The following is a 51838-nucleotide window of genomic DNA, read 5'->3' as shown; positions in this document are numbered from 1 at the left end:
GGCCAGGTTGTCGAGCAGCTCGCGGCGACGCTCGGTGACCGAGCCGGCGAAGCTGGTCTCGCTGGCCGGCAGCAGCGCGCCCACCCGTCCCGCCCCGCTCCTCCCCGCACCATCAGGAAGCGCTGACCCATGAAGAGAGCACCCTGGCACCGCCGGCTCCGGCCGCCCGCCACGTTCGACCGCTCCGCCGTGCTGAACTGGACCGAGCGGATCAGCTCGGTGACCCACCTCTTCGCCAGCCTGGAGTACCTCACCCGCAGCCGGGACCGGCAGCGGGGCGGGGCGAACAACTGGGCGGTCAACCGGCGTACCTTCCACGAGCACGCCCCCCGCCTGACCCGGGCGTTGGACCTGGCCGCCAACGACCGGGTGGCCACCGCGCTGCACGTCAGCCGGGCCGTCGCGGCGGCCGCGCTCTGGCTGCCGCTGGGCCGCCGGCAGCGGGTCGCCGCGAACGCGGTGCTCACCGGCAGCCAGGCCGCGCTGCACGCCCAGCACCTGTACGGCAGCGACGGCGCCGACCAGGTCTCCTTCCTGGTCCAGGCGCTCACCACCGCCGCCCGCGCCGGCCAGCGCCGGCCCGCCGTGGTCGACGCCTGCCTCTGGTTCGTCGCCCTGCAGTCGGTGCTGTCGTACACGGTCTCCGGCTGGGCGAAGCTGCCCAGCGAGACCTGGCGCAGCGGACGCGCCCTGCCCGGCATCACCCGGACCCTCACCTACGGCGACCCGCAGGTCTGGCAGCTGATGCGCCGCTACCCCCGGCTGACGAAACTCGCCGCCCACGGGGTGCTGGCGATGGAGTGCGCGTTCCCGCTGGCCTACGCCGCGAAGGGCCGCCCCGCGCCGTACCTGCTCGCCACCGCCGGGGCGTTTCACCTGGTCAACGCGCGGGTGATGGGGCTCGGCCGGTTCTTCTGGGCGTTCACCTCCACCTATCCGGCGGTCGCCTACACCACCCGGCCCCGGGAACGCACCGGCGACGCGGCCGGCTTCCGGCGCGACGACACCCTGCCCGCCGTGGCGGCGGCCGCCGGTCTGGTGCTCTTCGCCGCCGGCCAGGTCGCCCGGGTCCGGCGGCGTCGGCTGATCGAGCGGGGGCGCGGCGACGAGCGCACCGTCACCACCGCCGCCGGCAACGTCCTGTCCTACCGGTACGCCGGCAACCCGCCACCCGACCGCACCACCGGTGCCGGGGCACGGCCCGGCGGGGCTGAAGCGCGGTCCGCCGGTGCCGGCGTGCGGTCCGGCGGGGCTGAGGCACGACCCGCCGGTGCCGGGGTGCGGTCCGGCGGGTCCGCCGGTGACGGGCCGGTGGTGGTGCTGGAGAGCGGGATGGCCGCCACCGCCGAGCACTGGGAGCGGATCGCCGGTCCGCTCGGTGACCGGTTCACCACGGTCACTTACCAGCGGGCCGGCTACGGCGCCAGCCGCTACCGGGGCACCGGAGAGTACCGGTTCGAGACCATGGTCGACGACCTGGTCGAGTTGACCCGGCACGTCGCCGGCGACCGCCCGGTGGTCCTGGTCGGCCACTCACTCGGCGGCTACCTGGCCCTGCTCGCCGCCGCACAACTCGGCGGACAGGTCCACGGGGTGGCCCTGGTCGACTCCAGCCACCCCGCCGAACTACGCCGTTCCCTACGGCAGGCCGAGGGCGGCCGGGCGCTGACCAGCACCCTGGCCATCATGCCCGGTTCGCTGCGGGCCGGATTCGGTTCGCTGCTGCCCCGGGCCCCCTGGATCGACCGGCTGCCCGAGCCCGTCCGCCCGCTGGCCCTGGCCCAGTACCGCGACCCGGAACTCTGGGCGGCCGCACGGCGGGAGTGGCGGGTGGTGCAGGAACGCTTCTCCGACGAGAGCACCGGGCTGCCCCGGATCGACGTACCACTGGTGGTGGTGACGGCCGGGCGGACCGCGCGTGCCGACTCCGTCCAGGCCGACCTGCACGACGAGTTCGCCGCCGCGGCACCCCGGGCGCAGCGGCACCTGATCGCCGAAGCCGACCACGACGAGATCCTCACCGACGCCGACCGGTCCGCGGAGGTCGTCACGATCCTCACCGCGTTCGTCGACGACGTCACCGAGCCGGAGCCGGAGGTCCGGCGATGAGCCGCCGGGTCGGCTCCGACCTGCGGCCACTGACCACGGCGATCACCGCCGGCCTGGTCGGTTGGTTCGGGGTTACCGTGCTCAGTCAGCACCCGCAACAGGTCTTCGACCGGTTCCGCCGCTACGACGTACCCGGGTTGCTCATCGGCAACTGGCGCTTCTTCGCCCCCGAACCGGCACAGCACGACTTCCACGTCCTGCACCGGGTGCTCACCGCCGACGGCACGCAGACCCGCTGGGTGGAGACCACCCACATCCCACGCCGGCACTGGCGGCAGGTGGTCTGGTTCCCGGAACGCCGGCAGGACAAGGCGATCTTCGACATCTGCGCCGACCTGATCGTGCACCTGGGCACCCCCGGCGTCGAGATCACCGCCACCGCGCCGTACGAGGTGCTGCGGGACTTCGTCGCGCACGCCGTACGCCGGCAGTACGCCGGGGCCGACGTACCCCGGGGATTCCAGTTCGTGATCGCCCGCAGCGCGGGCTACGACGAATCCCACCAGCCGGACTACCTGCTGGTCTCCCCGTTCGAACCGTTGCCGGAGGGCACCCCGAGATGACTGAGATCGCCGACAGCGGCTACGGACGCCAGTTCGTCGACTTCTACGACCAACTCTTCCCCGGCGGGACGGCGGCGGAGCCGGCCGTCGCGTACCTCGCCGGCCTGCACCCGGGCGGCGGAGCACCCACCCTGGAGCTTGGCGTCGGCACCGGCCGGATCGCCCTGCCGCTGGCCGACCGGGTCGGCGAGATCGTCGGGGTGGACTCGTCGCCGGAGATGCTCGACGCGCTGCGGGCCGCCCTCGCCGAGCGACCCCGCCCGGTCACGCCGGTGCACGGCGACATCCGCGACTGGTCCGACGACCGCCGGTACGGGCTGGTCTACTGCATCTGCGGCACCCTGTCGATGCTGCTGGACCCGCAGGAACAGCAACGGGTCGTGCAGGCCGCCGCCGCCCGGCTGGCCCCCGGCGGGCTCCTCGTGGTGGAGACCCACAACCCGCAGTTCGCGCTGGCCGTACTCAACCAGGGCCGGGCCCGGGACTCCTTCTTCGTGCCCTACCCCGGCCAGGACACCGGGCTGCTGTCGTACTCGACCATCGACGTGGCGAACGGGATCTGGCACCTGGCGCACATCTGGATCTCCGAGGGCCGGTCCCGGATCGCCTCGGAGCTGAGCCGACTCACCACCCCCGACGAGGTCGACGGGTACGCCGAACAGGCCGGACTGGTCCCGCTGGCCCGGCACAGCGACTGGGCCGGCAACGAGTTCACCGGCACGGAACCGATGTACGTCACCGTCTACCGCGCCCCGGGTGACCGGTGAGCACCCCGGCCGCCGGCGAGCGGCACTGGCTACGCATGATCGCCGGCTACGTCCGGCCACACCGAGGGCCGTTCGTGGCCGCCGCCGTGCTGCTGCTCGCCTCCAGCCTGCTCGGACTGGCCCAGCCGCTGGCCGCCAAGGCCCTGATCGACGGCCTCACCGCCGGCCAGGGGGTGGGTCGGGCGCTGGTCGTGCTGACCGGGCTGGTGATCATCGCCGCCGTACTGCTCGGGATCGGCAACTACCTGATCCTGCGCACCGCCGAGGCGGTCGCCCTGGACGGGCGGCGCGGCCTGGTCCGGCACCTGCTGCGGCTCACCGTGCCGGCGTTACAGCGGCAGGCCCCCGGTGACCTGCTGGCCCGGGTCGCCGGGGACACCATGCTGCTGCGGCAGATCGCCAGCCAGTCCCTGATCGACATCTTCACCGGCGGCGTCATGCTGCTCGGCGCGGTAGCACTGATGGCGGTGGTCGACCTGGCCCTGCTCGGGGTGACCGCGGTCGTGGTGGTGCTCCTGGTGATCATCATGGGGTTGTTGATGCCCCGGATCCGCGCCGCCGCGCTGCGCTCCCAGGAGTCGGTGGGCGACATGGGCGCCGCCCTGGAACGGGCCCTGGGCGCGTTCACCACCATGAAGGCCTCCGGCACCGAGGCCACCGAGGCGGCCCGGATCGACGCGGCGGCGCTGACCGCGTACCGGCAGGGGGTGAGCCTGGCCCGCTGGGGCTCGGTCGCCGGCACCAGCGCCGGCCTGGCCATCCAGGTCGCCTTCCTGGTCGTGCTCGGGGTCGGCGGCGCACGGGTGGCCAGCGGCGCGATGCCCGTCTCGGCGCTGGTGGCCTTCCTGCTCTATGTGGCCTACCTGAGCCACCCGGTGATGCAGCTCGTCGGCGCCGGCACCTACCTGCAGATCGGGCGGGCGGCGCTGACCCGGATCGCCGAGATCGACGCACTGCCCACCGAACCGATCGACCTGCCCCCCGCGCCGCCGGTCAGCGCCGCCACCCCGGCGACCACCGCAACCGGTGTGCCGGCGGGAGCCGGCGGGCCCACCACCTCAACCGGGGCGGGGTCGACCCGCGGGCCGGCGGAGGTGGTGTTCGAACAGGTCTGCTTCCGGTACCCGGACCGGGACGAACCGGCCCTGCGCGACCTCACCCTGACCGTGCCGGCGGGCGGGCTGACCGCCCTGGTCGGGCCCTCCGGCTCCGGCAAGACCACGGTGCTCGCCCTGATCGAACGCTTCACCGAGCCGCAACAGGGCCGGATCCTCGTCGACGGCCGGCCGCTGGCCGACTGGCCGCTGGCCGAGCTACGCGCCACCATCGGGTACGTCGAGCAGGACGTCGCGGTGCTCGCCGGGACACTGCGGGAGAACGTCGCGTACGCCACCCCCGGCGCCACCGACGAGGAGATCCACGCGGTGCTGCGGACCACCCGGCTCAGCACCCTGCTGGACCGGCTCGGCGGTGACCTGGACGCTCCGATCCGGCACCGGGGGCTGTCCCTGTCCGGCGGCGAGCGGCAACGGATCGCGGTGGCCCGCGCCCTGCTGCGCCGTCCCCGGCTGCTGCTGCTCGACGAGGTGACCTCGCAACTGGACGCCACCAACGAAGCCGCCCTACGCGAGGTGATCCAGGAGATCTCCCGCCGGACCACCGTGGTCGTGGTCGCGCACCGGCTCTCCACGGTCCTCGCCGCCGAGAAGATCGTCGTGCTGGAGAATGGCACGGCCCGTTCCGTGGGTTCGCACCCGGAGCTGGTCCGCACCGATGCGCTCTACGCCAGTCTGGCTGCGGAACAGGCGTTGGTCTGAGACGGGAGGGCACACCATGGGAGCGCAGGCGGCAGCCGGCGGGTTGGACGCGGTGGTGGTCGGCTCCGGCCCGAACGGGCTGGCCGCCGCGCTGGTGCTCGCCTCGGCAGGACTGAGCGTCCAGGTGCACGAAGCCGCCGGGACCATCGGCGGTGGCACCCGGACCGAGGAGCTGACCCTGCCCGGGTTCCGGCACGACGTCTGCTCGGCGGTGCACCCGATGGCCCTCGCCTCGCCCTTCTTCCGCGCCTTCGACCTGGCCGCGCACGGCGTACGGCTGTTGCAGCCGGAGATCCCGTACGCCCACCCGCTCGACGGGGGGCGGGCGGCGCTGGCCTGGCGGGATCTGGACCGTACCGCCGAAGGGCTGGGTCCCGACGGGGCGGCCTGGCGGTCCCTGCTCGGGCCGCTGGTCCGACGCTGGTCGGGAGTGGTCGACACGGCCATGTCCGACCTGCGCCGGATGCCCCGCGACCCGCTCGCCGCACTGCTGCTCGGGATCCGCACCCTGGAACAGGGCACCCCGGCCGCGGCGGCCCGGTTCCGCACCGGGGAGGCCGCCGCGCTGCTGGCCGGGGTGGCGGCGCACGCGATCGCCCCACCGCGCCGGCTCGCCCCGGCCGGGGCCGGCCTGCTGCTGGCCACCCTCGGCCACGCGGTCGGCTGGCCGGTCCCCGAGGGGGGCAGCCGGGCGATCACCGACGCGATGGTGAACCGGCTACGGCAACTCGGCGGCCAGGTGGTCACCGGCGACCGGATCGACGACCTGGCCGACCTGCCGCCCGCCCGCACGGTCCTGCTCGACGTCTCCCCCGCCGGCCTGCTGCGCATCGCCGGCGACCGGCTCCCCGCCGGCTACGTGCGCAGTCTGCGTGCCTTCCGGTACGGCGGGGCCGCGTGCAAGGTCGACTTCGCGCTCTCCGGGCCGGTGCCGTGGGCGGATCCGGACTGCGCCCGCGCCGGCACCCTGCACCTGGTCGGCTCGGCCACCGAAGCCCGGATCGCCGAAACCGCGGTGGTACGCGGCCGGCACCCGCAACGCCCCTACGTGCTCGCGGTGCAGCCCGGCGTGGTCGACCCGACCCGCGCACCCGCCGGCAAGCAGGTGCTCTGGACGTACGCGCACGTGCCGAACGGCTCCCCGCGCGACGTCAGCGACCAGATCGTCGCCCAGGTGGAACGCTTCGCGCCCGGCTTCCGCGACCTGATCCTGGCCACCCACGTGGTGCCGGCGGCGCAGGCCAGCATGCACAACCCGAACTACGTCGGGGGGGACATCTCCGGCGGGGCGGTCACCGGGTGGCAGCTGGTGATGCGGCCGGCGGCCCGCTGGGACCCGTACCGGACCCCGCTGCCCGGCGTGTACCTCTGCTCGGCCTCCACCCCACCCGGCCCGGCCGTGCACGGCATGTCCGGACTGCACGCCGCCGGCCGCGCCCTACGGCAGCACTTCGGCATCCGCACCGCCCCCCTCGACCTGATCCGCGGCGGACACTGACCTATACGGGCGGCGTCGACCGAGTGGGGCGGGCGTCGATCGGCGTTGTGTGCAGGACGTCGGGTCTTCTCGGGCGGGCCATACCCGATATCGCTCAGCCCGCCGCATCGATCTGTGACGAGTCACCAGGCAGCCCTTTGATACGTCTAAATCACCCGGCAGCGGCAACGACCGCCGGACGGAGCGCTAGGCGCACCGAGGCGTGCCCAGGTCCACGCGGCGCGCACTGATCCGACGGCTCCCGAGCACCCACTGACTCAATGGACCATCAGGTGATTTCCCCGAAGAGGTACTAAGGCTGGGACGCGGGATTGGCGGCCGGCAATGCGCTGGGCTCGGTCGACCAACCATTCCCGGATGCCCAAACACTCCCGGCGGAGTCGACATCGCGGGCCGCTCCGGCGTTGCCGGCCGACTCGATCCGTTGGTGTAGCAGGACCGCCCCGACCAGGGTGGAGGGTGCGGTCAGCAGGTACAGGGCGACGCCCGGCACCGCGAACACCGGGCTGATCGGCAGCAGCGTGAGCATCCGCAGCGACAACACCGGCAGAATCAGGAAGCAGATGCTGGTCATGCCGAAGCCGAGCGTGAAGCCGAGGTTCCGCCAAGCGAAGCGCATCTGCTCACCGACGCCTCTCACGCCATGGTGGTGCAGCGGCACGGCGAGCACCAGCGAGCCGATCAGAAAGCCATTGAACAGCAAACCGCCTCCGAAGGCCGCGACGAGGTTCACGCCGGGGATCCACAGCAGCGGCAGAATGATCAGCCAGCCCACGTGCAGAACCAGGGTGACGATGAACGTCTGACGCAGGCAGACCGCCGCCGAGCGGTACCAGGGCGGCGCTCCCCGGCTCGTCCCGCCGGTGCGCCGGATCACGTCGCGGGTCAGGGCCGGGAAGAACGCCGCCCCGAACAGCATGGTCAGCGGCACGGTGAGCGCGGTCATCGCGCCATGGAAGAACAGGCTGACCGCAACCCACAGCACCTTGTCGACGATCCATCGCACGACCTCGGGCCAGCCGGACGTGATCCCAAGCAGTAAACCGGTGAGCCGATCGACCAGCAGCCCGACGGCTTCCTGCAAGCCCAGCAGCGCCAAACCGGTTAGCGCGAGGGGAAGCAGCACGAACGTCCAGAGGCCGGGAGTGGTGACGAACAGCCTGCCGCCGCGGAAGAAGTACCCGACACCGATAAAATACCGGCCGATCCCGGTGCCGGCCGCTTTGGCGGCGCGCAGCGTCTGGTACCCCGCGACCCCGACGGCATGCCCGGCAGCCCCCGCCATCCGGGCTGCTGTCGAACCGGCCCCGTCCCGTGCCATCGGCCCACCGGCAGCCGGCGCCGCTTGTTTCCCCGATACCACTGGCGCCAGCTGCGCACTCGACGGGACCTCGTAGGCCGGTGGGAAGCGATAGGCCGGCGGGAGGATCTGGGCGGTCGGCGGAATCGGACGCGGCTGCGGATCCATGCCTCAGGCCCTCCAGGGGTTCGATCGAGCCTCGCGGGCCGAAGACTCTCAACGGTCCGTTGGCGGTGGCCGATCCTGCGGATCGTCCGAGTTTTCGTGTGGACGACGGCATTCTCGACGCTCAGTCATGCCCGGACCACCGAGGCGTTGTCCATTTAGGACACTAACGATCCAGGCCACCCACCCGCCACCCCGCCCACGGCACACCGCCGCAGAGATTGCCTGCCCGCTGCCGGCCTCAGCACACGGGGCACCACCGGATCGACCTGGGCCGGTCGCGGATCGCCGGTGACCGAGACGGGGTGCCCGAACCACCGAGGACCTGCCGGATGCCGGACCGAATTCACGGGCCGCACTGGCCACCGCGTCGTCGGATCAGCACCGAGGGCCTGCTGGTGTGCGGCGGGACGACCTCGGACGTTGCCATCGCCAGCCGGACCCGCACCGAACGGTCGTCGACCAGCCGTTCAAGCTCCGCCCGCACCTCGGGTGAGAAGCCGTACGGCAGCACGGCCGCTTGAGTAGAGGCGGAGCACACCCGCTGTCATCCGTTCCTCCGAACAAGCATGGGGCTTGCCGCTGTATAACATGCGTGCATGTATGCGCTCTACGCTTGGGGAGACTTCATCGGGGCGGTCGGACTCGACCGGCGGCCTGCCTGGCTCGACCCGGCGGTGCTCCGCGGCGAACAGCAGGTCATCGACGAAAGCCTGATGATCGGCGACACCGACACGCTACTGGTCGACGGTCCCGGCACTCTCTTCCAGATCGATGATGACGACGAGAATCTCGTACCCGGTAGTGCGCTCATCGGCCGCGACCTCAGCGGTGTCACGTGGCGGGTCTCCCGCATCCGGGCAGCCACCGACGGCACTCGCGAAGACGCCCTGCGCATAGTCGCGGCAATCGTGGAGGATGGCGATTTCTACGAGGAGGATGAGCGGCACGAGTACAACTCGCTCCCGGTCGGCGAGATCGTCACCCTCTGGGAAGACGATCACGGCCAGTGGACGCTCGCCATGGTCGAGCTCTGAAACAGGGTGACCACGGACGGCACACGGCACCAGTTGGACAGGGCATCGTGATCATCGTGATCAAGGGGGCCTGAGCAGGTAGGACGGGGCGTAAGAGTGCTCCGGACAGGACGAAGCTCCCGGTAGGACAGCAGCCGACCACGACTCGGAACTGCTCCCGACCTCCCCACGGATCGGTCCTCGCCGGTCTGCATGCCCTCGTGGAGAAGCGTCAAGACGCAGCACTTCGGCCGGGCCGTCGACTCACACAACCCGCTGGGGTAGTCGTCGGCAGGCCGGACATACGGTGGTCACACCGCACGCAGGTACGCGAGCGCGGAGGTCCTCCTTCAACTCATCAGCAGGAGCGCTCAGCGTTGTCGTAGCACCTGCCGGCTCGATCCGGACGCTGACCACAGCCTGCCAAGTCATCCACGGGAGAACCACCAGTCATTGCGGTGCCGGTCGACGCCGGGGAGTCTCGACCCGTCGACGCGACCACGCCGGGCTGCTGGCCACGGCCGCGAGCAGGCGGAACAAGCGCGGTCTGCGGGTCACCACCAACGCAACGTGCCCCCGGTCCGTGCCGAGGGTGGCGCGGCGACTACAGCCGCTGCGGCCGGTCCGCGGACGCTGTCCGGCCTACAAGAAGCGCTCAGGGTCGAAGCTGTCGAGGTCGATGATGCGAACCCGGTGAAGGACGTTGGTGAAGCAGCCCGCATCCTCGTCAATGTCGAATATCTGCAGGCCCGCACCACCGCCGTTGCCCAGTACGACGCCCAGTTCAGCCGTGGCTGCTGGTGGAGTTCGGTCGGGTGTTCCCGATCCGGGTCCGGTCACGTTTCCTACTCGTCGTCGATGTCGCAGTGCGTCGGACCCGTGACTACGAGGAAGTCTCCGGGGACGAGGGTTCGACATCGACCCCTTGGCCGACAGCTGTCACCAGGCGTGGTCGAACGGCAAAGCCGGCACCTCGGGATCGCTGATCCCAGGGTGCCGGCTTCGCCGCTGAGCTCAGGTCCCGCCGTGGCCGCTCCGGGTCTCCCGACAGCCCTACAGAGGTCCGCCGGAGCAGACCGGGCGCATCACCTCGGCCCGCAACACCGGTGGCCGCGGTGCTCAGTCGAGGTCGGCGAGGTCCAGTACGAAGCGGTAGCGGACGTCGCCGCGTTCGAGACGGTCGAGGGCGTGCTGGACCTGGGCGGAGGGCAGCAGCTCGATGTCGGCGGTGATGCCGTGCTCGGCGGCGAAGGACAGCAGTTCGGTCGTGTGCTTGGTGCCGCCGGTGCCCGACGAGCTGAGCTTCCTACGGCCGAAGCTCAGTTCCATGAGGTTCACCGGTGTCTGCATGGGGAAGCCGAGCACGCTGAGGGTGCCCTCGAGAGTCAGCAGCCGCAGCAACGGCGACAGGTCGTGCGGGCCGGAGATGGTGTCCAGGATGAGGTCGAAGCGGCTGGCGGCCCGCGCGAGCTGGGTGTCGTCTGTCGTGACGAGCAGCTCGACAGCGCCGAGTTTGCGGGCGTCGTCGGCCTTGCCGGCGGTACGGCTCAGTACGGTCACCTCGGCGCCGAGGGCGGCGGCGAGCTTGACCCCCAGGTGGCCGAGGCCTCCGAGTCCGGCGACCGCCACCCGGCTACCGGGGCCGATTCCCGCCTCGCGCAGCGGTTCCCACATGGTGATGCCGGCGCACATCAGCGGTGCCGCTGCGGCCGGGTCGAGGCCGGCGGGCAGCCGGTAGGCGAACTTCTCCCGCAGCACGTACTCGCGGCTGTATGCCCCCTTGGTGATGGTGCCGTCGAGCCGGTCGGGGCTGCCGTACGTGCTGGTCGGGCGTTCGAGGCAGAAGTTCTCCTGGCCGACCTGGCACATGGGGCAGGCGCCGCACGAGTCGACGAGGGTGCCGACGGCGACCTGGTCGCCGGGAGCGAAGCGGGTCACCGCCGCCCCGACGGCGGCGACCGTGCCGGTGAACTCGTGGCCGGGCACGACGCCTGCGGCGTTCTTGTAGTGCGGCATCATGCCGTTGAGCAGGTGCAGGTCGCTGTGGCAGACGCCGCAGTAGTCGACGCGGACCGCGATGTCGTCGCTGCGCAGGTCCCGCCGCTCGAACGCCGCCCGCTGCAGGGCGACAGTGCCGTCCACGCTCTGCCACCCGATGGTCGTCCTCATGGACGCTCCTTCCAAACAAACCGTTCGGTTTTTTCTGAACCTAGCCGGTCACCACACCGAAAGCAACCGAACCGTCGGTTTGTTAGAGTCGGTCGCATGTCGTCAGGCCCCGTGACCGCCAAAGGCGCAGCCACCAGCCGCCGCATCCTGGACGCCGCCGCCGCCGAGTTCGCCGAACGGGGCATCGCCGGGGCCCGGATCGACCGCATCACCGCAGCGGCGCGCACGAACAAGGCCCAGGTGTACGGCTACTTCGGCAACAAGGACGGCCTGTTCGACGCCGTCATCGCCGACCGCGCGGACCAACTCATGAGCGTGGTCCCGTTCGACGCGGACGACCTGCCCGGATCAGCGGTGGCGATGTACGACGAAAACCTGCGCGACCCTCAGCTGGTCCGGCTGCTGACCTGGCTACGCCTGGAACGGCAGCCCACCGGCAGCCTGGGCCGGGCCGCCGACCACGAGCCGAAGCTCACGCAGATCGCCCGGGCCCAGGCCGCCGGCCGGGTGCGCGCGGGCGACCCCTTCGACCTGTTCACCCTGGTCCTCAGCATGGCGTTCTCCTGGTCGGCGGCCAGCATCGTCTACGCCGCGAGCGCCGACGAACCCGAAGCGGACCACGAGCGGCGCCGCAGACTCCTGGCCGCGTGCGTGCGGGACGCGATCTCACCGCGCACCGCGCCGCAGGCCTGACCCCGGTAAGCGGAAGTCCTGCTGTGCGCCCACGCGGCACAGCCCCTCTCACCACCCATCAGGGAGGCTGACGACCGAGGGGCGTCGCGCCCCCTCTCGTCAGGATGGCGTCACTGCCAGCCCTTGATCAGGGTGGCGGCGTGCAGGCGCAGCTGCTCGGCGGTCCATGGCGGACGGGCGGTCAACACGGTGGTCACCACCGGACCGGCCAGCTGGGCGGCGGCCAGACCGACCTGGGGCATGGCCGGAGCCGAGGCCCGGACCCGGTCGAGGACCGCAGCCGTGCTGGCGGCCAGCAGGTCGGCGTCGCCGACCAGGACCTGCACGGCGGGGTCGTGCTGCGCCTCGCCGAGAAGAGCGCGGTAGGCCATGCCCGCCGGTGACGTGGTGAGGAAATCGACAAGGGTCTGCAGATATGTCGTGAGGTCGGCCACCGGGTCGTCCTGGGCGGGCGTTTCCAGCGCCTCGGCCGCGTCGATGACGCTGGCCTCCAGCAGGATCTCGGCCTTGGTCGACCACCACCGGTAGACGGTCTGTCGGCCAACTCCGGCGCGTTCGGCGATGCCTTTGATGGTCATCGCCGCGTACCCGATGTCGACCAGCATGTCGTCGACGGCGTGCAGGACGGCCCGGCGGGCGCGTTCGCTGCGTGGCCGTCCGGGTGGAGCGGTCGTACTCATGACCCCACCATACCGATACACGATGCCTCGTATCTGCTAGGGTCTCCATTCCGAGGCATCGTGCCTCGAAATGACGAGGAGTGCGCCTGTGCGAACCGTCCACACCGCTGTCGTCACGGCGCGTCGCATGCTGACGCCACGAACGGTCCGCGTCACGCTGACCGGCGAATCGCTGACCACGGCCCCGCCCCGCGTCGCTGCCGACCTGGAAATACTGCTCCCGGGCAACGACCGCGAGGTGAAACGCCACTACACGATCCGGCACGCCCGACCGGAAACCGGCGAGGTCGACCTCGATGTGCTGCTACACGAGGGCCACGGGCCGGGCGCACACTGGGCGGCGACCACCCGACCCGGGGAGACCGTCCGCTTCGTCGGACCACGCGGCAAAATGGAACTCCGGCCCGCCGACTGGTACCTGCTCGTCGGCGACGAGAGTGCGCTGCCGGCCCTGTGCGTCATCACCGAGGCGCTCGATCCCGGCCCGGTCAGCTACCTGCTGGCCGAGATCGGCGACGAGCAGGACCGCGTACCCGTGCGGGCGACCCGCCTGATCTGGGTCCGCCGCGACGGCAGCCCGCCCGGCTCGCCACACCCGCTCGCCGCGTACCTCGACGAGCTTGATCCGCCCGGCGGCCACGGCCGGGCCTACCTGCTCGGTGAGAGTCGCGCCGTCACCGCCCTGCGCGCCCGCCTGCCCCGGCTGGGCATCGCCGCGCACGACATCTTCGTCAAGGGCTACTGGAACGCGAAGCACGATGACTGACCTCATCGCCCCGAGCGCGGGCGTGCGGTTCGCCGCTTTACGCAACCCCGACTGCCGTCCCTATCTCATCGGGACGGGCCTGGCCATGATGGCCGACAACATCGAGCACGTCATCACCTACTGGGTGCTCTGGCGCACCTTCCACTCCCCGGCCCTCGCCGGGTTCCAGGTGATCAGCCACTGGCTGCCGTTCCTCCTGCTGTCGGTTGCCGCCGGCACCCTCGCCGACCGATACGACTGCCGCCGCGTCGTGCAGGCCGCACAAGGCCTGTTCATGGCCGTATCCCTGGCCTGGGGACTGCTCTTCCTCACCGGCACCCTGCAGATCTGGCACGCAGCCGTGCTGCTCGTGCTGCACGGCTGCGCCGGCGCGCTGTGGGGACCCGCCGAACAACTGCTGCTGTACGACTTCAGCCGACCCGGTGAACTGCCCAGCGCGGTACGCCTCAATGCCACCTTCCGCAGCCTCGGACAGCTCTGCGGACCGGTGATGGGCTCGGTACTGCTGCTGCTCGGACCCAGCACCGGCATCCTGCTCAACGTCGCGTCCTACCTGCCGCTCACCCTCTTCCTCGCCCGGACCCGCTTCACCGGACACCGCCGCGCCGCCCAGCCACCCACCACCCGGACCAGTCCCCTCTCCACCATCCTGGCCGTCCGCGGTACACGGTTCAGCCGCACTGTCACCGCGATGATCGTCATAGCCGGCCTCGGCTCGTTCTTCGTCGGCGCATCCCTGCAGTCGACGATGCCGGAGTTCGCCGAGGATCTCGGCGCCGGTCACAGCGGCGCCGCCTACGGTGTGCTGCTGTTCGCCACCGCGGCGGGTGCGGTGCTCGGCGGCCTGCTGCTCGAGGCGACCGGCTGGGTACGGCCCACCGTACGCGCGGCCGTCGCCGCCACGATCGCCGTCGGTCTGTGCACATTGCTGTTCGCCCTGACGAACAGCCTGGTCGTGGCCGTCGCCGCCCTGGCGGTCAGCGGGCTGGCAAACCTCACCGCCATGTCGATATCGCAGACCGTCGTGCAGTTGCACGCTCCCCCGGACCACCGCGGCCTGGCCCTGGGCCTCTACAGCACCTCCGCCGGTGGCCTGCGGATCGGCAGCGGGTTCACCGTCGGCCTGGCCGGCGTCGCCATCGGCCTGCACTGGTCACTCGCGCTCAGCTCGGCCGCCCTCATCGGCGGCGCCCTGGTGACCGCCGCATACGCCCGCAGCGGTCACCGGGCCGGTTCGATGTCGGCGCCCCGATGAACCTCCATCGCACCGGCACAGTCTCACCGGGTCCTTCGTAGTCCGGCTGTTCACCGGCGACTATCCGCCCCGGACACTCAGATGATCACGATATGCCACCGGGCCATTCGCACCCGGTCGGCTTCAGCGACGAACCCTGCCCTGTTTCGACGGCCGACAATTGACCCCATCGCCGATAGTGGAATTCACAATGTTCCGGCGACGACCACTGAGACGGTTATGGGGGATATGGGGTGAACGAGGAAGAGATCCAGAAAGGTACTCCACCTGGCAGCTCGGACAGCGTCGCCGACAAAGATGCCTCACCCCCGGCCACAGGAGGTGACGAAGGGCGGCAACCCCGCTCTCCGTCGCGGCTGTGGGAAGCCGTGGTCGGAGTCTCCACCGCTGCCGGGGTGATCGTGGCGCTCGCCGTCGGCCTGCCGAATGTCCTGTCGGACAGGCCTGCCGGGTCCGACCGCCTCCCGGCGTCCGCGCCCTCGACGTCACCCCCGGCACCGTCGCCCAGCCCTCCACCGCCTCTCATGATCCTCACGCCAACGTCAACAGATGGCGCAACCGTGAAGTGTGTGAAAGACGCCTGCGCCGTCGAGGTGCGCGGCAGGACGCGCGCTGCGCCCGGGCTGCATTCGTATGTGCTGATCGCGCGCGAATGCTGCCCCGGAGACGCGCCGCGGTACTACGTCCAGTGGGATTCCACGAAAGAGGTCCCCGGTGGGGACTGGGTCGCTCTGGCCTACGTCCAAAAGCCGCCCGTCAACGCCACGTTCCAGATCAAGGCGATTCTCACGACCTCTGCCGTCCGAGCGACGCCCGGCGCCGATGACCTCGTCGTCTGGTCCGACGACATGGCGAAGGCCGTCGGACTCGTCGCGGAAACGCCGACGGTCACCGTGAAAGTCACGGGCGTCGTCCAGGCGACCGCGTTCTGCGACTGCTCATAGCACCTGCTGAACATCTACCGCCACCACTACAACACCCAACGACGCCACGGCCAGCCCGTGGCGGACAACCCGAACTTCGACGGCGACGGGACCTTCGTCCTCTGACCGGAGCGCTGCCCGCGGCACCGAACCCGCTCGCCGACCGCCCCTTGAGCCTGATCGTCGGCGACGCCCACGGCAGTGCATTCCCAGCTGCGCCTGACCGAAGTCAGCAGCATCGCCGCCACCAACCGACATCACGCCCGAGACAGCATCCGCCCGCTGGCACTACCCGGCGTCACCTGACGACTTTGCCGGGCCCTGGGGTGCCAGGACCTGCACCGGAACGGAACGGTCACTGGTAGTGCCGTCGCCCAGCTGGCCGTGGTTGTTCAAGCCCCAGGCGACGACGGTGTAGTTCGGCTGTAGCGCGAGATTGTGATCGATGCCAGCGGCGATCGCCCGAATCAAGTACAGAAATCGACCGCAGGGCGCGACTTCCCCCACCGCACACACCCGCACCGGCGTCAGACGATTCACGCGAGTACCGTCGCCGAGCTGTCCATAGCCGTTGTAGCCCCACGCCAAAACGCCACCGCTACTCAGCTGCGCCAGGCTGTGAAAACCGTTGGCGGCGATGTGCCGCACCCCGTACAGGAACCGGTCACAGGGTGCCACCTGCCCCTCCGCGCACACCCGGTGGTTATCGCGGGTGCCGTCACCGATCTGACCCTCGACGTTGTAGCCCCAGGAAACGACACTGCCGCTGCCCAGCAACGCCATGCTGTGGAAAGCGCCAGCCGCCAGGGCACTCACCCCGTTCAGGAACCGGTCGCAGGGGGCGGTCTCCCCCACCGCGCACACCCGCACCGGGATGGGACGGAAATTGTCGCTGGTGCCATCGCCGACTTCACCGGCGCCGTTGAAGCCCCAGGCGACGGCGTAGCCGGTCCCCACGACGGCCAGACTGTGCCCTTCACCTACCGCGATGGACCTGGCCCCACTCAGGAACCGGCCGCAGGGGGCGGACTCCCCCACCGCGCACACCCGCACCGGAACCGGACTCCCGGCGTACCCGCCGTCACCAAGCTGACCGAAGGCGTTGAAACCCCAGGCGACGACAGCACCATCGACCAGCAGAGCAAGGTTGTGGTCTGAGTCGCCGCTGGCGATGGCCCTGACCCCGCTGAGAAACTGGCTACACGGTGCGACCTCGCCCACCGCGCACACCCGCACCGGAACCGAGCGGTCCGTGAAGGTGCCGTCACCAAGCTGACCTGTCACGTTCTGCCCCCAGGCGACGAGCGTGCGGTCCCGGAGCAGGGCCACGCTGTGCACGAACCCGGCCGCGATGGCGATCACTCCGGTGAGGAACCGGGTGCAGGGGGCGACCTGACCTACGGCGCACACCCGCACCGGAGTGAGACTCGGGTCGACGGTGCCGTCACCCAGCTGACCTTCACTGTTTCGGCCCCAGGCGAGGACGGTGCCGTCCGAGCGCAGGGCGAGGCTGTGGCCGTAGCCGGCGGCGATGGCGGTCACTGCGCCGAGTTCGGCCGGAGCCTGCCGGGCCACCAGTCGCTGGGCCACCGCAGACGCGGCGGTTAGACCAGCCGGCTTCCCGTTCGCCCCAGAGACCGAGGCGTCACCGACCACCGCGACCAGAGTCAGCACCACCAGCACGCTGGTGACGGCAGCGCGTCGGGCACCGCCGATCATCACGGCGGACATGTCTTCGGGCAAACAGAATTTACCCATCTCCCTCTCCTGACCGAGACACATTCAATTCCTGGCCACCTGACTGCCCGGACCTTGGCGGTGGGTCAGGCGCACAGCTGCACGGGCCCCGAATCCGGCACGCCGCACAGGCAAGACCAGAACGGGGATAGGGGTGAGGGGTGAGGGGCGGGAGGGACACCACGAGAATTCGAGTAGATATCACCTCCCTGGCAGGCGGCTCAAGCAACAGGGATTCGTGACCCAAAACATAGACCCGTACAACGTGGAGATAAATAGCCGAGTCGAATGAGTTAGATTCTCGCGAACGGTTGCGCATCCTTCTCGCGTCGAACCACCGCCCGCCCGACCCCGGCCGCTCGACGTCGAATGCCGGCACAGACTTTCGCCCGTGTCGATGACTCGGTGCGCGGCGGGATGCGACACTACGAACAACGGCCCGACCTGCCGCATCGCCAGGTTCATACGCCAGTAGACGGCCACCAGCAGCACCCGGCCGGGAAGATCGAGGGCCCACCGTCGGCCCGGCCGACGGTCAGCGATCCCGTCCCCGCCACGCTCGGCGACGAGACGGACCAGCGTGCGGAACTGGGCGGGGGCAGCCCAGCGAACGGGAGGATCCACTCCTGACGGACTGCGGAGATCACCTGTACCCATGCTTCCTCGATGATCACCCCCAGCGGACAAACCCGGGGGCACGAGGAGTGCGTGCCTATCAGAGAGGACGACGTGAGCAGCCAGTACATCGTCATCACCGGGGGACCCGGAGCCGGCAAGACCACGCTGATCGACAGCTTGCGGCGTGCCGGCTACGCCTGCGTCGACGAAGCGGGACGGCAGATCATCCAGGACCAGCTGTCGATCGGCGGCCAGGCGCTGCACACCGGGGACTCACGACTGTTCGCCGAGGTCATGCTCAGTTGGGAGATGCGCTCCTACCGCCAAGCCAGCCAGCATCCCGGACCCGTCTTCTTCGACCGAGGGATCCCGGACCTGGTCGGCTACTACCTCCTACTCGGCCAGCCCGTTCCCGCACACGTGACAGCCGCCGCGCAGCTGTTCCGCTACCACCAGCGCGTGTTCATCGCCCCACCCTGGCCGCAGATCTACACCACGGACAGCGAACGACACCAAGACTTCGCCGAAGCCGTGCGTACCCACGACGCCATGGTCGCCGCCTACAACCAACACGGCTACGAACTCAGCACCCTGCCGCACAGCGACGTCGCCTCCCGCGTCACGTTCCTCCAGCACCACATCTCAGCCACCGGCCGCCGATCTCCTGGCTCGCCTCGACCGGGCTGCCCCGAGTTGCGAGACGTCTCTTAGCACTGCGACGACAGTGGGCGAATCGTCTTCGGGTCGGGTTCGTTGGTCTGCCTGTGGCGGACGTCGATGTTGAGCGTTGGCGTGGAGAGTTGGACCGGCTGCATGCCCGGATCGGGCCTCGGTTTCATCGGTCGTAGCCGCGTCGCCGGGCGCGGCAGTACCTATGCGGGCTGGTCTCGGATCTGGGTCGCAAGAACGGCTGGACCCTTGCGGAGCACGCCGGTGACGTGTCACCGGACGGGATGCAGCGGTTGTTGCGGTGGGCTTCCGCAAGGATCTCGTCGTTGACGTCCTGCTCCGTCATGCTGGTTACACGTCGTCGAGTTCGACGAGGCGGTTGGCGAGTGCCAACCCGTCACGGCCGAGAGCGGAGTGCGCCCACACCGCCAGGTCCAGCGGCCAGACGGTACGGTGGCACCGCTGACCCTGTGTCAGGGGCGGGCCGGGGCTGGGGTGGCGTGTTCGGTTCGGCAGCGGGGGCAGCGCAGTCGCGTTCCGGCAGCCGTGCGGGGCACCCGCAGTCGCTGACCGCAATCGCAGGTCAACACCGGGGCTGACGCCCGCAGATATTCGTTTCGCTCACGGCGCGGCCACCGGGCGTGGCAGCGGGCGCACCACTTCGGTGGGTAGCTGTTGTAGTGGGCAAGACCGAACGCGCCTGCGATCATCAGGGTGGCAGGGACCAGAAGACCGAGCGGCGCGAGCAGGGCGGGCACGATCCCGCCGGCCCCGTCCGATACCAATTCGGCGACGACCGTGAGCACGACCAGCAGCACACCGAGCAGGGTGAATCCGAAGCCCAACGCGAAGGCCAGCACCGACGGCAGGAGCACCCACATGCCGCCGGTGGCCCACCGGTGGACGCCGTACCCGCCGCAGCTAGGGCAGTTGGGCGACGCACGATGCGGCACGGCGTGCAGGACCTTCGGCGAAAGCCACTCGACGAGCCGCTTGAGGATCTCCTCGACCAGTTTGGTCGCAAGGGCCTGGAGAAACGAGTTGAGCATGGCAGCCGCCTTCCTCGTTACACGGGTCTGCCCGCGCTCAGGCCCGGGGCTGCCACCTGCCGGTGTCGGCCAACACCCAGCGTGACCGATCGGTGCCACCCCCGCGGGGGCGCGCCACCGCTGCGGCTTCGTGCCTCCGACCAGGGGCTTCGTCTCGCTCTAAGTGTTCGTCCTGGATTGCTAGGTGGTGAAACGGCCGTCGTCTACCCGTCAGACGTCACCTCCCAGCACGGGTGCCGGGAGACAGGCCGCCCGGCCACACCCTCTGATGCGGTGAGCTACACGATCCGCGCTTAAGGACGAGTTACCGACGGGGGTGTCGGTCGACGGTTCCAACATCCTGATATACGATACGGTACGTGGCGTATCGGAATGAGGAGTCGTCAGGGGCCCGCGGTCGACCGCGCGATCCCGAACTTGAGCGTCGGATCACCGCGGCCGTACTCGAGGTCCTCGCTGAGCACGGGTACGAGGACGTGTCCTTCGAGGCGGTAGCTCGACGCTGCCAGACGTCGAAGGCCAGCCTCTACCGGCGATGGGGATCCAAGCGGGACATGGTCATCGCCGCAGTAAAGGCAGGGCCCGCCCAGCACTCGACGTCCCCGCTGCCGCAGGGGGCCACCCTGCGCGAGGACCTCCTGATCCTGGTGCGGCGGCTGGAACGCACGATGACTGCGGCCGACATCGGCACCGCGTTGATGCTGCTCCAAGCCGGGCTGAAAGACCCCGAACTGTGCGACGCCATCGAGAGCTCCGCGGGTCCCACGGGGGCCAGGCTGCCGCAGGCGGTCATCGACGCCGCGGTTGCTCGTGGCGAGATGCCCGCCGGTGCGAGCCCGTTCGCCTTCGACGAGGTCGTCGGGTCGGTGCTGCTGCTCCGTCACGCGAACGGCCTTGCGGTCGACGACGCCTACCTGTCCGCACTCGTGGACACGGTGATCATCCCGGCGCTCGTCGCCTCCGCCAACAGCGTCACCACATTGCCCGCCGGACTCTTCTCCGGCCATCCCGAAACCCGCCCCACCAACCAACCCCAGGAGGACTCGTGACCACACCATTCGTGATCGACAATGTCACCTACCACACGATCGGCGGCGACGCCGGCGTCGACCTCAACGTCGCTGTCGGCGGCCAGGGGCCGGCCGTCGTGCTGCTTCACGGCTTCCCGCAGACCCACTACATGTGGCGTCACGTCGCCGGGAAACTTGCGACCGACCACACCGTCATCGTTCCCGACCTTCGCGGTTACGGAGCCAGCGGCAAGCCCGTCGCCGACGATCCGGGCACCTACTCCAAGCGCACGATGGGCAACGACGTGATCGCCATCACCCGTCAGCTCGGCTTTGACCACTTCGGGCTCATCGGCCATGACCGCGGTGCTCTCGTCGCGGTCCGCACCGGGCTGGACCACCCCGAAGCAGTGCGCTACCTCGGCATCCTCGACGTCCTGCCGACCCTAGACACGTGGGCCGTCCTGCACGGTGTCAACGCCAAGGTCGCCTGGCACCTCTATCTCATGGCCCAGCCGGCCGGCCTGCCCGAGAAGATGATCGCCGCCGTCGGTCCCGAGTTCTTCGGCTCCTTCCTCGACGCCTGGGACCCCACCGGCACCACCTTCACCCGCGACGAGCGCGACTACTACGTCGACAGCTCCGTCGCCGCGATCGACTCGATCGTGGCCGACTACCGCGCGACGGCCAGCATCGACCTCGACATGGACATCGCCGACCGTGAACGCGGCGCGCAACTCACGATGCCTGTCGGTGTCATCTCCCAGGACTGGGGCTCCCAGCTCGGCTTCGACGCCTCCGCGCTCTGGCGCGCATGGGCCCCGGACCTTACCTACCAGGCCACCGGCAGCGGGCATTTCATGGCCGAGGAGAACCCCGACGAGATCGTCGCGTTCATCACCGCGCTGGCCACCCGCGCTCCTGCCGCCCGCCATCGGGGCGAAGAGTGAGCCATGTGCATCGTGGCAGCGGCCGTCCCCGGCGGCGGGGAGGACGATGACGGGCTGCGCGGTCGGGGTGGCGCACCCCTCCGGCACTACCGTCACCGAGAGCGTCTACCCGCACCAACTACGGCCGGTGCTCCTCGGCGGTGCGGTCGCCATGGATCGAATCTTCGACACTGAGGCGTAGTCACTCAGTTCGTCACCCAGCTACTAGAAGAGGGCATATCCATCGATCGGATATGCCCTCTGAGCTGCGTCGGGACGGCCGGATTCGAACCGACGACCCCTTGACCCCCAGTCAAGTGCGCTACCAAGCTGCGCCACGTCCCGATGCTCTCCGCATGGTTTCCCCTGCGGCAGCCGGTACAGCTTAGCGCAGGATCTTCGCACCGCGCGCACAGCCCCCTGCCGCGTCGGTGCGCACCGCCACCACCCCTAAAGCGTCCTAGGAAAGGAGGGTGGCACGGAAGGGCTGCCGTCCCCGGGGTGGGAGCGGCAGCCCTTGGAGGTGCCGGGTCAGCCGTGGGCCTTGCCCCGGCCGCCGGGGCCGAGCTTCTTGCGGGGGCGTACCGAAATCTCCACCGGGCTGCCCTCGAAGCCGAACTCCTCGCGGAGCTTGCGCTCGACGAAACGCTGGTAGCCGGCGTCCAACGGCGCGGTGGTGAACAGCACGAACCTCGGCGGGGAGACACCCGCCTGGGTCGCGAAGAGGATCTTCGGGGCGCGACCGCCACGCACCGGGTGCGGGGTGGCCTGGACCAGGGCGGTGAGCCACTGGTTGAGCTGTGCCGTGGGCACCCGGGTCTCCCAGCTCGCCAACGCCTTGCGCAGCGCGGGGGCGAGCTTGTCGACGGCCCGGCCGGTCTGCGCCGACAGGTTGAGCCGGATCGCCCAGGGGATCCGGCGCAGCTCCCGGTCGATCTCCTTGTCCAGGTAGTACCGGCGGTCGGCGTCGACCAGGTCCCACTTGTTGAAGGCGATCACCAGGGCCCGGCCGGCCTCGACGACCATGGTCAGGATCCGCTGGTCCTGCTCGCTGATCGGCTCGCTGGAGTCGAGCAGCACCACCGCCACCTCGGCCGCCTCGATGGCCCCGGCGGTACGCAGGCTGGCGTAGTACTCGGTGCCGCTGGCCTTGCCGACCCGCTTGCGCAGCCCGGCGGTGTCGACCAGTTGCCAGGTTTCGCCGCCGATCTCCACCAGGCTGTCCACCGGGTCGACGGTGGTGCCGGCGACCGAGTCGACGACCGCCCGCTCCTCCCCGGAGAACCGGTTGAGCAGGCTGGACTTGCCGACGTTGGGCCGACCGACCAGCGCCACCCGGCGGGGGCCGCGCGGCCGGTTCTCGACGATCTTGGGCGCGTCGGGCAGCGCGTCGAGGATCGCGTCGAGGAGTTCGCCGGAGCCCCGGCCGTGCAGCGCGGAGACCGGGAACGGCTCACCGAGGCCCAGCGACCACAGCGCGGTCGCCTCCATCTCGATGGCGGTGTTGTCGGTCTTGTTGGCCACCAGGATCACCGGTTTGGCGCTGCGCCGCAGCATCTTCACCGCAGCCTCGTCCACATCGGTCGAGCCGACCATGGCGTCGACCACGAAGATCACCACGTCGGCGGTGACCACCGCCGTCTCGGCCTGGGCGGCGATCGCCGCCGCCCGGTCCTTCGCGTCCGGTTCCCAGCCGCCGGTGTCCACCACCGTGAACGAGCGGCCGTTCCACTGGGCGTCGTAGGGCACCCGGTCCCGGGTCACCCCGGGGACGTCCTCCACGACCGCCTGCCGCCGGCCGATGATCCGGTTGACCAGCGTCGACTTGCCCACGTTCGGGCGACCGACCACGGCCACCACGGGCTGCGGGCCGGTCGGCTCCTCGACGGTGGCCTCCGGCTCGCGCAGCTCCACCCATCCGTCGCTCATGCCACGCCCCGCTCGGTGAGCAGCTCCCGCAGCTGGGCGACGACCTCGTCGATGCCCAGCTCGGTGGTGTCCAGTTCGACGGCGTCGGCGATCTGCCGCAGCGGGTTGACCGCGCGGGTGGAGTCGAGCCGGTCCCGCCGGGCCAGGTCCGCGGCGGTCGCCGTGACGTCGGCGGCGTCCTCGGCGCTGCGGCGTCGGGCACGGGCCGCCTCGGAGGCGGTCAGGTAGACCTTCAGGTCGGCGTCGGGGGCCACCACACCCCCGATGTCGCGGCCCTCGACGACGATCCGGCCGGCCTGGGCGATCAGTTCCCGCTGCCGGGCCACGAGCAACGCCCGCACCGCCGGCACGGCGGCCACCGCCGAGACCGCGCCGGTCACCTCGGGGCCCCGGATCTCCTGGTCGACACCCGTCCCGTCGACGGTCACGCCGTACCCCCGGGGGTCGGTGCCGATGCGCAGCTCGACCTCGGCGGCGACCTTGCCCACCGCGGCGGCGTCGGCCAGGTCGACGCCGGAGCGCAGCACCGCCCAGGTGATCGCCCGGTACATCGCACCGGTGTCCAGGTAGCGGGCACCGAGGTCGACGGCGAGCCGCCGCGACACGGTGGACTTACCCGAACCGGACGGTCCGTCCACCGCGACCACACAGCGCCCGGCCCGTACGTTTTCCTCCACCGTTGTCCTCCTCAGCCCGTACCTCGCGGGTCACCGGTTCCTCCGGTGCCGTTGAGCGGTCGTCCATCGTCGTCCATCATCCCGCGCCTCGCGGGTCGGCCACGCGCGCCGCCGTCGGGGGCGACGCACGCCACCCGTCGGCCCGTGGGCCGCGGGGAAGCCTACCGGCACACGTACCCGCTGCGACTCCGGTCAGTCACCCACGGCCTTGAACAGGGCGGCGACCTCCGCGTTGGTCAGCCGCCGGATCCGCCCGGTGCGCAGGTCACCGAGCTTGATCGGACCGATCGAGGTACGCACCAGCCGGGACACCGGGTGCCCGACCTCGGCCAGCAGCCGCCGGACGATGTGCTTGCGCCCCTCGTGCAGGCTCAGCTCCACCTGGGCGGTTTTACCCAGGGTGTCCACCACCTTGAACGAGTCGACCTTCACCGGCCCGTCCTCCAGCTCGACCCCGGCCAGCAGCCGCTTGCCGAGGTTACGCGGGATCGGCCCGGCCACCTCGGCCAGGTAGGTCTTGAGCACCTGGTACGACGGGTGCATCAGCTTGTGGGTGAGGGTCCCGTCGTTGGTGAGCAGCAACAGGCCCTCACTGTCGGCGTCGAGCCGCCCGACGTGGTAGACCCGCTGCTCGACCCGGTTGCCGATGAACTCGGCCAACTCGTTGCGGCCCTTGTTGTCCGACATGGTGGTGACCACCCCGCGCGGCTTGTTCATCGCCACGTAGACCAGGCGGTTGTCGGCCTGGAGGCGTTCCCCGTCGACGTGGATCACGGCGGTGGCGGGGTCGACCTTGTCGCCGAGGTGGGCGACCCGGCCGTCCACGGTCACCCGACGCCGGAAGATCAGATCTTCGCAGGCACGTCGGGACCCGACACCGGCGGCGGCGAGCACCTTCTGGAGGCGTTCGGCACCCTCGTACACGGGGGCGTCGGGCTTGGGGGAACGGTCATCGCGTGGCATCGGCAAGCTCTTCTACGTCGTCGGGGAGGAACGGGGCGAGCGGGGGCAGGTCGGCGACCGAGTCCAGGCCCAGCTTCTCCAGGAACATCGTGGTGGTCCGGTAGAGGAACGCCCCACTGTCCGGTTCGGCGCCGCACTCCTCGACCAACCCTCGGGAGACCAGGGTACGGAGCACCCCGTCGCAGTTGACACCCCGGATGGCCGAGACCCGACCCCGGGTCACCGGTTGCTTGTAGGCGATCACCGCGAGCGTCTCCAGCGCGGCCTGGGTCAACCGTACCGACTGCCCGTCCAGGACGAACCGCTCGACGTGGGCCGCGTATTCCGGCCGGGTGTAGAGCCGCCAGCCCCCGGCCGCCCGGCGCAGCTCGAAGCCGTGCCCGGCGGCGGTGTAGCCGGCGGCGATGTCGTCGAGCACCGGCCCGATCCGCTCCGGGGACTGTTCCAGCACCTGGGCGAGTACCAGTTCGCTGACCGGCTCGTCGACCACGAGCAGGATGGCCTCCAGTGCGCCGCGCAGCTCCGCGTCGTCGAGTTCGGGTGCCGGTGGCGGCGCGACAGCCGCCCGCCGCCGTCCCGCCGGCCGCCGCTTCGGCACGCCCGCCGGGTCCCGCTCCCCCGCCGCGGCGGCGTCCGGGCCCGAGCCGAGACCAGCCCCGACCGCACCGACCCCACCCGCACCGGTCCCGTCCGCTGACGCCGGTTCAGCCGGGGCTCCGGGAACAGCCGGCTCAGCCGGGGCTCCGGAAACCACCGGCTCAGCCGGGGCTCCGGAAACCACCGGCTCAGCCGGGGCTGCGGGAGCCGCCGGTTCGCCGGCGGCTCCGGGAGCCGTCGGGGCGGTGGGGTCTGCGGACACCGCCTCCGTCGGCGGAGCACCCGGATCGGCGGGTGGGGCCGCGTCCGCCTCGCTGTCGGTGCCGGTCGGGGCGGGCGCGGGCTGCTGCCGGGCGGTGGGGCGCTCCCACGGGGGGATCCAGGCCGCGGCCTGATCGGCCAGGGAGTCCTGGCGCTCCTCGTCGCTCATCGCGTCTCCTGCGTCGTCGCGGCTTCGCCCGCCGGGCCGGCAGACCCCGGACCGGCAGACCCCGGACCGGCAGACCCCGGACCGGTGGGGCCCGGACCGGCGGACCCCGCATCGGTGGGGCCGTCCGGGGCAGCCGCCGGGGCGGCGGATCCGCCCGGGGCGGGACCAGTGTCGTCGGCGTCGGCGGGGGTGCCGGCGTACTCGTCGACGTGCAGATCGGCGTCGCCGTCGGCGGGACCGGTCCAGCGTACGGTCAGCTCCTCCAGGGCCTCCTCCTGGACGAAGGCCACCAGTCCCTCCCGGTACAGCTCCAGCAGGGCCAGGAAGCGGGCCACCACCTCCAGGGTGATCTCGCAGTCCGCGCAGAGCAGGGTGAAGGTGGCGATGCCGGCCCGGCGCAGCCGTTCGGCGAGGATCGTCGCGTGTTCCCGGACGCTGACCCGGACCAGGTGCACGTGCGCGATGGAGACCTCGGGCACCGGCTTCGGGGTCATCGCCCGCACCGCCAGCCGCAGCAGCCGCTCGGGGCCGACGCCGAGCACCAGGTCGGGCAGGGCGTCGGCGTAGCGGGCCTCCAGGGTGACCGCGCGGGGGTAGCGTCGCCCGCCGACCGCCTCCAGTTCGGCGATGTGCGCCGCCGCCTCCTTGTACGCCTTGTACTGCAACAGCCGGGCGAAGAGCAGGTCCCGCGCCTCCAGCAGGGCGAGGTCCTCCTCGTCCTCCACCTCGGCCGAGGGCAGCAGCCGGGCTGCTTTCAGGTCGAGCAGGGTGGCGGCGATGAGCAGGAACTCGCTGGTCTCGTCGAGGTCCCACTCGTCGCCCATGGCGCGGATGTAGGCGATGAACTCGTCGGTGACGGTGTGCAGGGCCACCTCGGTGACGTCCAGCTTGTGCTTGCTGATCAGTTGCAGCAGCAGGTCGAACGGGCCGGTGAAGTTCGCCAGCCGGACGGTGAAGCCGGCGTTCTGCCCGGCCTGCGGCACCCCCGCCGGGTCGGTCGCCAGGTCGGCGGCGACCTCGGCAGCCAGTACGGGCGGCTGCTGCGGGGTCGTCGGCGGATCCAGCGGTGGCGCGGTCACCGGACGACCGTAGTCCACGTCCCGGACGTCGTCGCCGTCCGGGACGCCCGAGGGTGCACCCCGACCTACCGGTCGGCCTGGGCCGCGATCACCTCACGGGCCAACTGCCGGTAGTTGCGGGCCCCCGAGGAGGCCGGGTCGAGCGTCGTGATCGGGGCACCGGCCACCGTGGACTCGGGGAACTTCACCGTCTTGGTGATGACCGTCTGGTAGACCTTGTCGCCGAACGCCTCGACCACCCGCTGGAGCACCTGCCGGCAGTGGGTGGTGCGGCTGTCGTACATGGTGGCGAGGATGCCTTCGAGTTCCAGGTCGAAGTTGAGCCGCTCACGTACCTTGTCGATGGTGTCCAGCAGCAGCGCCACCCCGCGCAGGCTGAAGAACTCGCATTCGAGCGGGATGAGCACCCCGTGCGCGACGGTCAGTGCGTTGATCGCCAGCAGGCCCAGCGAGGGCTGGCAGTCGATCAGGATGTAGTCGTACTCCTTGCGCACGTTGCGCAGCACCCGGGCCAGGGCCATCTCCCGGGCGACCTCGTTGACCAGCTGTATCTCGGCGGCGGAGAGGTCGATGTTGGCGGGCAGGATGTGCAGGCCGGCCACGTCCGTCTTGATCAGGACGTCCTCGGCCATGACGTCGTCCTGCATGAGCAGGTTGTAGACCGACAGGTCGAGGTTGTGCGGGTTGACGCCGAGACCCACCGACAGCGCGCCCTGCGGGTCGAAGTCGACAAGCAGCACCTTGCGGCCGTACTCGGCCAGGGCAGCACCCAGGTTGATGGTGGTGGTGGTCTTGCCCACCCCACCCTTCTGGTTGGCCATCGCGATGATCCGGGCCGGGCCGTGCCGGTCGGTGGGCATCGGCTCGGGGATCGGCTTGCGCATCGTGTAGGCGGCCGGGTCGGCCGGACCAAGGTCGGCGCCGAGTGACGCCTGCTGCTCACGGAGCTCCGACGTCCAGGCGTCGGCACGATCACCGTTGCCAGCCATGTCCTCGTTGCCCCCTCCCGACGACCACCCGGCATCGGAGCTGTCCGACGTCCTTCGCGGCGCCGCTGCGCACCCCGGTTGTCGCTCCAGGAGGTCCGCGCCGATGCCGACTCTACGCCACCGACGACCAGCGCGTTCGGCACCGGTCCGGCGTGTCGGGCGTAGCGGCCGGTCAGCGGCCCGACGGCGGGTCCGCGTCCCGGGCCCGGGGGTGGGTCGTGGCGTACACCTCGCGCAGCCGTTGCACCGTGACCAACGTGTACACCTGGGTGGTGGTCACCGAGGCGTGGCCGAGCAGTTCCTGCACCACCCGCACGTCGGCGCCGCCGTCGAGCAGGTGGGTGGCGTAGGAGTGGCGCAGGGTGTGCGGGGAGACCGCGTGCGGTCCGTCCACCGGCAGCCCGGCCCGCCCGGCAGCGCGCCGCAGCACCGTCCACGCGCCCTGCCGGGTCAACGCCCCGCCCCGGGCGTTGACGAACACCGTCGGGGTGCCCCGACCGGCGGCGACCAGGCCCGGCCGGGCCCGCACCAGGTAGGCCCGCAGCGCCTCGACGGCGTACCCGCCGATCGGCACCAGCCGGGTCCGGCCGCCCTTGCCGCGCAGCATGGCGGTGCCCTCGTCGACGTCCAGGTCGTCGACGGCGGCACCGACCGCCTCGGAGATCCGCGCGCCGGTGCCGTACAGGAACTCCAGCAGCGCCCGGTCACGCAGCGCGAGGGCCGCCCCGTCGCCGGTGGCGGTGACCGGGCCGGCGGTCTCCAGCAGCCGGGCCACGTCGTCGACCGGCAGCGCCCGGGGCAACCGGCGGGCCGCGGGCGGCGGGCGGACGTCCCGGCTGGGGTCCGCCCCGGCCAACCCCTCCCGGACGGCGAAGCGGTGCAGCCCGCGCACGGCGGACGCGGCCCGCGCCGCCGAGGTCACCGCCAGCGGCGGGTGGTCGTCGTCGCCGGCGCGCAGCCGGGCCAGGTGCGCCTCGACCTGCCCGGTGCCGACCGACGCCAGGTCGGTCACCCCGGCGGCGGCCAGGGTGCCCAGGTAACGCTCCAGATCCCGACGGTACGAGGTGAGGGTGTTCGCCGACAGGCCGCGCTCCACGGTGAGGTGGTCGAGGTAGCCGCGCACCACCCGACGTAGGGCCGGCGCGGGTTCCGCACCCGCCCCGGCCCCGTCGGGTGCCGTCCCACGCACCCCTCGCCCGGCCGCGCGGGACACGCCGCCGGGTGCCGGGTCGTGCGGCTCCTCGGTCAGGCCAGCACCTCGGCCAGCGGGAGGGTGGCCATGCCGTGCGCCTCGGCGACCGGGCCGTAGACCACCTGACCGTCGTGGGTGTTCAGGCCCGACGCCAGGGCGGGGTCACGGCGCAGCGCGTCACGCCAGCCCCGGTCGGCCAACTCCAGGGCGTACGGCAGGGTGACGTTGGTCAGCGCGTACGTGCTGGTGTGCGGCACCGCGCCGGGCATGTTCGCCACGCAGTAGAAGATCGAGTCGTGCACCTGGTAGGTCGGTTCGGCGTGCGTGGTCGGGCGGGAGTCCTCGAAGCAGCCACCCTGGTCGATGGAGATGTCGACCAGCACGCTGCCCGGCTTCATCCGGGACACCAGCTCGTTGGAGATCAACGTGGGGGCCTTCGCGCCCGGGACGAGGACCGCGCCGATGACCAGGTCAGCGTCGAGCACCGCCCGCTCGATCTCGTACGCGTTGGAGGCGACCGTCTGCAGGTGACCCCGGTAGATGGCGTCGGCCTGCCGCAACCGGGCCACGTTCATGTCCAGCAGCAGCACCTCGGCCTGCAGGCCCAGCGCGATGGCGGCGGCGTGCATCCCGGACACGCCCGCGCCGATGACGACGGTCTTCGCCGCGTACACCCCGGACACGCCGCCCATCAGGATGCCCCGGCCACCGCCCTGCCGCTGGAGGTGGTACGCGCCGACCTGCGGGGCGAGCCGACCGGCCACCTCGGACATCGGGGCGAGCAGCGGCAGCGACCGGTCGGGCAGCTCGACGGTCTCGTACGCGATGCCGGTGACCTGCCGGTCGACCAGCGCGTCAGTGCACTCCTTGGAGGCGGCCAGGTGCAGGTAGGTGAAGAGCACCTGCCCGGCGCGCATCCGGTGGTACTCCTCGGCGATCGGTTCCTTGACCTTGAGCACCAGCTCGGCGGTGTCCCACACCTCGTCGGCCGTGCCGAGGATGGTGGCCCCGGCGGCGACGAACTCGTCGTCGGTGAGGCTGGAGCCGACACCGGCGCCGGCCTCGACGAAGACCTGGTGACCGTGACGGACGAACTCGTTGACGCCTGCCGGCGTGATCGCCACCCGGTACTCGTGGTTCTTGACCTCGCGGGGGATTCCGACCTTCACGTGAGACACCCTTCTCCGGGGTGCCGCACCCCGGACTGCGCGGTGCCCCGCCGGCTCCGTTGCCGACGCGGTTCACCGGTCCCGCCGGCGGCAGTCTAGGCGGGCCGTCCTCCTGCGACGGACGGCACAGTGCCAACCGGTGCCCGGTCCACCTGACGGTGTGTCAGGCATACCGCGCGGGCCTGCCGTTCGGCGTACCCCCCATCGTCGCACCGCGCGGCCCCGCCTGCCGGACGGGAACGCCGGCGGACGCACCGTGTCCCGTCGGCGCGACGCACCGCGCCGGTGGGGTGCACGCCCGCCGGCCGGCCCCCGCGCCGGACGGCGGCAGGGACGGCTGCAGCGACGGCGCAGGGGCCGCGCGGCGTACCGCGGCGGCCCCTGTCGGCGTACCGGATCAGCGGTGCAGGGGGGTGTCGGCGCGGCGCAGCACCGACCAGCCGGCGTCGCGGGCCCGGGCGGCGGCCAGCAGCCCGGCCACGCACGGCCCGTTGGTGACCTCCCCGGCCAGCACCATGCCGACCGCCTCGTCCAGGTCGATCCGGACGATCTGCAGGTCGGCCTCCTCGTCGTGCCGCTCGTGCCGCTGACCGACGGGCACCTCGGCCAGCTCCCGGGCGAGGAACACCCGGACCACCTCGTCGGAGAACCCGGGCGAGGTGTGCACGTCGACCAGCAGGTCCCACCGGGCGGCGGTCAGGTCGGCCTCCTCGGCCAACTCCCGGCCGGCGGCCACCGCGAGGTCCTCCCCCGCGACGTCCATCAGGCCGGCGGGCAGCTCCCACAGGTGCCGGCCGACCGGCTGCCGGTACTGCCGCACCAGCACCACCTGACCGGCGTCGTCGAGGGCGACCACGGCGACCGCGCCGACGTGCCGGGCGTAGTCGCGGGTGGCGGTGCCCCCACCGGGCATGGTCACCTCGTCGGTGACCACGGTGAAGATCCGGCCGGCGTACCGCTGCACCCGGGAACGCAGCTCGTAGCGGTGCTCGACGGCGCTCACGACGCGGACGACGCCGTCGCCGACGCGCCGTTGCGGGCCGCGTTCTTCGGCGTCGGCGCACCCTTCTTCGCCGCCTCGTTCTTCGCCGGCTCGCTCTTCGCCGCCCCGGCCACCGCGTCGAGGTCCACCGGCAACTGGTCGGCCTGCGAGTACGCCACGGCCGCCTTGACGAACCCGGCGAACAGCGGATGCGGGCGGGTCGGACGGCTCTTCAGCTCCGGGTGCGCCTGGGTGGCCACGAAGAACGGGTGCAGGCTGCGGTCCAACTCGACGAACTCGACCAGCCGGCCGTCCGGGGACGTGCCGGAGATGTGCAGGCCCGCCGTGGTGAGCTGGTCCCGGTAGGCGTTGTTGACCTCGTAGCGGTGCCGGTGCCGTTCGCTGATCTCGGTGGCGCCGTACGCCTCGGCGACGATCGACCCCTGCGCCAGCGTCGCCGGGTACGCCCCGAGCCGCATGGTGCCGCCCAGGTCACCCCGACCGGCGACGATGTCCTCCTGGTCGGCCATGGTGGCGATGACCGGGTGCTTGGCCTCCTCGTCGAATTCGAGGGAGTTCGCCGCGTCGAGGCCGGCCAGGTGACGGGCCACCTCGATGGTCATGCACTGCAGGCCGAGGCAGAGCCCGAGCAGCGGCACCCCGTTCTCCCGGGCGTACCGGGCGGTGCCGATCTTGCCTTCGATGCCGCGGACACCGAACCCGCCGGGGATGACGATGCCGTCCACGCCGGACAGGGCCGACGCCGCGCCGGCCGGGGTGACGCAGTCGTCGCTGGGCACCCAGCGCAGCTGCACCCGGGCCCGGTGGCCGAAGCCGGCGGCCCGGATCGCCTCACTGACCGACAGGTAGGCGTCGGGCAGGTCGACGTACTTGCCGACGACCGCCACGGTGACCGTGTGGTGCGGCTGGTGCACCCGCTCCAGCAGGTCGTCCCACCGGGTCCAGTCGACGTCGCGGAAGGACAGGCCGAGCCGGCGCACCACGTACGCGTCGAGCCCCTCGCGGTGCAGCACCTTGGGGATGTCGTAGATGCTCGGCGCGTCCGGGGCGGCGACGACCGCCTCGGCGTCCACGTCGCAGTAGAGGGAGAGCTTCTGCTTCAGTTTCTCCGGGATCTCCCGGTCGCAGCGCAGCACGATCGCGTCGGGCTGGATGCCGATGTTGCGCAGCTGCGCCACCGAGTGCTGGGTCGGTTTGGTCTTCAGCTCCCCCGACGGGGCCAGGTAGGGCACCAGCGACACGTGCAGGTAGAAGCAGTTGTCCCGGCCCAGGTCGTGCCGGACCTGCCGGATCGCCTCCAGGAACGGCAGCGACTCGATGTCGCCGACGGTGCCACCGACCTCGGTGATCACCACGTCGGGGATCTGGCCGTCGGCGTCCGGGTCGGCCATGCCGACGATCCGGGCCTTGATCTCGTTGGTGATGTGCGGGATGACCTGGACGGTGTCGCCGAGGTATTCGCCGCGCCGCTCCTTGGCGATCACGTCGGAGTAGATCTGGCCGGTGGTGACGTTGGCCTTGCCCGACAGGTCCCGGTCGAGGAAGCGCTCGTAGTGCCCGACGTCGAGGTCGGTCTCCGCGCCGTCCTCGGTGATGAAGACCTCACCGTGCTGGAACGGGTTCATCGTCCCCGGGTCGACGTTGAGGTAGGGGTCGAGCTTCTGCATCACCACCCGCAGCCCGCGTGCGGTGAGCAGATTGCCGAGGCTGGAGGCGGTGAGGCCCTTACCGAGCGAGGAGGCGACGCCCCCGGTGACGAAGATGTGCCGGGTCGTGCGTGCTGAAGGGGCCAAGGCCTGCTCCCGTGTCGTCCGTAGCGGTCATGCGAACCGCCGTGCCGATCAAGTGATCACGCGATCCACGGGATTCCACGGTAACACCTCCCCCGGGGCTACCTGGCGTCGCACCCGACCTCGGGCTATCCCGCCCCGGCGGCGGACCGGCCGACCGCCGCCGAGGTCCGGGCCGGACCCACCGCACCGGGGGTACGCGCCGTCGGCACCGTCGCCGCGTCCCGCCCCACCGGTCGGGTGCCGGAGGTGTCGTCCGGTGCGTCGGCGGCACCGTCGCGTGGACCGTCCGCCCCGGCACCGTCGGGCGGCGTCACCGCTGCGGTGGGCAGGTCCTTGCCGTCCCCCTCGCGGGCCGCCGCCTCCCCGCCGTCGTCGGGCCGCCCACCGTCGGGGGTGCCGCCGGTCGGGGCCGCACCGGGTGGGCCGTCCGGGCCAGGGTGACCCGTGCCGGGCAGGGTGCGGTCGGTCGAGTGGTCGAGCACCCGCAGCGAGGCCAACGCCGCCATCGGCACCACCAGCGCCGCCGCCGCCCCGGCCACGTCCAGCGCGGCACCCCCCAGCAGCCCGGCGATGACCGCCGCCAGGGCCGTACCGGCCAGCGCCGCCCGGATCGCCGGGTAGATGCCGAACAGCCGCATCAGCCCACCCCAGGGCTGGAGCAGCGCGAACCAGACCAGCAGCAGACCGACCACCGCCAGCACCGTCAACGGGCTGTTCACCAACGTCTGGAAGTTCGCCGTGCTCGACCGGTGCACGGTCAACCCGCCGGTGCCCTCACCCAGGGCGGTCAGGAACCGGCCCAACGCGCCCCGCTCCTCCACCGGCCGACGCAGGTCCACCACCGCGAAACCGATGGTCAACGCCAACCCGGCCATGGTGGCCCAGACCAGCCGGCTGACGGTCAGCCAGCCGCCGGTGCTGATCGCGGCGGCGACCGCCACCCCGGCGGTCAACGCGATCGCGCCGATGGAGTCCGCACCCAGGTAGGGGCTGCCGATCACCACCACGGCCGACCCGCCCACCGCGACCACCACCATCGGCCGCCACTGCCGGCGGACCCGCTGGGCGAGCCAACCGGCGCTGAGCAACGAACCGGCGAGGAACACCCCCAGGCCCACGGTGCCGAGGCCGGAGAACCGGCCGCCCTCCAGCGCGGAGTAGCCGACCACCCCGTTGAGCTGCAACCGGGCCCCGCTGAGCACGTCCGCGCCGACCACCAGGGTGGCCAGGCCGGCGACCGCGCCGAGCGGGCCGAGGGTGCGGTCGTGGCCGGGGGCGAACCGGACCAGGGCGGTGCCCCCGACGATCAACGCGACCGTCACCAGCGCGAAGTAGCCGCCGGCGTGGTCGCCCCGCCACCAGGGCACCGCGTCGGCGAGCAACGCCGCGGGCACCGCCAGGGCGACGGCGATCAGCAGCAACTCCACGGTCGCCACGATCCGGCGGGACACCGGCGGCGGGCTGTGCGGGCCGGCGAGACGGCGGGCCCGGCGCAGCAGCGGCAGCACCGCGACGGCCAGCACGACCTGGGCGGCGGCGAGCAGGGCGAAGAACCAGCCGGCCACGGCCCGCTGGGCGGCGGCCTCCCGGTCGGCGTCGGCCGGCGCGCTGATCGCGGCGGCCAGGTCGTCGGGGCGACCGTCGACCTTCACCGCGGGACGGCCGAGGAAGAGCCGCTCCGGCATCGGCCGGCCCAGCGCGACCAGCGCGGTCGGCGCCAGGTCGACCAGTTGCAGGTAACCCTCCCGGCCGGTGCTGGCGGAGGTGAGCCAGCCGTTCTCCCAGCCCGGGCCGTCGGCGACGACGACGTGCAGCCGGGCCGGCGTCTCGGTGTCGGACACCCCGGCGACCAGCACCAACGACCGTTGCGGCCGGGCGGCGAGCACCTTCGCCAACGCCTCGTCGGCACGCCGGGCGTCCGCCCGCCGGTCCGCCGGGTCGGTGCCGCTGACCGTGCCCAGGTCGACGATGCTCAGCACGCAGGAGCCGAGCAGCCCGGCCGGGTCGGCCGGCAGTCCCGGGGCGTACCGGTCGACGCGGCCGAAGGGACGGGCGGCGGCGACGGCGGCACCCGGGCCGACCGCCACCGAGCAGCGCACCGACTCCGACAGCGAACCGGGCACCGCGCCCCAGGGTTGCCGGTCGGCGTTGTAGGCGACCACGCTCTCCTGGTTGGGGAGGTTCGCGCCGATCCCGTCGGGCTGCTCGACGGTCACCGCGGCGGGCGGGCAGCCGCCGGGCTGCCGGCTGCCGTTCCAGCCGGCGTAGCTGCCCGCACCGAGGGTGAGCCAGCCGTCCACCGGGCAGGTCGGGCGGTGCGCGGAGCGGGTCGACAGCGAACCGATGGACCCCTGCTGGGCCATCCGCCACAGCGTCGGGGTGCTCTGCGGGTCGACGTCGGACCAGCGCAGCCCGGCCACCCCGGCGAGGACCACGAAGTCGGCGGTGCGTCGGGGTGAGCTGCTTTCGGGGCGGGCGGCCAACGCGGTGACGCCGAGCGCCACCACGATCAGGGTGAGCAGGACCGGGGTGAATCGGCGCAGCATCAGGCGCGTCCCGTCGAGGGGGTGTCGGTGCCGGGGACAGCCGACCCGGTGCGGCCGGGCCGACCGTCGGCGTCGAGTTCGGTGTAGAGGTCCCGCAGCGCGGCGACGGTGTCGGCCTCGGTGGGCCAGCCGGCCGCCCGGACGGCCCCCCGGTGGGCCAGGTCGGCGCGCAGGTCCGGGTCGTCCAGCAGCGACCGCACGGCGGCGTCCACCGCGTCGACGTCGCCGGCCGGGACCAGCAACGCGCCGTCGCCGACCAGCTCGGGCAGCCCACCGACGGCGGTCGCCACCAGTGGCACGCCGGCGCGCAGCGCCTCCTGGGCGAACAGTTGCCGCGCCTCCCAGTCGCTGGTCACCACCGCCAGGTCGGCTCCGGCGAGCAGGTCCGCCACGTCGGTACGGTGTCCGAGCAGGGTCACCGGGGCCCGGGCGGCGGAGATCCGGGCGGCCAGCGGCAGGTAGGCCGGGCCGCTGCCGGCGATCACCACCACCGGTGGCGGGATGCGGGTACGCCACCGCGCGGCGGCGTCGACGAGCACGTCGTAGCGTTTCTGCGGGTGCAGCCGGCCGACGGAGAGCACCAGCGGCTGCCCGGCGGTGACACCGAACTCGGCACGGACGGCGGCGCGACGACGACGCGGGGCGGGCAGGGCCGGCGCGGCGACCGGGGCGAGCCGGGCGTCGGTGGCGCCCAGCGCGGCGGCCCGCTCCACCAGGTCCGCCGAGGCCCCCAGGGCGACCCGGGCGGACCGCGCGACCACCCGTTCGGCGAGCCGGGACAACCGCCCGCGTAGCCCACCGGCGAGCACCGCGTTGTGCCAGGTGACCACGAGTGGTACGGCGGGCCGGGCGAGCGCCGCGACGAGCCCGGCGCGCAACCCGTGGGCGTGCACCACCCGGACGTCGGTGTCGGCCAGCGCCCGGCGCAGCGCGGTGACCGCCCGGGCGTCAGCGGGGGTCGGGTTGGCCGAGATCTCCACCGGGGTGAACCGGGCCCCGGTGGCGGCGAAGTCGAACTGCTCGCCGGTGGCGGCCGGGCCGCAGACCAGCACCGGCTGGCCGGCCTCGACGAGCCCCCGGGCCACCGAGCGGACGTGTTGACCCACCCCGCCGGTGCTGGAGGCGAGCAGCAGCACCACCGTGCCCCGGGGATCGGGGGCGGACGTCGCGTCGGTCATGGGGAGAGGGTCTCCTTCCCGTCACCGGCGTCGCGGGCGACGCCGTCCTGCGGGTCACCCGCCGGTCGCCGGCCACCCAGCCGACGTCGTACGCCGGTGAGCAGCGGCCCGACGTCCCGCCGGTCCACCAGCCAGGCGACGGCGAGGAACAGCACGCCGACCACGGCCCCGGACAGCATGCCCTGCACGAGTGCCCCGGCTGTCGTCGGGGTGCCGCCGCCGGCGAGCAGGCGGGCGGTGAGCAGACCGGCCGGGGCGGCCAGCAGCGCGGCCAGCAGGCCGGCGGTGGCGGCCCGACCGGCACCGGCGAGGGCGGCCCGACCGGCGGCCCGGGACACCGCGCCGACCAGCAGCGCCCCGAGGACCAGCATGCCGACGGAGTTCGCCAGGGTGACGGCCAGCACCCGGTCGGCGCGCGGCAGCAGCGCCGCGAGTGGCATGGCGACCAGGGGCACCAGCAGCCAGCCGGTGGTGATGGCGGCGGTGGCCACCCGGGTGGCCCCCCGGGCGTAGAGGGCCCTCGACAGCACCGCGAACAGGCCGTAGCCGACCAGTCCGGGGGCGAACCCGGCGATCGCGGCGGCGGTGGGTTCCGCGCCGAGCGGGAAGAACCGGCCGACCGGTTCGGCGGTGCCGACCAGGGCCGCCGCGCCGAGGAAGCTGAACAGCAGCACCCCCCGGGTGGTCGCGGCGACCGTGGTCCGGTAGCCCTGCTCGTCGCCGGTCGCGGCGGCGGCGGACAGGCCGGGGTACGCGGCGACCGCCAGTGGCACCGCGAGCACCGCCCAGGGCAGCAGGTACATGGTCTGGGCGAGGTTGTAGACCTGCGGGGATCCGGTGGGACCGCCGGAGACCCGGTTGAGGATGACCACCAGGGCGAGTTGTTGGGCGGTGACGGTGACCGCCCCGGCGACGGCGAGCCCACCGACCCGGGCCCGCGCGTCGGCGGGGAACGCGTAGCCGGGCCGCCAGGTCAGCCCGAGCCGACGCAGCGGGACCAGCAGCGACAGCGACAACACCACCACCCCGACGGTGGTGCCGCCGGAGAGGATCAACTCACCGGCCCGGCTGACCTGCGCGATGCTCGCGTCCCGGCCCTGGGTGACGCCGAAGACGACGTAGACCCCGACGACGGTGAGGCTGGACAGCAGCGGCGCGACGACCGGCCAGGCGAACCGGCGGTGCGCCTGGAGCACCCCGGTGAGCACGATGCCGATGCCGTAGAGCGGCAGTTGCGGGGCGAACACCCGCAGCATCCGCGCCCCGGCGGCCAGCTCCGCCGGGGACCGCCCGTCGGAGATCACCGCCACGATCGGGTCGGCGAACACCGCCACCAGCGCCGCCAACGGCACCAGCAGGGTCACCGTCCAGGTCAGCAACGCGCCGGTGGTGGCGGCCACCGTTCGCCGGTCACCCGCCGCGACCGGCCCCGCCAGCAGCGGTACGACCAGACTGGCCAGCGCCCCACCGGCGACGATCTCGAAGATGATGTTGGGGACGGTGTTGGCGATCACGTACATGCCGCCGAGGTCACTGTCCTGGACGACCCAGGTGAAAACGGCGGTACGGCCGAAGCCGGCGAGCCGGGCCAGCACGGTGAGCACGGCGATGAGTGCGGCGGCGCCGGCCACCCGACCGACGCCGGCGAGGGGTGCCGGTCTGGTCACGTCAGTCGGATCGCCGGCCCAGCGCGTCGAGTTCCCGCAGCACCGGCGTGCGCTGGATGACCGCCGTGAAGCTGACCTTCTCACTGGCCGCGGTGAGGCCGGCGAGGACCGCGAGCAGACCGGCCCGGCCCAGCGGCCCCGTCCGGGCGGCCAGGGCCACCCCGAGCAGCGCGCCGAGCGCGTTGGCTCCGCTGTCGCCGATCATCACCCGCTCACCGAGGTCCTCGTCGAGTAGCCCGGCGGCGGCGCCGACCGCACCGGCGGCGATCCCGGCGTGCGGGCCACCGGCCAGCGGCACACCGAGCAGCACCCCGGACTTCAACGCCCGGCCGGGACGCAGGTCCAGCAGGTTGAGCAGGTTGGCGGTGCCGGCGACCACGCCCGCACCGAGCAGCACGTCGGCGGTGCGGCCGAGTGCACCGTGACGCTGCCGGCGGGGGTGCGCGGCGACCTTCGGGTCGGCGGCGAGCAGCACGGCCGCGGCGAGCCCGGCCGCACCAACCCCGGCGACCTTGACCATGCCGGCGGTGACCCGGCCGGCCCGCAGTGCGGCGAGGTGACCGGCGAAACCCTTGGCGGCCTTCTGCTCCGGGCGGGCACCCACCACGTCGTCGTAGAGCCCGACGGCGCCCGCGCCGAGGCCGGCGACGAGCACCGCCGCGCCGGCCGGGACGCTGGCCGCGCCGAGCGCCCCCGCGCCGGACGCCCCGACGGCCAGCGCCGGTCCGGCGGCGAGACTGACGGTACGGCCCCGGAAGTTGGTCCGCTCCAGCGCCGGACCCGCCGGGGAGGTACGGGCCTCCCGCAGCGCGTACCGGGCGGCGGCGGCTCCGGCGGCGGCGGCGAGCAGCCGCCCGATCCCGCTCACGCGGCACCGCCGGACGGGGCGGACGGGTGGTAACCGGTCACCGGGGTACGTGGTTCGTTCACTGGGGCAGTCTAGGCACCAACGTGGCGTTGTCGCCGACGCCGTACTGACCGGCCCGCTTCTCGGTGAGCTGTTGGACCAGGGCCAGGCTGGTGACCAGCTGCCCCTGCACGGTGTTGGCGTTGTCGACGGTGGAGATGGTCTGGGCCAGCACCGGGTCGCCGCGTACGACAGCCACCAGGTTGCCCCCGGCGGAGCCGTTGCCGCCGACGACGATCGCCCCGGTGCGGTCGAACTGCTCGGCGACCTTCACCACCGACTCGTCCTTCTTGGCGGAGTCCTTGTCGACGTAGGGCTGCCCGCTGACCACCACCACGGCCTCGGCCGGCCCGGTGACCTTCTCCTCGCTGGTGAGGTACCCGGCGTTGGCGTACGCGGCCAGCACCGCCCGCCGGTCGGCGTCGGTGACCGGCGGGGTGCCCGGCGTCCGGTCGAGCAGGACGCTGGCCAGCAGGGCGCTGGAGGTCTCCACGCCGTTGCCGTTACCGGGCAGCGCCGAGGCGGGCGCGGTGGGGCGGGCGGCGGTGACGGCCAACTCCATCAGGTTGGTGTTGTTGTCCGGGTTGATGAACTTGTCCTGTACGTCGACCCGGCCGGTCACGGTGGCCCCGGCGGTCTGGAGCATCTTGAGCACACCCTCGGTGTGCTCCCGCCCGGTGGGCAGGCTGAGCACCATGACGCGCTTGCCGGTGAGCTTGCCGGGCAGGTAGAGCTGCGCCATCTCGGCGGCGAAGTCCTCCTCGAGGTCAAGCTCCTTCTGGAGGCTGTTGACCGACTGCCGCATCTGCTGGTTGTCCTTGCGCAGCGAGTTGACCGTCTCCTTGAGGGAATCGGCAACCGGGCCGTTGAGGGCGGCCGTACCGACCACCAGGCCGATCGCCAACGCCAGGAAGACCGCGGTCAGGGACACCACGTGGTACCGGAAGTTGATCACGCTTGCAGCCTCTTGATCGGTCGGGAGCTAGAAGAGCTGGCCGAGCTGGAACACGAAATTGTCCCACCACTCGGAGACCACGCCCAAATACGCCTTGCCGACGGTGGAGACCGCCACGGCGGACGCCATCGCGGCGATCGCCGAGAGGACCAGCAGCAGCAGGGACGAGCCGGAGATGCTCTGCCGGTAGAGCCGGCTCACGCCCTTGGCGTCGACCAGCTTGCCGCCGACCTTGAGCCGGGTGAGGAAGGTGGAGGCCATCCCGCCGCGCCCCTTGTCCAGGAACTCGACGAGCGTGGCGTGGGTGCCGACCGCGACCAGCAGCGAGGCACCCTTCTCGTCGGCCAGCAACATGGCGAGGTCCTCGCTGGTGGCGGCGGCCGGGAAGGTGATCGCCGGCACCCCGAGCCCGTTGACCCGGGCCAGACCGGGTGCCCGGCCGTCCGGGTAGGCGTGCACGATCACCTCGGCGCCGCAGCGCAACACGTCGTCGGTGACCGAGTCCATGTCCCCGATGATCATGTCGGGGGTGTACCCCGCCTCGACCAGCGCATCCGCCCCGCCGTCCACGCCAATCAACACCGGCTTGAACTCCCGGATGTACGGGCGCAGCACGTCCAGGTCGGCCTTGTAGTCGTACCCCCGCACCACGATCAGGCAGTGCCGACCCTGCACCGGGGTCTGGATCTCGGGTACGCCCACCCCGTCGAGCAGCAGGTCGCGTTCCTGGCGCAGGTAGTCCATGGTGTTGGCGGCGAACGCCTCCAGCTGCACCGACAGACCCTCGCGGGCGTCGGACATCGCCTTGGCGACCGTCTCGGCGTCCTGGAGGTCACCGTGCGCCACCGGCTCGTCGCCGACGAAGACGGTGTTGCCCTCGATCCGGACGGTGTCGCCCTCCCGCAGCCGCTCGAAGACCCCCTCACCGAGGTCGTCCAGGAGCAGGATGCCGGCCCCGATCAGCACCTCGGGGCCGAGGTTCGGGTACCGGCCGGAGACCGACGGCTTGGCGTTGAGCACCGCCGCGACGCCGACCGCGACCAGCGAGTCGGCCGCCACCCGGTCCAGGTCGACGTGGTCGATCACCGCAATGTCACCGGGGCGGAGCCGGCCGACCAGCCGTTTGGTACGGCGGTCCAGACGTGCGGTGCCGAGAACTGAGTCCGGTTCCGCGTTCCGGGTCCGGCGCAACGTGGGTAGACGCATCGTGACCATCCTGGCATGGGAGGCAGGCATTTCCGTTGCGACATGCCTGAGCAGGGCCGCCTACCCAGGGAAGCACACCGGAGCACAGGCCGGTGTGCCTCCGCTCACAATCGTTGCGGTCAGGGCCGTCTTTCCTTGGCCGCGACGGCCAGAAGCTCCTCGGCATGGGCGATACCCAGATCCGAATCCGGCAAACCCGCCAGCATCCGGGCCAGCTCCCGGGCCCGCTCGGTGTCCTCCACCACCCGCACCCCGCTGGTGGTCACCGCGCCCCCGGTGTCCTTCGCCACCACCAGGTGCCGGTCGGCGAACGCCGCCACCTGCGGCAGGTGCGTCACCACCAGCACCTGGTGACTACGCGCCAGCCGGGCCAACCGCCGACCGATCTCCACCGCCGCCTGCCCACCCACACCCGCATCGACCTCGTCGAACACCAACGTCGGCGGACCACCCGAACCGGCGAACACCACCTCGATGGCGAGCATCACCCGGGACAACTCACCGCCGGAGGCACCCCGCTGCAACGGCAGCGACGGCGCACCCGGGTGGGCCAGCAGCCGCAACTCCACCTCGTCCGCGCCGTCCGGGCCGACCCCGCACTCGACCCCGTTGACCGACAGCGTCGGCTCGGACCGGCCGGCCGGCCGGGGCAGCACCGCCACCTCGATCCGGGCGTGCGGCATCGCCAGCCCGGCCAGCTCCACGGTGACCTGCTCGGCGAACCGGACCGCCGCCTCCTGCCGGGAGGCTGACAACCGGCCCGCCAGCTCGGCCACCTCACCGGCGAGGCGCTGGGCCTCCCGGTCCAACTCGTCGAGCAGCTCGTCGGAGGTGTCCAGGTCGGCCAGCCGGGTCCGGGCCCGCTCGGCCCAGGCGATCACCCCGTCGACGTCGTCGGCGTACTTACGGGTCAACGCGCGCAACGCGGCCCGCCGCTCATAGATCGTCTGCAACCGGGCCGGATCGGCGTCCAACGCCGCCAGATAGGTCGACAACTCCGCCGAGACGTCCGCCACCAGGGTGGCCGCCTCCTCCAACCGCCCGGCCAGCTCACCCAGCGCCGGATCGGTGCCGGCCTGCGCCTCCAGGGTGCGCCGGGCCGTGCCCAGCAGCGCCGTGGCGTCCGGGGTGTCGTCGGCCGCCTCCACCCCGCCGGCCACGCACAGGTGCGCCAGCTGCGCCGCCGTCCGCAGCCCCTCGGCGTGCTCCAGCCGCTGCGCCTCGGCCTTCAGCTCGTCGTCCTCGCCGGGCTGCGGGTCGACCCGGGTGATCTCGTCGAGGCCCAGCCGCAGCAGATCGGCCTCCTGGTGCCGGGCCCGGGCGTTGCTGCGCCGGTCGGCCAGGTCGTCGACCACCTGCCGCCACCGCCCGTACGCCTCCCGCAGCGCGTCGACCAGCTTCTCGTGCCCGGGACCCGCGAACCGGTCCAGCGCGGCCCGCTGCTCGGCGGGGCGCAGCAGACGCAACTGGTCGGACTGACCGTGCACCGCCACCACCTGCTCGCCGACCTCGCCAAGCATCGACACCGGCATGCTCCGGCCACCCAGATGCGCCCGGGACCGACCCTCCACGGTGACCGTACGGCTCATCAGCAGCGAACCGTCGTCGTCGGGTCCACCACCGGCGTCGACGATCCGGGCGTGCACGACGTCGGCCACCCGACCGCCCAGCCGCAGCCGCCCCTCGACGGTCGCCCGACCCGGCGCGGCCCGCACCCGGCCCGCGTCGGCCCGACCGCCGAACAGCAGGCCGAGGCCGGTCACCACCATCGTCTTGCCGGCACCGGTCTCACCGGTGATGACGTTCATCCCGCCGGCCAGCGGCAGGGTGGTGTCCTCGATGACGCCCAGTCCGGTGATCCGCAGCTCTTCCAGCACAGCACCCGACAGTAGACGCGTGCTGGGACAGTTGACCAGCCGGCACGGCCCACCATCCGGGCCTGGGACGATCCGCTCTGCTGCCACCGGGGCAGCACCGCTGGTGGACGCCCCGGGCGGCACCGGTGGCACGCCAAGGGTGGCCACGAACACTCCCGTTGTCGCCGGCCGCCGGTCCCGGCTACTCCGGGCACCCAGGGCGATCCCCCGCCCGGGGCCGCCGCAGGATCAGCGGCGGCTGCCCCGCCAGCCCTGCACCGGCAGGTCGAACTTGGCCACCAGCCGGTCGGTGAACGGCCGGTCCCGCAACCGCACCACCCGCACCGGCAGCGCGCCCCGACGCACCGTCACCGTCGCCCCCGGCGGCAGGTCGTAGACCCGCCGACCGTCGCAGCACAGCACCGCCAGGGTGGTGAACGGGTCGACCGTGATGACGAACGTGGAGGTGGGCGCGGTCACCAGCGGACGGCTGAACAACGCGTGCGCGCTGATCGGCACCAGCAGCAGCGCCTCCACCTCGGGCCAGACCACCGGCCCGCCCCCGGAGAACGCGTACGCGGTGGAGCCGGTGGGGGTGGCGCAGACCACACCGTCGCAGCCGTAGCGCGACAGCGGCCGACCGTCCACGTCGACCAGCAGCTCCAGCATCTGGGCGCGCTCGCCCTTTTCCACGCTGATCTCGTTGAGCGCCCACGACTCGATGGTCGGGCCACCGTCGAACTCGGCGGTCACATCGAGGGTGAGGCGTTCGTCCACCGTGTAGTTTCGCTCGACCACGTCCCGTACCGCCGTGTCGAGGTCGTCGATCTCCGCCTCGGCGAGGAAACCCACCTTGCCCAGGTTGATGCCGAGCAGCGGCACCTTCGTCGGGCGGGCCAGCTCGGCGGCGCGCAGGAAGGTGCCGTCACCGCCGAGCGCGAAGACGATCTCGGCACCCTCGGCCGCCCGCTGACCGGCCATCGGCACCACCCCGGGCAGGTCGAGATCCTCGGCCTCCTCGGCCACCACCCGCACCTCGAAACCGGCCGCGATCAGGTCGGCGGCGACCGCCCGGGCGTGCTCGGTGCTCCGGCGACGCCCGGTGTGCGTCACCAGCAGCGCGGTCCGGCTCACCGACGCCACCGCCCGTCGGGCACCCGAAGGGCCCCGCCATCGCTGAGGTCCACCGGACCCGCCTCCCGTCCACCCTCGCGGGACACCGTCCCGACGTCGCACACCACGCTCACCCTGCCACCTTCCCCGAAACCGGGTCCGGCCCGGGGCCGGTCGGCCCGGCGGCCACCACGGCGTGCACCCGCTCGGCGTCGGCCGGCGGGGCGTCCCGGCGTAACCACACGAAGAACTCGACGTTGCCGCTCGGACCCGGCAGCGGGCTGGCCGCCACGTCCGCCAGCCCCAGTCCCAGTCCGGCGGCGGTCGCCGCCACGGCCAGCACCGCCTCGGCCCGCAACGCCGGATCCCGCACCACACCCCCGGCGCCGACCCGCTCCTTGCCCACCTCGAACTGCGGCTTGACCATCAGCGCCAGGTCACCGTCGCTCCTGGTGCAGCCGGCCAGCGCCGGCAGCACCAGGCGCAGGGAGATGAACGACAGGTCGGCCACGGTGAGGTCCACCGCCCCACCGATCACCTCCGGGGTGAGGGTCCGCACGTTGGTGCGGTCCAGCACCCGGACCCGTTCGTGGGTACGCAGCGCCCAGGCGAGCTGCCCGTAGCCGACGTCCACGGCGACGACCTCCGCCGCGTCGGCCCGCAGCAGCACGTCGGTGAACCCGCCGGTCGACGCTCCGGCGTCCAGGCAGCGCCGGCCGGCCACCCGCAGCCCGGCGGGACCGAAGGCGGCGAGCGCGCCGGCCAGCTTGTGACCGCCCCGGGAGACGTACTCGTCGGCCGGGTCCGCGCCGGTGACCAGCAGCGGATCGGCCGGATCGACCATCGCGGCGGCCTTGCGGGCGGGCACCCCGCGCAGCTGGACCCGACCGGCCTCGATCAACGCCCCGGCCTGCTCCCGGGACCGGGCCAGGCCGCGACGGACGAGTTCGGCGTCGAGCCGGGTACGACGTGCCATGGGGTGGTTCTCTCCGGTCCGCTCAGGCCTGGTCGATGGTGGCGAGGGTCTCCCGCAACGTCTGGTACGCCGCCTCGTACTGGGCGATCTGGTCGGCCGGGGGCAGCCCCTCGGCGTTGGCCATCGCCTGGACGGCGGCGTCGACGGCGGGATGCCGGGCGTCGTCGACATCATCGTCGAAGCCGACGCCCACCGACGGACCGGGGCGGGCCGTGGGCGCGGGACCCGGACGACCGCCCAGCGGCGGGCCGGGCCTACCCGCCGGGGGCGGGGCGGGCCTACCACCCGGGGGTGAGGCGGGCCTACCAGACGGGGGTGAGGCGGGCCTACCAGCCGGGGGTGGGCCGGGGCGGAACGGGCCGGTCACGACCGGCTGCCGGTGGGGCTGGTCACGCGGCACCACCGGTGTCTCGTCGGCCGGGGCTGGTCTTCTTGACCGGTCGGGGCGGCGGTGCGCCGTCGTCGGCACCGCCCGGCCCGGCGGAGCCTTCCGGCGGACCCGCCTTCCGCACGGCCTTCTTCGCCACGGCCTTCTTGGCCACCGCCTTCTTCGCCACGGCCTTCTGCGCCGTGGCCCCGGTCGCCGGGTCGTCGGCGGCCGACGGGCCGGACGTCGTCGGCACGGCGGGGGCAGCCGACGGGACAGTCGTGTCCGGCACGGCGGTGTCGACCGGCGGGACAGTGGTGTCCGGCGGGACAGTGGTGTCCGGCGCGGCGGTGGCAGCCGACGGGGCGGTCGTTTCCGGGGCGGCCGGACCGGTCGGCGGGGTGCCCGGTCCGCTCTTCGCCTCACGTAGCTGCCGTTCCAGCTCGTGCACCCGGCGGGTCAGTTCGGCGACCTCGTCGGCGGTGGCCAACCCCACCGCACCGAGTGCCCGGTCGACCTCGAACCGGACCAGTTTCGTCAGCGCCTCCCGGTTGGCCGCCCCGGTGGCGGTGATTTCCTCGGCGAGCGACTGGAGTTGCCCGGCGGTCGCGCCGCCCGTCCCGACCAGCCGCCGGGCGGCGTCCTGGGCCCTCTTCCGGGGCGCTTCCGTCAGGCCCAGGGCCAGCTCCAGGTAGGCGCGCCACGCGTCCTGCATGACTGAGTCCTTCCGTGGGGGCAGTGTGCGGCCCTCACGCTACCGGGCGCCCCGGGTCGCCCATTGCGGTACGGTGCCGGAAACGGCGTGGCGGGTGTGAGGGAGACGATGTGGCCACCGTGGACGAGTGCCGTCAGGCGCTGCGGGATCTTGCCGACCGCCTGGACCGGCACGCCGACGTGTCCAACAAGATCGATCTGGATCGCACCCTGGCCTGCCGGATCACCGACCTGGAGACCGCTTTCCATGGTCGGATCGCCGGTGGCCGGTTGCTCGATCTCACCGACGGCGACGACCCCAAGGCAAAGATCGCCCTGGTCACCAGCAGCGACGACCTGGTCGCCCTGGTGCACGGCCAGCTCGACGTCACCAAGGCGGTCGCCGCCCGACGGATCTCCATCAAGGCCAGCCCGTTCGACCTGCTGAAGCTACGCAAGCTGCTCTGAGCGGGCGGCACCACCCGCTGTCGGGTCGGTGCCGCCCCGGGCCCCGCTGTTCAGCCGGCCGAGCTGGCGGCTAGGTGGCCGGAGCTGGCGGAGCTGTCCACAGATGGCCGGCCGGAGCCGGGCCCGGGTGACCGGGCTGGCCCCGGCTCGGCCGGCCGGCAGGCCGGCCGGCTTACTGGCTCAGGGAGCCGGTCAGGTGGCCAGTCCGAAGCCGGCCAGCACCTGCTCCGCCTCCGGCGAGGCCGGTCGGACGTCCGCACCGGTGCCCGCCGCCCAGGCGACCGCGCAGAGCGCGGCCAGCGCGTCGAGCGGCCGTCCGGCACCCCGCAACTCCACCGCCCCGTCCACCGCCGTGGCCGACCATCCACCGGTCTGCGGCGCACCGGGAACCCGGACCACCGCCGCCGGGTCGAAGAGCCCGGCCAGGTCCACCGCCACATGGGTCGGCCGCCGTTGTTCGGCAGCCGCCAACAGCTCGGGTACGTCGCTGACGCCGGTCAGCACCAGCAGGCTGTCCAACCCGGCCCGGCGGGCACCCTCGATGTCGGTGTCGAGCCGGTCGCCGACCACCAGTGACCGGCCGGTGCCGGCCCGTCGGGCGGCGGTGGCGAACAGTGCCGGCTCCGGCTTGCCGACCACCACGTCCGGTGCCCGGTCGAGGGCGTGCCGCAGGGCCGCCACCAACGAGCCGTTGCCGGGCAACGGGCCACGTCCGCTCGGCAACGTCCGGTCGGTGTTGGTGGCCACCCAGGTCGCCCCGGCCCGGATCGCCACCGACGCCTCGGCGAGGTCCACCCAGCCCACCTGCGGGCCGTACCCCTGGACGACGGCGACCGGCGCGGCGTCGGCGCGGTCGACGGGGGTGAGCCCGACGGCGCGGATCTCGGCACGCAGCGCCTCGGCCCCGACGACGAGCACCGCGGCACCGGCGGGAAGGCGGTCCCGCAGCACCTCGGCGGCGGCCCCAGCCGAGGTGAGCACCTCCGCCGGATCGGCCGGTACGCCCATCCCCGTGAGCAGGTCGGCGACCTCGCTGGAACGGCGTGAGGCGTTGTTCGTGGCGAACGCCACCGACCGGCCCTCGGCCCGCAACGCGCCGAGGGCCTCGACCGCGCCGGGGATCGGCCGGTCGATCAGGTAGATCACTCCGTCCAGGTCGAACACGACCAGGGCGTACCCGTCGACAAGCCGGCCCCCGGCGACCTCGGTCATCGCTGGTCCGTCTCCGCGTCGCGCCCGTCCACCGGCCGGCCCTCGACCGGGGTCGGCGCGTCGTCGACCTGACCGGCCGCACCCGCACCGGGGTCGAGTCGGGTGGCCGTGGCACCCGAGGGACTGTCGTCGGCGTCGTCGCCCGCGACACCGGCGTGGGCGGCCGGCTCGTCGTCGCGCCGGCTCCGCTCGGCGCTCTCGCCACCCCGGTCGTTGTCACCGGTACGATCCTCGGCGCGCTCGCGGTCGTCGTGACCGTCGCGGACCTCGTCGTCCAGGTCCGCCTCCCCGTCGGGGCCGTCCTCGGCGACATCGGCTTCCTCGTCGAAGTCGTCCTCGTCGTCGAAGTCGTCCTCGTCGTCGCGGTCGCCTTCGGCGCGGTCGTCGGGGGTGGTGTCCGCCCCGGCCGGCAGCGTGCTGGCCTCGGCGGCCGGTTCCTCGACCGGCTCGTCGTCCTCGTCGTCGCCCTCGATCACGACGCCGTCGAGTTCCAGCAGCCGCTCCGGGGCATCGGTCTCACCGTCGGCGTCCACGTCGGCGGCCCGCGAGAACCACTCCCGGGCCTCCTCGCGCCGACCCACCGCGAGCAGTGCGTCGGCGTAGGCGTAGCGCAACCGGGCGGTCCACGGCTCGGCGACCTCGGTGGTCAGCTCCGGGACCTGGAGCATCGCCACCGCGGCGTCCTTCTGCCCCAGGTCGGCGCGGGCCCCACCGGCAACGATCAGCAGTTCGACCGCGACGGCCTTGTCGAGCTTGGCGCTGTCGGCCCCCCGGAACAGATCGATCGCGCGTTCCGGTCGACCCAGGGCGCGCTCACAGTCCGCGAGCACCGCCAGGTGGCTCTGCAACCCGGTCATCCGGTGGTAGGTGCGCAGCTCGGCGATCGCCGTCTGCCACTCCCCCGCGTGGTACGCGGCCAGCCCGACCGCCTCACGGACGGCCGAGATCCGGGACGCCAACCGCCGGGCGGCCATCGCGTGCGCGAGCGCCTCCGTCGGGTCCTCGTCGATCAGTTGACCGGTGGCGACCAGATGCCGCGCGACGGTCTCCGCAACCGGCTTGTTCAGCGAGAGGAGTTCGGCACGAACGGCCGTGTCGAGGTCGCTCGCGACGATCTCGTCCGGCAGTGCCGGCGCAGCCGGACGGGCGTCGGCCTCGTCCCGGCGGTCCCGGTCGGCGCCGAACCCGCCCTCGCGGCGGTCCTCGCCACCGCGCTGGTCGTCGCGGCGCGGCCGGTCGTGGTCACGCTCGCCGCCACGGAAACCGCCTTCACGACGGTCACCGCCACCGAAGCCACCCTCGCGCCGGTCACCGCCACGGAAGCCACCCTCGCGGGAGTCGCCGTCCCGACGGAACCCGCCAGGGCGGGAGTCACCCTCGCGGGGGCCGGAACGGAAACCACCCTCACGACGGTCACCACCCTGGAAGCCGCTTCCACCCCGGCTGCCACCGAAGCCACCCTCACGACGGTCACCGCCCCGGAAACCACCCTCACGGCGGTCACCGCCCCGGAAACCACCCTCACGGCGGTCACCGCCGAAGCCACCGGGCCGACGCTCGCCCCCCGCAGCGCCCTCGCGTCGATCTCCACCGCGGAAACCACCCTCGCGGGAGTCACCGCCCCGGAAACCACCCTCGCGCGGGCCGGACCGGAAACCACCACGGTCCCCACCACGCGAATCATCACGACGATCCCCACCCCGGAAACCACCGGGACGGGAATCACCATCACGCGAACCGGAACGGAAACCACCCTCACGACGGTCCCCACCGAAGCCACCCTCACGACGGTCACCGCCACGGAAACCACCCTCGCGGGAGTCACCGCCCCGGAAACCACCCTCACGCGGGCCGGACCGGAAACCACCACGGTCCCCACCACGCGAATCATCACGACGGTCACCGCCTCGGAAGCCACCGTCGCGGGAGTCACCACCGGGCCGACGGTCACCGCCTCGGAAACCGCCCTCGCGGGAGTCGCCGTCCCGACGGAAACCACCGGGACGGGAATCACCGTCGCGGGAGTCACCGCCACGGAAGCCGCCCTCACGCGGACCGGAACGGAAACCACCACGGTCCCCACCACGCGAATCATCACGACGATCCCCACCCCGGAAACCACCGGGACGGGAATCACCATCACGCGGACCGGAACGGAAACCACCCTCACGACGGTCCCCACCGAAGCCACCCTCACGACGGTCACCGCCACGGAAGCCACCCTCGCGGGAGTCACCGCCACGGAAGCCGCCCTCACGCGGACCGGACCGGAAACCACCCTCGCGGCGATCGCCACCGCCGAAACCACCGGGCCGACGCTCACCGCCGGCGGCACCCTCGCGACGCTCGCCACCCCGGAAACCACCGTCACGACGGTCCCCACCTTGGAAGCCACCCTCGCGACGGTCCCCACCGCGGAAACCACCCTCGCGGGAGTCACCGCCACGGAAGCCGCCCTCACGCGGACCGGAACGGAAACCACCACGGTCCCCACCACGCGAATCATCACGACGATCCCCACCCCGGAAACCACCGGGACGGGAATCACCATCACGCGGACCGGAACGGAAACCACCCTCACGACGGTCCCCACCGAAGCCACCCTCACGACGGTCACCGCCACGGAAACCACCCTCGCGGGAGTCACCGCCGTTGCGCGGGGCGTCGCCATCGCGTCGGAATCCACCGTCGCGTCGGTCGCCGGAACGGAAGCCGCCGTCGCGCGAATCCCCACCGGAACGGAAACCGCCGGGCCGGGAGTCACCGGTACGGGGGCCCGAACGGAAACCGTCCTCGCGCCGGTCGCCGCCCCGAGGTCCCCCCCGCGAGGCACCGCGGTCGTCGCGGTCTCCCCGGTATGGGGGACGGTCGTCCCGCCGAGGGCCGGCGTCACGCCCCTGGGGCCGGTCGGAGCGATCTTCATATTGGCGCGGACGGTCTCCGCCCTGCGGTCCTGAACTCACAGGTAAATCCTTCCTGATTGCGCCACCGACGGCGCGACGCAGTCGAGGGCCGACCCGGATGGGGCGGCCCTCGACTGAAAGGTTGTCCGGCGGTGTCCTACTCTCCCACACCCTCCCGAGTGCAGTACCATCGGCGCTGGAGGGCTTAGCTTCCGGGTTCGGAATGTAACCGGGCGT

The 51838-nt window shown here is 72.4% G+C and carries 46 protein-coding genes, 1 tRNA gene, 1 rRNA gene and 2 pseudogenes; 17 read left to right on the top strand and 33 right to left on the bottom strand.

The window, feature by feature from the left end; genetic code table 11:
• Positions 1-129: 129 nt before the first annotated feature.
• The 5 genes from AB0B63_RS30480 to AB0B63_RS30460 are packed head-to-tail and all read left to right on the top strand — an operon-like array spanning position 130 to position 6754.
• On the top strand, positions 130-2109 hold the full coding sequence (locus AB0B63_RS30480) for an alpha/beta fold hydrolase (protein ID WP_357025043.1): 1980 nt from the start codon (positions 130-132) through the stop codon (positions 2107-2109).
• Positions 2106-2672, top strand: a complete 567-nt coding sequence (locus AB0B63_RS30475; protein ID WP_208566887.1) for a hypothetical protein — start codon at positions 2106-2108, stop codon at positions 2670-2672. Before AB0B63_RS30480 ends, AB0B63_RS30475 begins: the two co-directional genes overlap by 4 nt.
• Positions 2669-3439: a class I SAM-dependent methyltransferase gene (locus AB0B63_RS30470; protein ID WP_357025039.1), complete on the top strand. Its 771-nt coding sequence runs from the start codon at positions 2669-2671 to the stop codon at positions 3437-3439. Before AB0B63_RS30475 ends, AB0B63_RS30470 begins: the two co-directional genes overlap by 4 nt.
• Positions 3436-5256, top strand: a complete 1821-nt coding sequence (locus tag AB0B63_RS30465) for an ABC transporter ATP-binding protein (protein ID WP_208566885.1) — start codon at positions 3436-3438, stop codon at positions 5254-5256. The genes AB0B63_RS30470 and AB0B63_RS30465 overlap by 4 nt, the downstream gene beginning before the upstream one ends.
• A gap of 16 nt (positions 5257-5272) precedes the next feature.
• The gene (locus tag AB0B63_RS30460; RefSeq protein WP_357025035.1) at positions 5273-6754 is read left to right on the top strand and encodes an NAD(P)/FAD-dependent oxidoreductase; all 1482 of its coding nucleotides are present in this window, start codon (positions 5273-5275) and stop codon (positions 6752-6754) included.
• A 292-nt stretch (positions 6755-7046) separates the two neighbouring features.
• Here the strand turns inward: AB0B63_RS30460 and AB0B63_RS30455 are convergent, their stop codons facing one another.
• Positions 7047-8222 carry an EI24 domain-containing protein gene (locus tag AB0B63_RS30455; RefSeq protein WP_357025032.1) on the bottom strand — a complete coding sequence of 392 codons (1176 nt, stop codon included), beginning with the start codon at positions 8220-8222 and terminating at the stop codon, positions 7047-7049.
• Positions 8223-8565: 343 nt separating this feature from the next.
• Positions 8566-8733: a hypothetical protein gene (locus tag AB0B63_RS30450; protein ID WP_357025029.1), complete on the bottom strand. Its 168-nt coding sequence runs from the start codon at positions 8731-8733 to the stop codon at positions 8566-8568.
• 85 nt (positions 8734-8818) lie between these two features.
• Here AB0B63_RS30450 and AB0B63_RS30445 point away from each other — a divergent pair, with 85 nt between their 5' ends.
• Positions 8819-9256 carry a hypothetical protein gene (locus AB0B63_RS30445; RefSeq protein ID WP_357025026.1) on the top strand — a complete coding sequence of 146 codons (438 nt, stop codon included), beginning with the start codon at positions 8819-8821 and terminating at the stop codon, positions 9254-9256.
• A gap of 621 nt (positions 9257-9877) precedes the next feature.
• Here AB0B63_RS30445 and AB0B63_RS30440 read toward each other — a convergent pair.
• Complete coding sequence (locus tag AB0B63_RS30440; RefSeq protein ID WP_357025024.1) at positions 9878-10075, bottom strand: hypothetical protein; 198 nt, start codon at positions 10073-10075, stop codon at positions 9878-9880.
• A gap of 279 nt (positions 10076-10354) precedes the next feature.
• On the bottom strand, positions 10355-11404 hold the full coding sequence (locus AB0B63_RS30435) for an NAD(P)-dependent alcohol dehydrogenase (RefSeq protein WP_357025021.1): 1050 nt from the start codon (positions 11402-11404) through the stop codon (positions 10355-10357).
• 96 nt (positions 11405-11500) lie between these two features.
• On the opposite strand from AB0B63_RS30435, the gene AB0B63_RS30430 reads away from it, so the two are divergent.
• Positions 11501-12097, top strand: coding sequence for a TetR family transcriptional regulator (locus AB0B63_RS30430; protein WP_357025018.1), 597 nt, complete (start codon positions 11501-11503; stop codon positions 12095-12097).
• A gap of 110 nt (positions 12098-12207) precedes the next feature.
• Here the strand turns inward: AB0B63_RS30430 and AB0B63_RS30425 are convergent, their stop codons facing one another.
• Positions 12208-12777, bottom strand: coding sequence for a TetR/AcrR family transcriptional regulator (locus tag AB0B63_RS30425; protein WP_357025015.1), 570 nt, complete (start codon positions 12775-12777; stop codon positions 12208-12210).
• Positions 12778-12904: 127 nt separating this feature from the next.
• Here AB0B63_RS30425 and AB0B63_RS30420 point away from each other — a divergent pair, with 127 nt between their 5' ends.
• From AB0B63_RS30420 to AB0B63_RS30410, 3 genes are all read left to right on the top strand, one after another.
• A complete protein-coding gene (locus AB0B63_RS30420; protein WP_357025012.1) occupies positions 12905-13543 on the top strand; it encodes a siderophore-interacting protein in 639 nt (212 codons plus the stop codon).
• On the top strand, positions 13536-14798 hold the full coding sequence (locus AB0B63_RS30415) for an MFS transporter (RefSeq protein ID WP_357025010.1): 1263 nt from the start codon (positions 13536-13538) through the stop codon (positions 14796-14798). Before AB0B63_RS30420 ends, AB0B63_RS30415 begins: the two co-directional genes overlap by 8 nt.
• A 233-nt stretch (positions 14799-15031) precedes the next feature.
• Complete coding sequence (locus AB0B63_RS30410; RefSeq protein WP_357025007.1) at positions 15032-15742, top strand: hypothetical protein; 711 nt, start codon at positions 15032-15034, stop codon at positions 15740-15742.
• A 267-nt stretch (positions 15743-16009) separates the two neighbouring features.
• Here AB0B63_RS30410 and AB0B63_RS30405 read toward each other — a convergent pair whose 3' ends face one another.
• The gene (locus tag AB0B63_RS30405) at positions 16010-17479 is read right to left on the bottom strand and encodes a cell wall anchor protein (RefSeq protein ID WP_357025004.1); all 1470 of its coding nucleotides are present in this window, start codon (positions 17477-17479) and stop codon (positions 16010-16012) included.
• A gap of 369 nt (positions 17480-17848) precedes the next feature.
• Positions 17849-18126 (bottom strand): annotated as a pseudogene (locus AB0B63_RS30400) (transposase family protein); the annotation flags it as partial.
• Positions 18127-18166: 40 nt separating this feature from the next.
• Between AB0B63_RS30400 and AB0B63_RS30395 the strand changes: the two are divergent.
• Positions 18167-18787: an AAA family ATPase gene (locus AB0B63_RS30395; protein ID WP_357025001.1), complete on the top strand. Its 621-nt coding sequence runs from the start codon at positions 18167-18169 to the stop codon at positions 18785-18787.
• A gap of 89 nt (positions 18788-18876) precedes the next feature.
• Positions 18877-19053 (top strand): annotated as a pseudogene (locus AB0B63_RS30390) (IS701 family transposase); the annotation flags it as partial.
• 165 nt (positions 19054-19218) lie between these two features.
• Here the strand turns inward: AB0B63_RS30390 and AB0B63_RS30385 are convergent.
• Positions 19219-19794: a hypothetical protein gene (locus AB0B63_RS30385; protein WP_357024998.1), complete on the bottom strand. Its 576-nt coding sequence runs from the start codon at positions 19792-19794 to the stop codon at positions 19219-19221.
• Between the two features lie 359 nt (positions 19795-20153).
• Here AB0B63_RS30385 and AB0B63_RS30380 point away from each other — a divergent pair, with 359 nt between their 5' ends.
• The 3 genes from AB0B63_RS30380 to AB0B63_RS30370 are packed head-to-tail and all read left to right on the top strand — an operon-like array spanning position 20154 to position 21935.
• The gene (locus AB0B63_RS30380; protein WP_357024995.1) at positions 20154-20843 is read left to right on the top strand and encodes a TetR/AcrR family transcriptional regulator; all 690 of its coding nucleotides are present in this window, start codon (positions 20154-20156) and stop codon (positions 20841-20843) included.
• Positions 20840-21754 carry an alpha/beta hydrolase gene (locus AB0B63_RS30375; RefSeq protein ID WP_357024992.1) on the top strand — a complete coding sequence of 305 codons (915 nt, stop codon included), beginning with the start codon at positions 20840-20842 and terminating at the stop codon, positions 21752-21754. The genes AB0B63_RS30380 and AB0B63_RS30375 overlap by 4 nt, the downstream gene beginning before the upstream one ends.
• A 46-nt stretch (positions 21755-21800) precedes the next feature.
• Entirely contained in the window at positions 21801-21935 is a 135-nt protein-coding gene (locus AB0B63_RS30370; RefSeq protein ID WP_279632713.1) for a hypothetical protein, read from the top strand.
• 69 nt (positions 21936-22004) lie between these two features.
• On the opposite strand, the gene AB0B63_RS30365 is transcribed toward AB0B63_RS30370, so the two are convergent.
• The 22 genes from AB0B63_RS30365 to AB0B63_RS30260 all read right to left on the bottom strand — a co-directional run bounded on the left by AB0B63_RS30365 (position 22005) and on the right by AB0B63_RS30260 (position 47040).
• A tRNA-Pro gene (locus AB0B63_RS30365) sits at positions 22005-22078 on the bottom strand.
• A gap of 186 nt (positions 22079-22264) precedes the next feature.
• Positions 22265-23662, bottom strand: a complete 1398-nt coding sequence (der, locus tag AB0B63_RS30360) for a ribosome biogenesis GTPase Der (protein ID WP_357024988.1) — start codon at positions 23660-23662, stop codon at positions 22265-22267.
• The gene (gene cmk, locus AB0B63_RS30355; protein WP_208566873.1) at positions 23659-24339 is read right to left on the bottom strand and encodes a (d)CMP kinase; all 681 of its coding nucleotides are present in this window, start codon (positions 24337-24339) and stop codon (positions 23659-23661) included. Before cmk ends, der begins: the two co-directional genes overlap by 4 nt.
• 192 nt (positions 24340-24531) lie before the next feature.
• Positions 24532-25302, bottom strand: a complete 771-nt coding sequence (locus AB0B63_RS30350) for a pseudouridine synthase (protein WP_208566872.1) — start codon at positions 25300-25302, stop codon at positions 24532-24534.
• Positions 25289-26329: an SMC-Scp complex subunit ScpB gene (gene scpB, locus AB0B63_RS30345; protein ID WP_357024984.1), complete on the bottom strand. Its 1041-nt coding sequence runs from the start codon at positions 26327-26329 to the stop codon at positions 25289-25291. Before scpB ends, AB0B63_RS30350 begins: the two co-directional genes overlap by 14 nt.
• Complete coding sequence (locus tag AB0B63_RS30340) at positions 26326-27408, bottom strand: segregation/condensation protein A (protein WP_357024981.1); 1083 nt, start codon at positions 27406-27408, stop codon at positions 26326-26328. The genes scpB and AB0B63_RS30340 overlap by 4 nt, the downstream gene beginning before the upstream one ends.
• 65 nt (positions 27409-27473) lie before the next feature.
• The gene (locus AB0B63_RS30335; RefSeq protein ID WP_067315071.1) at positions 27474-28397 is read right to left on the bottom strand and encodes a ParA family protein; all 924 of its coding nucleotides are present in this window, start codon (positions 28395-28397) and stop codon (positions 27474-27476) included.
• Between the two features lie 172 nt (positions 28398-28569).
• Positions 28570-29586, bottom strand: coding sequence for a site-specific tyrosine recombinase XerD (locus AB0B63_RS30330; protein ID WP_357024977.1), 1017 nt, complete (start codon positions 29584-29586; stop codon positions 28570-28572).
• A gap of 56 nt (positions 29587-29642) precedes the next feature.
• Positions 29643-30758 (bottom strand): alanine dehydrogenase, encoded by a 1116-nt coding sequence (ald, locus tag AB0B63_RS30325; protein WP_357024974.1) that lies wholly within the window; start codon positions 30756-30758, stop codon positions 29643-29645.
• 397 nt (positions 30759-31155) lie between these two features.
• Complete coding sequence (locus AB0B63_RS30320) at positions 31156-31761, bottom strand: NUDIX hydrolase (protein ID WP_208566867.1); 606 nt, start codon at positions 31759-31761, stop codon at positions 31156-31158.
• Positions 31758-33554: a CTP synthase gene (locus AB0B63_RS30315; protein ID WP_357024971.1), complete on the bottom strand. Its 1797-nt coding sequence runs from the start codon at positions 33552-33554 to the stop codon at positions 31758-31760. The genes AB0B63_RS30320 and AB0B63_RS30315 overlap by 4 nt, the downstream gene beginning before the upstream one ends.
• Positions 33555-33679: 125 nt before the next feature.
• Entirely contained in the window at positions 33680-36100 is a 2421-nt protein-coding gene (locus tag AB0B63_RS30310; protein WP_357024968.1) for a hypothetical protein, read from the bottom strand.
• Complete coding sequence (locus tag AB0B63_RS30305; RefSeq protein ID WP_357024966.1) at positions 36100-37278, bottom strand: glycosyltransferase family 4 protein; 1179 nt, start codon at positions 37276-37278, stop codon at positions 36100-36102. Before AB0B63_RS30305 ends, AB0B63_RS30310 begins: the two co-directional genes overlap by 1 nt.
• Positions 37275-38945 (bottom strand): lipid II flippase MurJ, encoded by a 1671-nt coding sequence (locus AB0B63_RS30300; RefSeq protein ID WP_357024963.1) that lies wholly within the window; start codon positions 38943-38945, stop codon positions 37275-37277. Before AB0B63_RS30300 ends, AB0B63_RS30305 begins: the two co-directional genes overlap by 4 nt.
• 1 nt (position 38946) lies before the next feature.
• Positions 38947-39813, bottom strand: a complete 867-nt coding sequence (locus AB0B63_RS30295; protein WP_204962036.1) for a hypothetical protein — start codon at positions 39811-39813, stop codon at positions 38947-38949.
• 58 nt (positions 39814-39871) lie between these two features.
• Entirely contained in the window at positions 39872-40807 is a 936-nt protein-coding gene (locus AB0B63_RS30290) for a copper transporter (RefSeq protein ID WP_208566863.1), read from the bottom strand.
• Positions 40808-40834: 27 nt separating this feature from the next.
• Positions 40835-42013, bottom strand: a complete 1179-nt coding sequence (gene steA, locus AB0B63_RS30285) for a putative cytokinetic ring protein SteA (RefSeq protein ID WP_208566862.1) — start codon at positions 42011-42013, stop codon at positions 40835-40837.
• Between the two features lie 119 nt (positions 42014-42132).
• On the bottom strand, positions 42133-43890 hold the full coding sequence (gene recN / locus AB0B63_RS30280) for a DNA repair protein RecN (RefSeq protein ID WP_208566861.1): 1758 nt from the start codon (positions 43888-43890) through the stop codon (positions 42133-42135).
• Positions 43891-44118: 228 nt separating this feature from the next.
• Positions 44119-45003 carry an NAD kinase gene (locus AB0B63_RS30275; protein ID WP_208566860.1) on the bottom strand — a complete coding sequence of 295 codons (885 nt, stop codon included), beginning with the start codon at positions 45001-45003 and terminating at the stop codon, positions 44119-44121.
• 109 nt (positions 45004-45112) lie between these two features.
• Positions 45113-45958: a TlyA family RNA methyltransferase gene (locus AB0B63_RS30270; RefSeq protein WP_208566859.1), complete on the bottom strand. Its 846-nt coding sequence runs from the start codon at positions 45956-45958 to the stop codon at positions 45113-45115.
• Between the two features lie 22 nt (positions 45959-45980).
• Complete coding sequence (locus tag AB0B63_RS30265; RefSeq protein WP_357024957.1) at positions 45981-46151, bottom strand: hypothetical protein; 171 nt, start codon at positions 46149-46151, stop codon at positions 45981-45983.
• Positions 46152-46347: 196 nt separating this feature from the next.
• The gene (locus tag AB0B63_RS30260; protein ID WP_357024954.1) at positions 46348-47040 is read right to left on the bottom strand and encodes a hypothetical protein; all 693 of its coding nucleotides are present in this window, start codon (positions 47038-47040) and stop codon (positions 46348-46350) included.
• Between the two features lie 110 nt (positions 47041-47150).
• Here AB0B63_RS30260 and AB0B63_RS30255 point away from each other — a divergent pair, with 110 nt between their 5' ends.
• Positions 47151-47486 carry an SCP2 sterol-binding domain-containing protein gene (locus AB0B63_RS30255; protein ID WP_208566856.1) on the top strand — a complete coding sequence of 112 codons (336 nt, stop codon included), beginning with the start codon at positions 47151-47153 and terminating at the stop codon, positions 47484-47486.
• A 192-nt stretch (positions 47487-47678) separates the two neighbouring features.
• On the opposite strand, the gene AB0B63_RS30250 is transcribed toward AB0B63_RS30255, so the two are convergent.
• On the bottom strand, positions 47679-48698 hold the full coding sequence (locus AB0B63_RS30250) for an HAD-IIA family hydrolase (protein ID WP_357024951.1): 1020 nt from the start codon (positions 48696-48698) through the stop codon (positions 47679-47681).
• Positions 48695-49672: a Replicase polyprotein 1ab gene (locus AB0B63_RS30245; protein ID WP_357024948.1), complete on the bottom strand. Its 978-nt coding sequence runs from the start codon at positions 49670-49672 to the stop codon at positions 48695-48697. Before AB0B63_RS30245 ends, AB0B63_RS30250 begins: the two co-directional genes overlap by 4 nt.
• A 39-nt stretch (positions 49673-49711) precedes the next feature.
• Here AB0B63_RS30245 and AB0B63_RS30240 point away from each other — a divergent pair, with 39 nt between their 5' ends.
• Positions 49712-51655, top strand: coding sequence for a hypothetical protein (locus AB0B63_RS30240; protein WP_357024945.1), 1944 nt, complete (start codon positions 49712-49714; stop codon positions 51653-51655).
• 90 nt (positions 51656-51745) lie between these two features.
• Here the strand turns inward: AB0B63_RS30240 and rrf are convergent.
• Positions 51746-51838, bottom strand: a 5S ribosomal RNA gene (rrf, locus tag AB0B63_RS30235); the annotation flags it as partial.

Origin of the sequence: Micromonospora sp. NPDC049081, assembly GCF_040648835.1 — a bacterium.
Lineage (GTDB): Bacteria > Actinomycetota > Actinomycetes > Mycobacteriales > Micromonosporaceae > Micromonospora > Micromonospora antibiotica.
Note: the sequence above shows the minus strand (reverse complement) of the source record. Positions and strands in the feature narration are given on the sequence as shown.

Bases quoted from the DNA above. Each gene is read 5' to 3' on its own strand.
- AB0B63_RS30480 (WP_357025043.1), top strand. From the start codon at position 130: ATGAAGAGAGCACCCTGGCACCGCCGGCTCCGGCCGCCCGCCACGTTC.
- AB0B63_RS30475 (WP_208566887.1), top strand. From the start codon at position 2,106: ATGAGCCGCCGGGTCGGCTCCGACCTGCGGCCACTGACCACGGCGATC.
- AB0B63_RS30470 (WP_357025039.1), top strand. From the start codon at position 2,669: ATGACTGAGATCGCCGACAGCGGCTACGGACGCCAGTTCGTCGACTTC.
- AB0B63_RS30460 (WP_357025035.1), top strand. From the start codon at position 5,273: ATGGGAGCGCAGGCGGCAGCCGGCGGGTTGGACGCGGTGGTGGTCGGC.
- AB0B63_RS30455 (WP_357025032.1), bottom strand. From the start codon at position 8,222: ATGGATCCGCAGCCGCGTCCGATTCCGCCGACCGCCCAGATCCTCCCG.
- AB0B63_RS30445 (WP_357025026.1), top strand. From the start codon at position 8,819: ATGTATGCGCTCTACGCTTGGGGAGACTTCATCGGGGCGGTCGGACTC.
- AB0B63_RS30435 (WP_357025021.1), bottom strand. From the start codon at position 11,404: ATGAGGACGACCATCGGGTGGCAGAGCGTGGACGGCACTGTCGCCCTG.
- AB0B63_RS30430 (WP_357025018.1), top strand. From the start codon at position 11,501: ATGTCGTCAGGCCCCGTGACCGCCAAAGGCGCAGCCACCAGCCGCCGC.
- AB0B63_RS30425 (WP_357025015.1), bottom strand. From the start codon at position 12,777: ATGAGTACGACCGCTCCACCCGGACGGCCACGCAGCGAACGCGCCCGC.
- AB0B63_RS30420 (WP_357025012.1), top strand. From the start codon at position 12,905: ATGCTGACGCCACGAACGGTCCGCGTCACGCTGACCGGCGAATCGCTG.
- AB0B63_RS30415 (WP_357025010.1), top strand. From the start codon at position 13,536: ATGACTGACCTCATCGCCCCGAGCGCGGGCGTGCGGTTCGCCGCTTTA.
- AB0B63_RS30405 (WP_357025004.1), bottom strand. From the start codon at position 17,479: ATGGGTAAATTCTGTTTGCCCGAAGACATGTCCGCCGTGATGATCGGC.
- AB0B63_RS30385 (WP_357024998.1), bottom strand. From the start codon at position 19,794: ATGCTCAACTCGTTTCTCCAGGCCCTTGCGACCAAACTGGTCGAGGAG.
- AB0B63_RS30370 (WP_279632713.1), top strand. From the start codon at position 21,801: ATGACGGGCTGCGCGGTCGGGGTGGCGCACCCCTCCGGCACTACCGTC.
- der (WP_357024988.1), bottom strand. From the start codon at position 23,662: ATGAGCGACGGATGGGTGGAGCTGCGCGAGCCGGAGGCCACCGTCGAG.
- AB0B63_RS30350 (WP_208566872.1), bottom strand. From the start codon at position 25,302: ATGCCACGCGATGACCGTTCCCCCAAGCCCGACGCCCCCGTGTACGAG.
- scpB (WP_357024984.1), bottom strand. From the start codon at position 26,329: ATGAGCGACGAGGAGCGCCAGGACTCCCTGGCCGATCAGGCCGCGGCC.
- AB0B63_RS30335 (WP_067315071.1), bottom strand. From the start codon at position 28,397: ATGGCTGGCAACGGTGATCGTGCCGACGCCTGGACGTCGGAGCTCCGT.
- AB0B63_RS30310 (WP_357024968.1), bottom strand. From the start codon at position 36,100: ATGCTGCGCCGATTCACCCCGGTCCTGCTCACCCTGATCGTGGTGGCG.
- AB0B63_RS30305 (WP_357024966.1), bottom strand. From the start codon at position 37,278: ATGACCGACGCGACGTCCGCCCCCGATCCCCGGGGCACGGTGGTGCTG.
- steA (WP_208566862.1), bottom strand. From the start codon at position 42,013: ATGCGTCTACCCACGTTGCGCCGGACCCGGAACGCGGAACCGGACTCA.
- AB0B63_RS30270 (WP_208566859.1), bottom strand. From the start codon at position 45,958: ATGGCACGTCGTACCCGGCTCGACGCCGAACTCGTCCGTCGCGGCCTG.
- AB0B63_RS30260 (WP_357024954.1), bottom strand. From the start codon at position 47,040: ATGCAGGACGCGTGGCGCGCCTACCTGGAGCTGGCCCTGGGCCTGACG.
- AB0B63_RS30250 (WP_357024951.1), bottom strand. From the start codon at position 48,698: ATGACCGAGGTCGCCGGGGGCCGGCTTGTCGACGGGTACGCCCTGGTC.
- AB0B63_RS30245 (WP_357024948.1), bottom strand. From the start codon at position 49,672: ATGGCCGCCCGGCGGTTGGCGTCCCGGATCTCGGCCGTCCGTGAGGCG.